The 57,671-nt window shown below is 71.1% G+C and carries 45 protein-coding genes and 2 pseudogenes (1 of these 47 running past the window's edge); 18 read left to right on the top strand and 29 right to left on the bottom strand.

Features of this window, described 5'->3' with window-relative positions:
* Positions 1-1,622 carry the 3' portion of a bactofilin family protein gene (locus IG99_RS08600; protein WP_037671573.1) on the top strand. 127 nt of this gene lie to the left of the window's left edge, so only the last 1,622 of its 1,749 coding nucleotides appear in the window; its start codon lies off the left edge, out of view; it ends in the stop codon at positions 1,620-1,622.
* Positions 1,623-1,833: 211 nt separating this feature from the next.
* On the opposite strand, the gene IG99_RS08595 is transcribed toward IG99_RS08600, so the two are convergent.
* Both IG99_RS08595 and mmuM read right to left on the bottom strand, forming a co-directional pair.
* The gene (locus IG99_RS08595; RefSeq protein WP_037671572.1) at positions 1,834-2,901 is read right to left on the bottom strand and encodes a LacI family DNA-binding transcriptional regulator; all 1,068 of its coding nucleotides are present in this window, start codon (positions 2,899-2,901) and stop codon (positions 1,834-1,836) included.
* A gap of 114 nt (positions 2,902-3,015) precedes the next feature.
* Positions 3,016-3,966, bottom strand: coding sequence for a homocysteine S-methyltransferase (mmuM, locus tag IG99_RS08590; protein WP_037671570.1), 951 nt, complete (start codon positions 3,964-3,966; stop codon positions 3,016-3,018).
* 136 nt (positions 3,967-4,102) lie between these two features.
* Here mmuM and IG99_RS08585 point away from each other — a divergent pair, with 136 nt between their 5' ends.
* Entirely contained in the window at positions 4,103-5,536 is a 1,434-nt protein-coding gene (locus tag IG99_RS08585) for an amino acid permease (RefSeq protein ID WP_037671568.1), read from the top strand.
* Here IG99_RS08585 and IG99_RS08580 read toward each other — a convergent pair.
* The gene (locus tag IG99_RS08580; RefSeq protein WP_234311778.1) at positions 5,488-5,943 is read right to left on the bottom strand and encodes an SRPBCC family protein; all 456 of its coding nucleotides are present in this window, start codon (positions 5,941-5,943) and stop codon (positions 5,488-5,490) included. The two genes, IG99_RS08585 and IG99_RS08580, sit on opposite strands and share 49 nt — an antisense overlap.
* A gap of 119 nt (positions 5,944-6,062) precedes the next feature.
* Between IG99_RS08580 and IG99_RS08575 the strand changes: the two genes are divergently transcribed.
* On the top strand, positions 6,063-7,286 hold the full coding sequence (locus IG99_RS08575) for an aminoglycoside phosphotransferase family protein (protein ID WP_234311777.1): 1,224 nt from the start codon (positions 6,063-6,065) through the stop codon (positions 7,284-7,286).
* On the opposite strand, the gene IG99_RS08570 is transcribed toward IG99_RS08575, so the two are convergent.
* Both IG99_RS08570 and IG99_RS08565 read right to left on the bottom strand, forming a co-directional pair.
* Positions 7,205-7,831, bottom strand: a complete 627-nt coding sequence (locus tag IG99_RS08570) for a hypothetical protein (RefSeq protein WP_158973156.1) — start codon at positions 7,829-7,831, stop codon at positions 7,205-7,207. The genes IG99_RS08575 and IG99_RS08570 overlap by 82 nt on opposite strands.
* Before the next feature lie 40 nt (positions 7,832-7,871).
* A complete protein-coding gene (locus IG99_RS08565) occupies positions 7,872-9,977 on the bottom strand; it encodes an autotransporter (protein ID WP_037671563.1) in 2,106 nt (701 codons plus the stop codon).
* A 234-nt stretch (positions 9,978-10,211) separates the two neighbouring features.
* Here IG99_RS08565 and IG99_RS08560 point away from each other — a divergent pair, with 234 nt between their 5' ends.
* Together IG99_RS08560 and IG99_RS08555 are read left to right on the top strand one after the other, a co-directional pair.
* A complete protein-coding gene (locus IG99_RS08560) occupies positions 10,212-11,276 on the top strand; it encodes a glycoside hydrolase family 43 protein (protein WP_037671561.1) in 1,065 nt (354 codons plus the stop codon).
* Positions 11,277-11,281: 5 nt separating this feature from the next.
* A complete protein-coding gene (locus IG99_RS08555) occupies positions 11,282-12,694 on the top strand; it encodes an RICIN domain-containing protein (RefSeq protein ID WP_037672204.1) in 1,413 nt (470 codons plus the stop codon).
* Between the two features lie 6 nt (positions 12,695-12,700).
* On the opposite strand, the gene IG99_RS08550 is transcribed toward IG99_RS08555, so the two are convergent.
* Positions 12,701-14,377 (bottom strand): rhamnogalacturonan lyase B N-terminal domain-containing protein, encoded by a 1,677-nt coding sequence (locus tag IG99_RS08550; protein ID WP_037671559.1) that lies wholly within the window; start codon positions 14,375-14,377, stop codon positions 12,701-12,703.
* Between the two features lie 192 nt (positions 14,378-14,569).
* Here IG99_RS08550 and IG99_RS08545 point away from each other — a divergent pair, with 192 nt between their 5' ends.
* Positions 14,570-15,613 (top strand): rhamnogalacturonan acetylesterase, encoded by a 1,044-nt coding sequence (locus IG99_RS08545; RefSeq protein WP_037671557.1) that lies wholly within the window; start codon positions 14,570-14,572, stop codon positions 15,611-15,613.
* A gap of 79 nt (positions 15,614-15,692) precedes the next feature.
* A complete protein-coding gene (locus IG99_RS08540; protein WP_037671554.1) occupies positions 15,693-17,402 on the top strand; it encodes a DUF2264 domain-containing protein in 1,710 nt (569 codons plus the stop codon).
* A gap of 6 nt (positions 17,403-17,408) precedes the next feature.
* On the opposite strand, the gene IG99_RS08535 is transcribed toward IG99_RS08540, so the two are convergent.
* Complete coding sequence (locus IG99_RS08535) at positions 17,409-18,812, bottom strand: hypothetical protein (protein ID WP_037672203.1); 1,404 nt, start codon at positions 18,810-18,812, stop codon at positions 17,409-17,411.
* A gap of 117 nt (positions 18,813-18,929) precedes the next feature.
* On the opposite strand from IG99_RS08535, the gene IG99_RS08530 reads away from it, so the two are divergent.
* The 3 genes from IG99_RS08530 to IG99_RS08520 are packed head-to-tail and all read left to right on the top strand — an operon-like array spanning position 18,930 to position 20,586.
* Positions 18,930-19,304 carry a VOC family protein gene (locus IG99_RS08530; protein ID WP_037672202.1) on the top strand — a complete coding sequence of 125 codons (375 nt, stop codon included), beginning with the start codon at positions 18,930-18,932 and terminating at the stop codon, positions 19,302-19,304.
* A 50-nt stretch (positions 19,305-19,354) separates the two neighbouring features.
* Complete coding sequence (locus IG99_RS08525) at positions 19,355-19,813, top strand: hypothetical protein (RefSeq protein ID WP_037671553.1); 459 nt, start codon at positions 19,355-19,357, stop codon at positions 19,811-19,813.
* Entirely contained in the window at positions 19,810-20,586 is a 777-nt protein-coding gene (locus IG99_RS08520) for an isocitrate lyase/PEP mutase family protein (RefSeq protein ID WP_037671551.1), read from the top strand. The genes IG99_RS08525 and IG99_RS08520 overlap by 4 nt, the downstream gene beginning before the upstream one ends.
* A gap of 77 nt (positions 20,587-20,663) precedes the next feature.
* Here IG99_RS08520 and IG99_RS08515 read toward each other — a convergent pair whose 3' ends face one another.
* From IG99_RS08515 to IG99_RS08495, 5 genes are all read right to left on the bottom strand, one after another.
* Complete coding sequence (locus IG99_RS08515; protein WP_037671550.1) at positions 20,664-21,221, bottom strand: peptidase inhibitor family I36 protein; 558 nt, start codon at positions 21,219-21,221, stop codon at positions 20,664-20,666.
* 160 nt (positions 21,222-21,381) lie between these two features.
* A complete protein-coding gene (locus tag IG99_RS08510; protein WP_037671549.1) occupies positions 21,382-22,167 on the bottom strand; it encodes an alpha/beta fold hydrolase in 786 nt (261 codons plus the stop codon).
* Positions 22,160-22,744: a TetR-like C-terminal domain-containing protein gene (locus IG99_RS08505; RefSeq protein WP_037671546.1), complete on the bottom strand. Its 585-nt coding sequence runs from the start codon at positions 22,742-22,744 to the stop codon at positions 22,160-22,162. Before IG99_RS08505 ends, IG99_RS08510 begins: the two co-directional genes overlap by 8 nt.
* A 178-nt stretch (positions 22,745-22,922) precedes the next feature.
* Positions 22,923-25,409: a SpoIIE family protein phosphatase gene (locus tag IG99_RS08500; RefSeq protein ID WP_078947585.1), complete on the bottom strand. Its 2,487-nt coding sequence runs from the start codon at positions 25,407-25,409 to the stop codon at positions 22,923-22,925.
* Between the two features lie 175 nt (positions 25,410-25,584).
* Positions 25,585-29,856 (bottom strand): HAMP domain-containing protein, encoded by a 4,272-nt coding sequence (locus IG99_RS08495; RefSeq protein ID WP_037671541.1) that lies wholly within the window; start codon positions 29,854-29,856, stop codon positions 25,585-25,587.
* Between the two features lie 421 nt (positions 29,857-30,277).
* Here IG99_RS08495 and IG99_RS08490 point away from each other — a divergent pair.
* Positions 30,278-31,354, top strand: a pseudogene (locus IG99_RS08490) (MFS transporter); the annotation flags it as partial.
* A gap of 576 nt (positions 31,355-31,930) precedes the next feature.
* Here the strand turns inward: IG99_RS08490 and IG99_RS08485 are convergent.
* The 10 genes from IG99_RS08485 to IG99_RS08440 all read right to left on the bottom strand — a co-directional run bounded on the left by IG99_RS08485 (position 31,931) and on the right by IG99_RS08440 (position 44,111).
* Positions 31,931-32,731 (bottom strand): ABC transporter permease, encoded by an 801-nt coding sequence (locus IG99_RS08485; protein ID WP_037671540.1) that lies wholly within the window; start codon positions 32,729-32,731, stop codon positions 31,931-31,933.
* A 4-nt stretch (positions 32,732-32,735) separates the two neighbouring features.
* Positions 32,736-33,470, bottom strand: coding sequence for an ABC transporter permease (locus tag IG99_RS08480; protein ID WP_394298001.1), 735 nt, complete (start codon positions 33,468-33,470; stop codon positions 32,736-32,738).
* A gap of 68 nt (positions 33,471-33,538) precedes the next feature.
* On the bottom strand, positions 33,539-34,543 hold the full coding sequence (locus IG99_RS08475; protein WP_037671538.1) for an ABC transporter ATP-binding protein: 1,005 nt from the start codon (positions 34,541-34,543) through the stop codon (positions 33,539-33,541).
* A gap of 440 nt (positions 34,544-34,983) precedes the next feature.
* The gene (locus tag IG99_RS08470) at positions 34,984-37,875 is read right to left on the bottom strand and encodes a glycoside hydrolase family 2 TIM barrel-domain containing protein (RefSeq protein WP_037671537.1); all 2,892 of its coding nucleotides are present in this window, start codon (positions 37,873-37,875) and stop codon (positions 34,984-34,986) included.
* Positions 37,876-37,887: 12 nt separating this feature from the next.
* Complete coding sequence (locus IG99_RS08465; protein WP_199815471.1) at positions 37,888-38,781, bottom strand: carbohydrate ABC transporter permease; 894 nt, start codon at positions 38,779-38,781, stop codon at positions 37,888-37,890.
* The gene (locus IG99_RS08460) at positions 38,778-39,743 is read right to left on the bottom strand and encodes a carbohydrate ABC transporter permease (protein ID WP_037671536.1); all 966 of its coding nucleotides are present in this window, start codon (positions 39,741-39,743) and stop codon (positions 38,778-38,780) included. The genes IG99_RS08465 and IG99_RS08460 overlap by 4 nt, the downstream gene beginning before the upstream one ends.
* Positions 39,744-39,763: 20 nt before the next feature.
* Positions 39,764-41,029, bottom strand: coding sequence for an ABC transporter substrate-binding protein (locus IG99_RS08455; protein ID WP_037671533.1), 1,266 nt, complete (start codon positions 41,027-41,029; stop codon positions 39,764-39,766).
* 211 nt (positions 41,030-41,240) lie between these two features.
* Entirely contained in the window at positions 41,241-41,408 is a 168-nt protein-coding gene (locus IG99_RS50135) for an RICIN domain-containing protein (protein WP_324606127.1), read from the bottom strand.
* 83 nt (positions 41,409-41,491) lie between these two features.
* The gene (locus tag IG99_RS08445; RefSeq protein ID WP_037671530.1) at positions 41,492-42,739 is read right to left on the bottom strand and encodes an ROK family transcriptional regulator; all 1,248 of its coding nucleotides are present in this window, start codon (positions 42,737-42,739) and stop codon (positions 41,492-41,494) included.
* A 127-nt stretch (positions 42,740-42,866) separates the two neighbouring features.
* Positions 42,867-44,111: an FAD-binding protein gene (locus tag IG99_RS08440; protein ID WP_037671528.1), complete on the bottom strand. Its 1,245-nt coding sequence runs from the start codon at positions 44,109-44,111 to the stop codon at positions 42,867-42,869.
* Between the two features lie 294 nt (positions 44,112-44,405).
* Between IG99_RS08440 and IG99_RS08435 the strand changes: the two genes are divergently transcribed.
* Both IG99_RS08435 and IG99_RS08430 read left to right on the top strand, forming a co-directional pair.
* Complete coding sequence (locus IG99_RS08435) at positions 44,406-45,725, top strand: radical SAM protein (RefSeq protein WP_037671525.1); 1,320 nt, start codon at positions 44,406-44,408, stop codon at positions 45,723-45,725.
* Positions 45,726-45,962: 237 nt separating this feature from the next.
* Complete coding sequence (locus IG99_RS08430) at positions 45,963-47,465, top strand: cellulose-binding domain-containing protein (RefSeq protein WP_037671523.1); 1,503 nt, start codon at positions 45,963-45,965, stop codon at positions 47,463-47,465.
* A gap of 72 nt (positions 47,466-47,537) precedes the next feature.
* Here IG99_RS08430 and IG99_RS08425 read toward each other — a convergent pair whose 3' ends face one another.
* Positions 47,538-48,395, bottom strand: coding sequence for a hypothetical protein (locus tag IG99_RS08425; RefSeq protein WP_234311776.1), 858 nt, complete (start codon positions 48,393-48,395; stop codon positions 47,538-47,540).
* Positions 48,396-48,457: 62 nt separating this feature from the next.
* Here IG99_RS08425 and IG99_RS08420 point away from each other — a divergent pair, with 62 nt between their 5' ends.
* The gene (locus IG99_RS08420) at positions 48,458-48,985 is read left to right on the top strand and encodes a hypothetical protein (protein ID WP_199815482.1); all 528 of its coding nucleotides are present in this window, start codon (positions 48,458-48,460) and stop codon (positions 48,983-48,985) included.
* 137 nt (positions 48,986-49,122) lie between these two features.
* Here IG99_RS08420 and IG99_RS47470 read toward each other — a convergent pair whose 3' ends face one another.
* From IG99_RS47470 to IG99_RS08410, 3 genes are read right to left on the bottom strand one after another with little or no spacing between them, the layout of a single operon-like run.
* Positions 49,123-49,275 carry a hypothetical protein gene (locus IG99_RS47470; protein WP_234311775.1) on the bottom strand — a complete coding sequence of 51 codons (153 nt, stop codon included), beginning with the start codon at positions 49,273-49,275 and terminating at the stop codon, positions 49,123-49,125.
* 21 nt (positions 49,276-49,296) lie between these two features.
* Positions 49,297-50,136: a hypothetical protein gene (locus IG99_RS08415; protein ID WP_037671520.1), complete on the bottom strand. Its 840-nt coding sequence runs from the start codon at positions 50,134-50,136 to the stop codon at positions 49,297-49,299.
* Positions 50,133-51,473 (bottom strand): radical SAM family protein, encoded by a 1,341-nt coding sequence (locus IG99_RS08410; RefSeq protein ID WP_037671517.1) that lies wholly within the window; start codon positions 51,471-51,473, stop codon positions 50,133-50,135. Before IG99_RS08410 ends, IG99_RS08415 begins: the two co-directional genes overlap by 4 nt.
* 147 nt (positions 51,474-51,620) lie before the next feature.
* Between IG99_RS08410 and IG99_RS08405 the strand changes: the two genes are divergently transcribed.
* From IG99_RS08405 to IG99_RS08395, 3 genes are all read left to right on the top strand, one after another.
* Complete coding sequence (locus IG99_RS08405) at positions 51,621-52,112, top strand: hypothetical protein (RefSeq protein WP_037671515.1); 492 nt, start codon at positions 51,621-51,623, stop codon at positions 52,110-52,112.
* A 285-nt stretch (positions 52,113-52,397) separates the two neighbouring features.
* Entirely contained in the window at positions 52,398-53,507 is a 1,110-nt protein-coding gene (gene rsgA, locus IG99_RS08400; protein ID WP_037671514.1) for a ribosome small subunit-dependent GTPase A, read from the top strand.
* Between the two features lie 68 nt (positions 53,508-53,575).
* Positions 53,576-54,976: a DNA-3-methyladenine glycosylase 2 family protein gene (locus IG99_RS08395; RefSeq protein ID WP_051865040.1), complete on the top strand. Its 1,401-nt coding sequence runs from the start codon at positions 53,576-53,578 to the stop codon at positions 54,974-54,976.
* Between the two features lie 10 nt (positions 54,977-54,986).
* Here the strand turns inward: IG99_RS08395 and IG99_RS08390 are convergent, their stop codons facing one another.
* The 3 genes from IG99_RS08390 to IG99_RS08380 all read right to left on the bottom strand — a co-directional run bounded on the left by IG99_RS08390 (position 54,987) and on the right by IG99_RS08380 (position 56,746).
* Positions 54,987-55,376: a PPOX class F420-dependent oxidoreductase gene (locus tag IG99_RS08390; RefSeq protein WP_037671511.1), complete on the bottom strand. Its 390-nt coding sequence runs from the start codon at positions 55,374-55,376 to the stop codon at positions 54,987-54,989.
* A 69-nt stretch (positions 55,377-55,445) separates the two neighbouring features.
* Positions 55,446-55,928: a DUF456 domain-containing protein gene (locus IG99_RS08385; protein ID WP_037671509.1), complete on the bottom strand. Its 483-nt coding sequence runs from the start codon at positions 55,926-55,928 to the stop codon at positions 55,446-55,448.
* 71 nt (positions 55,929-55,999) lie between these two features.
* Complete coding sequence (locus tag IG99_RS08380) at positions 56,000-56,746, bottom strand: helix-turn-helix transcriptional regulator (RefSeq protein WP_051865039.1); 747 nt, start codon at positions 56,744-56,746, stop codon at positions 56,000-56,002.
* Positions 56,747-56,975: 229 nt separating this feature from the next.
* Between IG99_RS08380 and IG99_RS50130 the strand changes: the two are divergent.
* Positions 56,976-57,671, top strand: a pseudogene (locus IG99_RS50130) (protein phosphatase 2C domain-containing protein); the annotation flags it as partial.

The following is a 57,671-nucleotide window of genomic DNA, read 5'->3' as shown; positions in this document are numbered from 1 at the left end:
CCTGGCACTCCATCGAGGTGGAAGTGCCCTGTGGGAACGAGGACGGCCATCTCACCACCGATCCGAAGACGATCGACGCACGAATCGAGCGGACGTATGCGGTGAGGTTCGGGGATGATCCGACCTCGCACTGGGACGACACGGCCGGTGTCCTCGCGGTGTCCGCCGGCCGGAACGGCGGTCTGTTCACTCCGGGCGATGCCATGGTCCTGTCGCTGGACGGCTTTCCCGTCTCCAGCAAGCCGGGGCTGGTCCTGCTGACGGTGAGGGAGATCTCGGAGGGGGAGAGGGATGTGCGGGAGCACCCCCTCACTCTGAGCCTGTTGAAGCAGGCGCCCAGGGTGCCGCGCAACTTCCGTCCGGAGGTGGCGCTGGTGGAAGCGGGCGAGAACGTCGTCCTGCTGTGGGACGGACCCGACACGCTGAAGTACGAGATCCAGCGGCCGGACGGCGTCAAGGAGCCCGCCGAGCGGCGACTGGGGTCCGGCTGGCAGTGGTCACCGGGTGCGGACAACACGCCGAAACGCGACGCCACCTACACCCTGGTAGCCACCCCCAGGACCGGGCAGCAACCGGGGTACTTCCTCACCACCACCGTACAGCTGCGCAGCCCCGAGTTCGAAAGCGTCACCGCCACCAACGGAATCCACACCCCGTGGGCCGAGGGCACGACGCACGGGGGGCGGATCACCTTCTCCGCGCGGGGAGCGGAGATCCACGAACCATCCGGCGCACCGGGGGTCGTCACGGCGGCCAAGGCCGAGCTGGACGTCGTGAACACGACGTGGGTACGGAGCCGCGCCGACGGCGCCGGGTGGATCGAGTTCCAGCCCGACGGAATCAAGGTCGGTCATGGCGAGGGGAGCGACTTGGGGACCGTCACGGCGGACACGGTCAGCGCGAACGGTGTGAACACCAAGTGGGTGGGGGAACGCGACGCCGGCAAGGGATGGATCGAATTCCCGCTATCCGGAATCGACGTACGCAAGGACGGGACGCAGGAGTGGGGAACCGTCGCCGCTGACGAGGCGGACCTGAACGGCGTGAACACCAAGTGGGTGCAGGGCCGCGACAGCAGCGCCGGATGGATCGAATTCCCGCCCGACGGGGTGAACGTGTTCCAAGGCGCTGGAAGCCGGCAGTGGGGGACCGTCGCAGCCGCCGAGGCGGACCTCAACGACCTGGTCACCCGTCGGGCCCGGGTGAAGGAACGCCTCACCGTCGAGGGCGGGCTGACCGTCGCCGACGTGCTGGAGACGCAGGCAGGCCCGTCCCGGCTGGTCGTCCACGGCCGACTGGACGCCGAGGGCGACCTGAACGCTGCCGGGAACGTCGTCGTCGGTGGTGACCTCACCGTCAACGGCGATCTCAGGCCGATGCGCAACCTGGAGGTCGGGGGCGCGGTGATCGCGGGCGACCTGACGGTCAGGGACAAGCTGACGACCGACCACGAGCGGTTCAGGCTGATCGTCCACGGGGAGTCGCTGTACCTGGGGAAGGTGAACGCCAACCGGCTCCTGTCGGTCCGTACCGAGGATGCGTGGATCATGCACGTCAACGAGGACATGGTGGCGATCCAGGGCAACTTGCGGGTCCACGGGGCATTCCGCTCGGACAGTTGACGGTCATGGTGCGACGGCCGCCCGGCAGGAGCGTGGATCCGGCAGGGCGGCCGTCGGCACGGGGCAGGCGCATGAGGGCAGCGCGGGCAGGCCTCGACGGTGACGTCGCCGACGACCGGTCCGGCGACGCCGTTCGCGGGGGTGCCGGCGATGGCCGGCTCGCGATCACGGCGCCCCGGCGCTGTTCCGGCCGGCGCCGGCCGTACGCCCCTCACCCACCGGCGGCCTCACCCGCCGCCCCCACCGAGTTCCGCACCACCACATGCGTCCCCAGCAACAGGTGCTCCGCCGGGGCGTCCGCGCGTCTGCCCAGTGCCGTGCGGACGGCGAGGCGGCCCAGCTCCTCGTACGGGACGTGGACCGTGGTGAGGGCGGGGCGCAGGTCACGGGCGAACGGGATGTCGTCGTAGCCCGCGAGCGACACGTCGCCCGGGACGTCCAGGCCCGCCTCGTGCAGGGCGGTGAGCGCGCCGGCGGCGACCATGTCGGTCGCGGCGACGACCGCCGTGAACTCCAGCCCCTCCTTCAGGGCGTGGCGCATCAGCCGGTGACCCGCGTCGCGGGTGAAGTCGCCGTGCAGCAGCAGGGCCGGGTCGGGCTCCACTCCGCGGGCGCGGTGGGCGGCGAGATAGCCGCGCTCGCGGCCCTGCGCCGTGGTGTGCTCCGCTTCGCCGCCGAGGAACAGGATCCGCCGGTGGCCCTGGGCCAGGACATGGGCGACGAGGGCGTACGCGCCGCCCTCGTTGTCGTACTCGATGACCGTCACCGGCACCCCGGGGCCGAGCGGCGGACGGCCGCACAGGACCAGGCGGGAGCCCACCGAGGCGAGCGACTCGGCGATGCGGCGCGTGCGTTCGCGGTACTCCGGGGTGTCGGCGGTGCCGCCGACCAGGATCACGGCGGCGGCCCGCTGGGCCCGCATCATCTCGACGAACTCCAGTTCGTGCCGCACGTCGCCCTCCGTGCTGCACACCAGGCACAGATGGCCGTGCCGGTTCGCCTCCCGCTCCACGCCGTGCGCCATGTGCGCGAACGACGGACCGGTGATGTCCTCCAGGACGAACGCGAGCGCCGGTGTCCCCACGCCCGCTATCGCCTTGGCGCGCGCGTCGGCGACGTAGTCCATCTCCCGCACCGCCCGCATCACGCGCGTACGGGTCGCCGAACTCACCGGATACACCCCGCCGAGCACCCGCGACACCGTCGACGCGGACACGCCCGCGCGGGCGGCGACGTCCCGGATGGTGCTGCGCCCCGCGTCCTCGTGCTTCCTGGTCATTCCCCCGGCCCCTCTCCCCGTGGGAACAACGGCCGCCTCGGGCCGACCGGTTCCCGCAGCGGAGGCTAGCAGCGGGGCACGGGCAGCGGCGTGGATCGGGCCAGGTGGCCGTTCTTACGCCGACGTCCGGGCAAGCGTCCGCGCGATGTCCCCGATCGCCTGCGGGCCCACTCGGCAGCAGCCGCCGATCAGTCGTGCGCCGGCCTGCCGCCAGCCCTTGACCTGGTCGGCCGTGAACGTGGAGCGGCCCTTCCAGGCGCGGGCCCCGGCGTCCCAGGCCTCGCCGCTGTTCGGGTAGACGACCACCGGCTTGCCGGTCACGCGCGCCGCGGTCTCGGCGGCGCCGTCGACGTCCTCGGGGGAGCAGCAGTTCACGCCGACCGCGATCACCTCGTCGGCGTCGGCGGCCAGGGCGAAGGCCTCCTCCAGGGGCTGACCGGCCCGCGTGCGGTCGCCGGACACGCTGTACGACAGCCAGGCCGGCACCCCGAGCCCGCGCACCGCGCGCAGCAGTGCCAGGGCCTCGTCGGCGTCCGGGACCGTCTCCAGGGCGAACACATCGGGACGCGCGGCGGCCAGCACCTCCATGCGGGGCCGGTGGAAGCGCTCCAGTTCGTCGACGCTCAGCCCGTAGCGGCCCCGGTACTCGGAGCCGTCCGCCAGCATCGCCCCGTACGGGCCGACCGACGCGGCCACCCACATCGGACGCGCCGTGCCCCCGGCCCGCGCCTGCCCGGCCGCCTCACGGGCCAGCTCCACGCTCAGCCCGAGCAGCCGGACCGCCTCCGCACGGGCGATGCCACGCCGGGCGAAGCCCTCGAAGGTGGCCTGGTAGCTGGAGGTGATCGCGACGTTCGCACCGGCCTCGAAGTAGGCGAGGTGCGCCTCGGTGATCGCCTCGGGCTGCTCGGCGAGCAGCCGCGCGGACCACAGCGCGTCGCTCAGGTCGTGCCCGGCGGACTCGAGCTGGTTGGACATGCCGCCGTCGAGGACGACGGTTCCGGCGGCGAGCGCTTCGGCGAGAGAGGCCGCGGGGATTTCCGTGGACGGGATGTCGCTGGTCATGCCCCGACGCTAGCCGAACCCCGCGCCCACCTCCGGATGTGTCCAGTACATGAACAGATCGCCCACGATATGGGACGCCGGGTTACGATCACGCTCTCCCCCCCGAGAACCCTCCCCCGGACCGCCAGGAACAGCCATGACAGTCCCCAGCCCCGCCGAAGCCACGGAACCGACGGAACCGACGGAACCGACGGAGCCCGAGGCGAAGCCGCCCCCCACGCGTCGCCGCACCTTCGGCCTCGCCGCCGCCACCGCCCTCGTCATGGGCAACATCATCGGCGGCGGCATCTTCGCGCTGCCCGCCACGGTCGCCCCCTACGGCACGCTCAGCCTGCTCGCCTTCGTCGTCCTGTCGGTCGCCGCCGTGCTGCTCGCCCTGCTCTTCGGCAAGCTCGCCCGGCGCAGCCCCGTCACGGGCGGTCTGTACGTCTATCCGCGCGACGCGTTCGGCCCCTTCGCCGGCTTCCTGTCGGCGTGGTCCTACTGGACGATGTGCTGGGTCAGCATCGCCGCGCTCGCCGTCGCGGTCGTCGGCTACGTCGACGTCCTCATACCCCTGCACGGCGACCACGCCCTGGAGGCGGTCGTCGCACTCGCCGCGCTGTGGCTGCCGGCCGCCGCGAACTTCGCGGGCACCCGCTGGGTCGGTGCCGTCCAGATCGTCTCCACCGTGCTCAAGTTCGTGCCGCTGCTGCTGGTCGCCACCGTCGGCCTGTTCTTCGTCGACACCGACAACTTCGGCCCGTTCAACGCCACCGGCGACAGCGTCCCCGGGGCCCTCGCCGCCTCCGCCGCGCTGCTGCTCTACAGCTTCCTGGGTGTCGAGTCGGCCGCGGTCAGCGCGGGCGAGGTCGACGACCCCGAGCGCACGGTGGGCCGCGCGAGCATCCTCGGCACGCTGGCCTCCGCCCTCGTCTACATCCTCGGTACGGTCGCCGTCTTCGGCCTGGTCCCGCACGACAAGCTGGTCGACTCCGGCGCGCCCTTCGCCGACGCGGTCAACGCCATCACCGGCGGCTCCTGGGGCGGCACGGCGATCGCGCTGGTCGCCGTCGCCTCCATCACCGGCTGCCTCAACGGCTGGATCCTGCTGGCCGCGCAGATGCCGTACGCCGCCGCCCGCGACGGGCTCTTCCCGGCGCCCTTCGCCAAGGTGAACAAGGGCGGGGTGCCCGGCTTCGGCGTGTGGGCGGTCGCGGTCCTCGGCACGGCCCTCATCGGCCTCAACTACACGGCGGGCCCGGACACCACGTTCCGGGTCCTGGTCCTCATCACCACGTTCACCGGCTGCGTGCCGTACCTCCTGTCGGCGGCCGCCCAGCTGTACTGGCTGGCCCAGGGCACCCGTGAGCGCGTCCGCCCCGCCGGTCTCGTGCGCGACCTGATCGTCGCCGCCCTCTCCTTCGCCTTCTCCTTCTGGCTGATCGCGGGCGCCGGATACGCGGCCGTGTACCAGGGCGTGCTGTTCCTCTTCGCGGGGATCCCGGTGTACGTGTGGCTGCGCGGGCGGACGGACCGAGATCAGTCCAGTGGCGCCGCGAGCAGTTCCCCGAGCTTGCCGAGGCCCTGACTCCAGCCCTCCTCGTGGAGGGCCAGCCGCCGCTCCGTGGCGAAGTCGCCCTGGTCGACGATCAGCTCGGAGCGTGCGGTGTCGACGTCGTGAACGGACAGCGTCACCACCGTCTCCCGGTCGTCGGGGTCGGGATTCTCCCAGCGGAAGGTGTACGAGAGACGTTCCGGGGGCTCGACCGTGACGTACTCGCCGACCAGGTGGAACAGCTCACCCTCCGGGGGCTGCATCGCGATCCGGTAGGTCCCGCCCGGCCTCAGGTCGCTCTCCACGCTCGGGATGGTGAACCCGTCCGGACCCCACCAGCGGGCCAGTTCCTCCGGATCGGTCAGCTCGCGGAAAACGACCGGGGACAAGCCGTCCAGGACGCGCCGCAGATGCAGTCTCAGCTCGCCGGTCCGTGTCATCACGCACCACCTCCCACCGAAGGTGCGACCACCGTGCCACCAGCATGCCCATCGTACGTTTCAATGCCGTAGATCACGATCTCAGCGGGTGGGACAGCGACAGCCCCTAGCCTTGCGGCATGCTGCCTGACACCGATGTCGCGTACGCCGAAGTCACGGACGTCCTCGGCCCGTTCAGTGGACCGGCCCGCTTCGAGCCGCTCACCCACAATCCGCGGAACGGTGTCACGCGGGGGGTGTGGCGGGTCCGCGCCGGGGACCGCTCCGCCGTCCTGAAAATCCTCACCCGTACCAAGGAGACCGACGAGCGCTGGGCGGCCTCGGACGACCCGCGGCACTGGAACCACTGGCGGCGAGAGGCCCACGTCTACGAGTCGGGGCTCGCCCAGGTCTGGCAGCCGTACGGCGTCCGCGCGCCCCGACTGCTGGCCCGCGTCGACCGGGCCGACGGGGATGTCGCGTTGTGGCTGGAGGACGTGCCGGGCGAGTCCGCGACACGGTGGGCACTCGACCGGCACGTCGAGCACGCCCGCCGGCTCGGCGCGGCGCAGGGGGCCGTCGGAGCGGTGGGCCGGCCGTGGCTGAGCCGCCGGTTCCTGCGCGACTACATCGGCACCAATGTCCTCGGGCAGGAACTCCTCGACGACGACGAGGCCTGGCGACAGCCCCTGGTCCGCGACCACTTCGCGCCCGGCCTGCGCCGGGACATGGTCCGCCTCCACCACGACCGCGAGTGGTTCCTCCAGATCATGGAGGCCCTGCCGCGTACCTTCTGCCACCTCGACATGTGGCCCGCGAACGTCCGCTCCGACGGCCCCGACTCCGTAGCGCTCGACTGGGCCTTCGCCGGTGACGGAGCGCTGGGGGAGGACCTGGGCAACCACCTCCCCGACTCCGTCTTCGACCTGTTCCTCCCTGCCGCCGACCTCCCCGCGTACGCGGCGAAGGCCTACGACGCCTACGTCGAGGGACTGCGCCACAGCGGCCGACAGGTCGACGAACGCTTCGTACGCCTCGCGGTGTGTGCCTCTGCCGTCAAGTACGACTGGATCACCGCCCTGATGCTGGCCCGCGCGGGCCAGGAACAGCTCGACTACGGAGGCGCCCGCACGGTCTCCGCCGAACTCCGGTACCGGGAACGGGGCCTGGTGCTCGCCTTCCTGGCCGACTGGGCCTCGGAGGCGCGCACCCTGGCCCCACTCCTAGGGTTCCCGGAGCCTCCCAGCGGTCGTGGTTGGCCGGGGGTGCTCGGCGCGGGTGGCTATGCCCTGGTGCAGGTGTGGACGGTCATGCCGCTTGCCTCCATGTGGCGGATGCGCAGGACGCCGGTCTTCTTGGTGTAGTTCACGTCGAGTTGCTGGCCGGAGTCGGTGCTGGGGAATCCCGGAGGCTGCCAGGGCAGTAGCAGGGACACCGAGTCGCCGACCGTCGCCGGTACGTTGGCGGCGGCCGCGTCGGCCAGTTCATCGGAGGAGCTGCCGCCGTTCAGGTGCTCGGGGGCGCGCAGCGCCAGCCGGCCGCCCTGGAACGCCCAGGTGCCCTTCTGCGACTTGCCGCCGCCGAAGTCCAGCGTCCAGACCCCGTCGTCGACGCGCGCGGAGTACGAGACGGTGTCCCCGCCGGTCGTCTCCGAGGTGATCTTCCAGGAGCCGCGTACGAAGGCCGCGAGGGCCCTGCCGGTCACCCCGGACGTGGGGGAGGGGCTGCTTTCGCCTCCACTGCCGCCGCTCGAGCCCGTACCGCCGCCGGCCGCCTTGTCGCCGCCCTTGTGCTTCTCGCCGCTCTTGCACGCGGCGAGCAGAGAGGCACCGACGCCGACGGCGAGACAGCGCAGGGCGGTACGCCGGCCCACCACGCGGGACATCGCCCGAGCCGCATCCAGAGTCATGAATTCCCCGTTCACGCAAAGTTGTTGAGCGACGGCGAGCCTACAGTGACCGGTTGCCCGCCGCGTGCCGTCCCCCTCCGCGTCGGCCGCCTCCCCGCCGCCTTGCCGCCGGGAACACGAGGCCGATGAGCAGGCCCACCGCGAGGACGTAGGGCCACCAACCCAGCCCGCTGCCAGCCGTGTTGGCCGTGCGGGGCTGCGCCGCCGCCGACCCCGGGGCCGACTTGGCGCGCGTCGCCGACGCCTTCGGGCTCGCCGCCGCAGCGGTGAGGACGACGTCGTTACCGTCCCCGCCCTTGTAGCTGATCCGGTAGACCGTGTCCGCCAGCTTCACCTCGGCGCCCTCCCGCAGTCCGCCGAACGTCCCGTTGGTCTTGGCGGAGCCCGCGTGGTCCAGGACGCGGATCTCGTGGGCCGAGGCGGAGGCGGAGGACAGGTCGAGGTCGCCGGCCAGCCGCACCGCTCCGCCGACCTTCAACGGCTTGTCGCCCACGACGAGTCGACCGTTCCCGCGCTGCGTGAAGTCACCCGTGACCGTGACCCCGCCCTCGACCGCGCCCTCGTTCGACACCGTCCCCTTCACCGTGCCCTTGCCGCTGAGCGCGCCGGTCACGAGCAGTGTGGATCGCCCGGCGTCCAGTCGCGCGCCCGCCGAGGTGAGCCGGATCGCCTTGGTCCGCGCGAGGGTCGCCCCGTCCCGCAGGGCCAGCGTGCCCCGGGAGACGGTGGTGGTCCCGGTGTACGACACTCCGCTCCCGGTCAGGGTGGTCGTCGCGGCGCCGGACTGGACGAGGGAGCCGGAGCCGCTGATGTGGGAGAGGGAGATCGCGGTCTTCTTGTTCTGCACGATGAGCGTCCCGTCGTTCACGACCGACCGCTGTGTGCCGCCCATCAGCAGCGAGCCGTCTCCCTGCGCCGATCCCAGCCGCAGTGTCGCCCCCTGCTCGACGGTGGTCGACCCGTCGTAGTACTGCTGCGCCGCGAAGGTCACGTCGTTGCCGCGGGTCCCGGCGATGACGACGTCCCCGGCACCGGGCGCGGCCAGTGTGTCGTGGTACCTGCCGCCGCCGATCGGCGCGCCGAGGGTGACGGGCCCGTCGTAGTCGAAGGTGAGCCGGGAACGCCGACCGCTCGCGACATGCAGATTGATGTACACGGTGTCGGCCGTTCCCGGCATGAAGATGCGGTGCGTGGTGCCGTCGCCCCACTGCACGTCCGCACCCTCGATGTTGGTGCCACGCTTGTTCAACTGGTGAGGAATCGAACGCCAGTTGAGACCCGGGTCGCTGAGCGACGGACGCGTGTCGCCGCCCTGGTCGCTGTAGCTGTACTGCCCCGTGAGCACCACCTTGCTGCCGGGCCGGGTGTGCACGTTCACGTCACTGCCGTACTCGCGCTGGTAGAAGTCCTGCCGCAGCGTGATCGTCTGGTACAGCGGGGTGTCGATGATCCAGGACCCCTGGTTGAGGATCGCGCGGGCGTTCGGCAGGGCGACCGGGTACTCGGGGCGGCCGACGGCCATCCCCGTGCCGTTGTCGATGACACCGGAGAAGGGGTGGGTGCCGGCCAGGTCGAGGGTGCCCCACATGCCGCGGGGCTGGGTGACCAGACCGGAGCCGCTGATGGTGCCGATGTTGAAGGTGCGGGTCAACGAGAGCCGCAGGGTGCCGTCGACGCGGATGTTGAGCTGGTTCAGCCGGTAGCCGGGCGTGTTGTACGGGAAGTGTCCGATCAGACCGGTGCCGCCGCCGGTGCCGTACTGGAGGGTCGCCCCGCGCTCGACCGTGATCGCCGGCGGGTCGGGGTTGGTGACGGTGGTGTAGGGGTGGTTGCCACCCTGCGTTTTCACCGCCTGCCGCTGCCGGGACTTCGGCAGGGTGAAGTCGCTGTCCCTGGTGAGGACCAGCGTGCCGCTCCCGCGCACGGTCAGCGTGCCCTCGCCGTGCAGGACGCCGTCGTACGTCGTCGTGCCCGCGGGCACGCTGACGACGGTGTCGCCGGTGAGGGTCACGTCCCGGTCGGCGAGCACGTCGGCCGTGACGTCCCGCGGCCCGGCGGCCGCCGCCGGGGGAGCCGTGGTCAGGAGGGCGGCGACCGCCGCGAGGGCACCGGCGGTCGCTGCTGTGGTGTGGAGATGGCTGCGCACACCGTGGAGACGCGGCGGGGCTCCGGCCGATAACAGAAAGTCGGCTTCGGACAGGATCGCAGACAGCGCTTTCCCTCTTGTCTCGCCCGACCCGTTGACCTGGCCGTAACACGCCCTTACCTTTTCGGCGTTCGGGATGGCAGAACTTGTGCGATATGTCGAACGTTTCTGTTTTCTTTTGTGCCCTGTGCGCCGTTTCGCGGCGAGCAGTCCCCCCACCGAGAGGCAGTGCACATGAACCGAAGACTGCTGATGAAGGGCGCCCTGGCGGCCGGCGCGCTCACCGCCATGCCGGCCGTGGCGCAGGCCGCGAGTTCCCCCGCCGGCGCGGGTGCGGCCGCCCCGTACGTCAATCCGCTGGTCCGCAATCGCGCCGACCCCCACATCCACCGCCACACCGACCGGCGTTACTACTTCACGGCCACCGCCCCGGAGTACGACCGGATCATCCTGCGCCGCTCCCGCACCCTGCGCGGGCTCGCGACCGCCGACGAGGCCGTCATCTGGCGCAAGCACGCCACCGGAGTCATGGGTGCCCACATCTGGGCGCCCGAGATCCACCACATCGACGGCAAGTGGTACGTCTACTTCGCCTCCGCGCCCGCCGAGGACATCTGGGCGATCCGCATCTGGGTCCTGGAGAACTCCCACCCCGACCCCTTCAAGGGCACCTGGGTCGAGCGCGGGCAGCTGAAGACGGCCTGGGAGACCTTCTCCCTGGACGCCACCACGTTCACCCACCGCGGCACCCGCTACCTCGCCTGGGCGCAGCACGAGCCCGGCATGGACAACAACACCGCGGTGTGGCTGTCGAAGATGGCCGACCCGCTGAGCCTGACCGGTCCCCAGGTCAGGCTCACCACACCGGAGTTGCCCTGGGAGACCATCGGCTTCAAGGTCAACGAGGGGCCCTCGGTCATCAAGCGCAACGGCCGTCTGTTCATGTCGTACTCGGCGAGCGCCACCGACTTCAACTACTGCCTCGGACTGCTCAGCGTCGACGCGGACGCCGACCTCATGAACCCCGCGAACTGGACCAAGTCCCCGACCCCGGTCTTCACCAGCAACGACACCACCAAGCAGTACGGCCCCGGCCACAACTGCTTCACCGTCGCCGAGGACGGCCACACCGATGTCCTCGTCTACCACGCCCGCCAGTACAAGGACATCGTCGGCGACCCGCTGAACGACCCCAACCGCCACACCCGCATCCAACGGCTGGGCTGGAAGGCCGACGGGACGCCGGACTTCGGCATCCCCGTCGCCGACACCCCCACTCGCGGCGTCCAAGGAGAGTGACCGAGATGAGACGTGCGTACGCGATCCTCCTCGCCGTCTGTCTGGCGGTGGCCGCAGCACTCGTCACGGCGGGACCCGCCCAGGCGGCCCCCCAGACCGTCCCCAACGGCGTCCAGTTCACCGACACCTCGGGCGCCGCCCTGCACGCGCACGGTGGCGGTGTCATCAAGGTCGGGAATTACTACTACTGGTTCGGCGAGGACCGCAACGCCGACAACACCTTCCGTTCCGTGGACGTCTACCGCTCCACCGACCTGAAGAACTGGGAGTTCAGGAACCGCGCCCTGACCCAGTCCAGCGCGACGGAGCTGAACACCGCCTACATCGAGCGGCCCAAGGTGATCTACAACGCGTCCACCGGCAAGTTCGTGATGTGGATGCACAAGGAGAACGGGGTCGACTACAGCGAGGCCCGCGCTGCCGTCGCCGTCTCCAGCACCGTCGACGGGAACTACACCTATCAGGGCAGCTTCCGCCCGCTCGGCCAGCACATGTCCCGGGACATCACCACGTTCGTCGACACCGACGGCACCGGCTACATGGTCTCCGCCGCCCGCGAGAACTACGACCTGCAGATCTACCGGCTCACCGCCGACTACACCGGCATCGCGAGCCTGGTCGCCAACCCCTGGCCGGGCGGTCACCGCGAGGCGCCGGCGCTGTTCAAGCGGGGCAATGTCTACTTCATGCTCACCTCGGGCGCGACCGGCTGGGACCCCAACCAGCAGCAGTACGCGACGGCCACCTCGCTGTCCGGCCCCTGGTCGGCGATGACCAACGTCGGCGACTCCACGGCGTACGGCTCGCAGACCGCGTACGTCCTTCCGGTGCAGGGCACGTCGGGCACCTCGTACCTCTACATGGGCGACCGCTGGGGCAACTCGTTCGGCGGGACCGTCAACGACTCCCGTTACGTGTGGCTGCCGTTGACCTTCCCCTCGGCCACCTCGATGTCCATGTCCTGGACTCCGGAGGTCACCGTCGACACGGCCGCCGGGACCGTCACCGGGACGAGCGCCACGTACAACACGCTGATCGCCCGGCACTCCTCCAGGTGCGCCGACGTCACCAGCCAGTCGCTGTGGCAGGGGGCGCAGCTCAAGCAGTACGACTGCAACGGCGGCGCCAACCAGAAGTACTGGTTCAAGTCGGTCGGCGGCGGCTACTACCAGCTGGTGGTCCGCAACAGCTCCCTGTGCGTGCGGGAGAACGCGAACACCGTCACCCAGGAGAACTGCGACGGCTCGGCGACCAACCAGCAGTGGTCGCTGACCACCTCGGGCTCGTACGTCAACGTCAAGTCCCGCGCGAGCGGCGAGTGCCTGGACGTGAACGGCGCGTCCACCGCCAACGGGGCCGCGATCATCACGTACACCTGCAACGGCGGCACCAACCAGCAGTGGACGCGCGGGACCTGAGTCACATCAGGCGAGCAGGTCGATCGCGTCGATCGAGGTGCCCGCGCTGAGGTAGGAGGCTGCCCCCGAACCGCTCACCACGTTGATCTTCAGCACGTTGTACTGGCCGGTGTCCGTCAACCAGGCACTGGCCGGGACGCTGTAGGTGAAGGTGTGGTTGTTGCCCCGGTACGAGCCGTTGGTCAGGGACCTGGTGCTCGGCTGGGTGGGCGGGGAGGGGATGGCCGACGTCCAGGCGTTGACCGCGATCTGCGGGCGGCCGTTGGCGTAGGCCGTGGTCACGCCGATGCGCAGGGTGTGCGCGGCGGCGGCCTGGGCCGCGGTGAGCTTGAAGTAGACCAGCAGACCGCTGTTGACGTCCTTCCAGAGGTAGCAGGGGAAGGCGGAGGTCTCGCTGCCGCTGCCGATCACCACGTTGCCGGTCCAGGCGGCGGCCCGGGAGTCCGACGGGTGCGCGTACGTCATCAGGTCGGCGTTCTTGAAGCCGCTCGGGGTGCCGGTCCAGTCGCCGATCCGCCAGATCGCGCCCGCGTTGCCCGGGTCGTTGGAGGACGGGATCGCGATCGAGTTCAGGGTGGTGGTCGCCCCGGCGGACACGGTCACCTGGGTGCTGTGCACGGCCAGTTCGCTCTTGTATACGGTCAGCGTGTACGTCCCCGGCAGGACGCCCCCGATCGAGAAGTAACCGTCGGAGGATCGCGCCGAACCCCAGTACTGCGCGGTCGAGTTGGCGAGCCCGACCGTGTACGGGTACGCCGTGTTGCGCCCGGTGATCCCGACGCCCGCGACCCGGCCCCGGCCGCTCGCGCCGACGTACCCGGAGATGCCCAGCGAGTCCGCCCACGAGGTGGTCAGCGTGCCCGGGAACAGCGACGAGGAGGGCGCGCCGCCGTCCGTGAAGGCGATGACGTACGGGCCCTGGAGGCCGAAGCGCTGGTCCTCGGTCTGGTTCTGGGCGTAGTAGAGGATCTCGTACAGGCCGCCGCCGTCGGCGCTCTGGTGGCGCAGCAGGGAGCGGTAGAAGGGGCCGCCGGAGGCCTTCTCGTGGTTGCTGCGCACGATCCACAGGCCGACGCCGCCGGCGCTCCAGCCGATGTAGTCGTAGTCGATCACGCGGCGCTTGGAGAAGTGCTTGGAGCGGGTCTGCCCGTCGGACTTCGCGAACACGTCCGAGGCCTCGATGGTGGAGGTCGTGTACGTGTAGGAGTCCGGCTCGTCGTTGAGGAACAGGCCCTTCTTCACGCGCACGATGTAGCGGGTGGCGGAGACGGACGTGTCGGCCTTGTTGGTCCAGAGGTAGATGTTGTTCTCGCCGCTGCGGGCCGCGTAGTAGTGCTTCAGCGTGCCGTGCGTGACGGAGATCAGGATCGTCGAGCCGGACTGTTTGACGGACACGGTGGAGGAGCCGAGGCCGGACTCGATGTGCGAGTTCATGCCGCCGTAGCCCTGGTACTCGGTGCCCTTGTAGACCAGCGAGGTCAGGTCGCCGTTGGACTTGCTGACCTTGAAGACCAGGCTCGCGCCGGTGTCGACGACGTAGTTCGTGCCGTCGTCCGTGTAGCCGAAGCCCGCGGCGGACGCGGCATGGGCGAGCGGACCGGCGAGCGCGGCCGAGCCGGCGGCCGCCGCGGAGCCGAGGACGAAGGTGCGGCGTCGGACCGGTCTGTTCACGGATCCGGACATGTGGGGGTGCCTCCTTCGGGAGGTGGGGGGAGCGGGTGGTTGGTCAGAGTGACAGCTGAATCGATTTCGCGAAAGGGCTTTCGCGACCAAGGAGTTGGCAATCTTGCGAAATCGATCCAGGGGCTAGAAAGCGCTTGCCAAGAGCGGTACGGTCCAGCCGCCAGGTCTTGCCCCCTGCCCGAGGAGCCGTGAATGAGACGTTTCAACTTCGCCGTACTGGCGGCGGTGACACTGAGCACCGGCCTGACCGCCGTCCCGGCCCAGGCCCACGGGGGCCCGCGCCCCCTCGGCCTCGAGAACTGCACCGCCACCGCGTGCCACTTCGACGTCCCGCCCGGCACGTACGACGTGAAGGTCCTCCTCGGCGGCGACACCGCCTCCAGCACGAGCGTCACCGGCGAGACCCGGCGCGCGCTGCTCCCCGAAACCGCCGCCCCGGCAGGGGAACGCGTCGTCCGCGGCTTCACCGTGAACGTCCGCACCCCCGAGGGCGAACCCACCGGCCCCGACGGCACCCCCGGCCTGGACCTCGCCCTCGGCGGCTCGGCCCCGGCCCTCGCCGACATCCGCGTCACCCCCGCCCGGCACGCGCGGCAGATCTTCCTCGTCGGCGACTCCACGGTCTGCGACCAGCCCGGCGACCCGTACTCCGGCTGGGGCCAGCAGCTGCCCCAGTACCTGCGCAAGGGCGTCTCCGTCGCCAACTACGCCGACTCCGGCGAGAGCACGGTCACCTACCTGGCGAACCCGCAGCTCTGGGCCACCGTCCAGCCGCGGATCCACCGCGGTGACCTGGTCCTGATCCAGCTCGCCCACAACGACAAGACCACCGACGAGACGACCTACCGGGCCAACCTGGAGGCCCTGGTCGCGGGCGTGCGCGAGAAGGGCGGCAAGCCCGTCCTCGTCACCCCCATCGTGCGGCGCTGGTTCAACGCCGACGGCACCCTGAACAACAACACGGCGCTCCTGGTCAACGGCCTCGGTGTCGACCACCCGGCCGTCATCCGCTCCGTCGCCGCGGCCCATGACGTGCCCCTGATCGACCTCACCGCGAAGACGAAGGCACTGGTGGAGTCCCTGGGCGTCGAGGGCTCCAAGGCGCTGTACCTCTACAACGAGAAGCGCGACAACACCCACACCTCCGTCCACGGGGCCACGGTCTACGCGGGTCTGGTCCGCGACGAACTGGCCGCCCTGCGTCTGGTGCCGAAGGGCCAGGTCGGGGTGGGATAGATCCCCTGGGGCGCCTCGACCGGAACCGGGGCGTCCCAGGTCTTGAACACGCAAGGCAAGAAGCAAGAAGAGAGACGCGATGCACCTGCCCCCGGAACACCGCACCCTCAGCCCGCGCACCGGCTACACCCGGGCCCACTGGGAGGCGGCCGCCGACGCCCTGCTCGCGGCCGTCGAGCCGTACGCCACCGAGGACCGCGCCCTCTACCACCTTCCCGGCGACCGGCAGAGCTGGTCCGGGCGGCTCTCCGACGGTCTGGAGGGCTACGCCCGTACGCTGCTCCTCGCGGCCTTCCGCCGCGACGAGACGGCGCTGCAGCGCTACGCCGACGGACTCGCGGCCGGCGTCCTCGGCGTCTGGCCCCGCATCGAGGACCGCAGCCAGCCGCTGGTCGAGGCGGCGTCGATCGCCCTCGCCCTGCGGCTGACCCGGCCGCTGCTGTGGGACCGGCTCGACGAAGGCGTACGGCAGCGGGCGGCGGCCTGGCTCGGGGACGCTCTGAGTGCCGAACCCTGGCCCTGCAACTGGGAGCTGTTCCCGGTCACCGTCGGCGGTTTCCTCCAGGACATCGGTTACGAGACCGAGGAGTCCCGCAAGGCGATCGACCGGGGGCTCGAGCGCATCGAGGAGTGGTACGTCGCCGACGGCTGGTACACCGACGGCGACGGCCGCAAGTTCGACTACTACAACGGCTGGGCGATGCACCTGTACCCGGTGCTGCACGCGTGGCTGGCCCAGGACGAGAGGCTGCTGGAGCTGTACGGGGGTCGGCTCGCGCGGCATCTGGAGGACTACGCCCGCCTGTTCGGCGCCGACGGCGCCCCGATGCACCAGGGCCGCTCCCTGACCTACCGGTTCGCGACGACGGTTCCGCTGTGGCTGGGCGCGCTGACGGGCCGTACGCCACTGTCCCCGGGCGAGACGAGGCGGCTGGCGTCCGGCGCGCTGAAGTACTTCCTGGAGCGCGGCGCGGTCGACGAGCGCGGCCTGCTCACCCTGGGCTGGCACGGCCCCGACGAGAAGGTCCTGCAGGGCTATTCGGGCCCCGCGTCCCCCTATTGGGCGAGCAAGGGCTTCATCGGCCTGCTCCTCCCCGCGGACCACGAGGTGTGGACGGCCGCCGAGGAACCGGGGCCGGCCGAGCGCGCCGACGCCGTCACACCGATCGTCGCGCCCAACTGGCTTCTTCAGTCGACGAGTTCGGACGGCCTTGTCCGCCTCCACAACCACGGCAGCGAGGACGTCCGCTACGACCCGTACTACACCCGCCTCGCCTACTCGACGGCGACGGGGCCCGCTCCGTCGTACGACAACAGTGTGATCGTCGCGGACGATCCGAGCCGTACGGAGATCGAGCCGCTGGGCGTGGGCGACGGCTGGGTGGCCTCCCGCCACACGGCGGGCGGGGGAGCGCGGGTGACGAGCCTCGTGCTCGCGCGTGGTGCTGTGGAGGTGCGGGCCCATCTCGTGGCGGGAGCGGCTGCCGGGACTTCGGTGCGTGTCACCGGCTGGGCGGCCGGGGACGGTGTCCGAGCCGAACTGCGGCCCGCCGTCGCCCTCACCGACGAGCTCACCGGAGTCACCTCCGAGGACGCCACGCTCTTCGTCGCCCTCGCCCGGCTCACGGCCGAGCGGGACCCCTCGCCGCTGCAGGAGACGGTGGCCGTGCGGGTGGCGGGGGCGGACGAACTCCAGGTGAGCTGGGTCGGTGGTCCGGAGGTACGGGTCCGGCTGACGGACGGCGCTGTCGTCTCGCCGGACCTCGTACCGTCCACGGCGACGGAGTGACCTCGGTCAGGGCTTGAGGCGGGCGATGCGCAGCGTGGTCGTGGTCGGCGAGGCGCCCGTGAGGAGGGTGGCGTAGGTCGGGGTGATGGGGGCGTACGCCCAGGTCAGGGTTCCGTCCTTGAGGACCGCGATGTCACCGCCGACACGGGCGTTGACCACCTTGTCCGGGCTCTGGAACGTGCCGTTCCAGTCGATGAGACGCAGATGGGTGCCCGTGAAGGTGCCGGTGCAGGTGCCGTCCTTGCACTTGGCGTTCTTGATCGACTCCCAGGACAGCAGGAGCCGGTCCTTGCCGTACGGGGCGAGGTGGACGTTGACGTGTTCCGTGCCCGGTGCGTCGGTGAGGCGGACGGCCTTGCCCGGCCCGGAGTTGCGGTTCTTGAGGAAGGCGACGGCCACCTGGTGGGTGCTCGTCAGGGGCTTCACCGTCCAGCCGCGTCCGCTGGAGTCGTCCGGGTTCTTCTTCGCCGAGGCGGCGCCGCGCGAGGCGAAGGCGGTGGCGTAGCGGCCGCTCGCCGACTTCACCAGGTCGCCCGTCCGACCGGGGAAGGTACCGCCGCAGTACCCCGCCCAGCACTGCTCCCGCTGTACGACCGGGGCGTTGTCCGGGGCCCCGATCCCGGTGGAGACGAAGAGGCCCGAGCGCCAGTCGTCGAAGCAGAGGGAGGTGAAGGCGCCGGTCTTCTCGGGGTGCAGGGCGATGCCCTCGTTGTGGCTGCATCCCCAGGCCCAGCCGCCGCTGAGCTCGGCGCCCTTGGCGCTGACGTACGACAGTTTGTCGCCGTAGTGGCCGTCGGTGAAACCGCCCGCGCCGTGCACGACGAAGTAGGCGCCGTACTTGCTGCCGTTCCAGGTGAGTTGGCCGTCCAGCAGCGGAGCGGTGTCGTGGGAGGCGGTGGAGGTGAGCTTGGTGCGCCAGGCCTGCTTGCCGCCCGTGTAGCGGACGATCGCGGCCGCGGTCTCCTTCCACTTGTTCGTGTCGGCCACCCGGGTGAGCAGTGCGAAGCCGTCGTTGTGCGCGACCAGCCCGCCGACCTCCTTGGTGCCCTTGACGACGGTGTCCGCGCCGGAGCGCTTCCCGGCGGCGGTGAGCGGGGTGACGTGGATGCCGTCGGCGGCGGGCCAGGCCACGCGGAGCGTGCCGTTGGGGGCGACGGCGGTCGCGGTGCGCGTCCACTCACGGGTGTTGTTGTAACCCGCCGAAAGGTACGGGAACTTGGCGGTCAGGCCTACGGCCGTGGTGGTGACGGTGAGGTCGTCGGCGGTGGCCGGGGCGGCGCCCGCCGTCGCGTACCACGCTCCGACGAGGGCGGCGGTGGCGGCGAGACCCGCGATCAGGGGCTTACGGGCGCCCCGGACACGGCGATGGCCGGTGTTGCTGGTGGTGCTGGTGTGTCTTGCTGAGGTCATGCACTGAAGTGACCGCATCGGCCGGAATGGTTGCCTCTCGTGGCCGGAATTGCTTTCCTTTGGCCGGATGATCTGCTTCCCGTTGTCCGCTGATCACCGGTGCACAACAATCCCCGCATGACTTCCGCCATCCGTCACACGACGATCGACTGCGCCGACGCCTACGCCCTCGCCACCTTCTGGTCCCAGGTCCTGGGGCAGCCCCTGCACGAGGACGACCAGCCCGGCGACGAGGAGGCGCTGATCGAGGGCGCCGGCCTGCTCTTCGTCACCGTGCCGGAGCGCAAGACCGTCAAGAACCGCGTCCACGTCGACCTCCAGCCCCAGGACCGCACTCGCGACGAGGAGGTCGACCGCCTGCTCGCTCTCGGCGCGACCCTCTTCTCCGACCAGCGCAGGCCGGACGGCACGGGCTGGGTGACCCTCGCGGACCCGGAGGGCAACGAGTTCTGCGTGGAGCGGAGCGCGGGGGAGCGGGAAGGCGCAGCCTGAGCCCCCATCGTTCGGCCGCCGCCGAAACGAGCGGGACCTAGCGTGCCGGTATGACCGACAACCCGCAGGAGACACCGGCCCGGGCCGTCACCGGCATGGTCGACCACGTGCTCGCCCTCGCCGCCACCTGGACCGCCTGGGACGGCGAGCCCGCACACGTCGACGACCGTGTGTACACCCCGCACAAGGCGATCCGCAGGGTCGCCGATCACTTGGTCGACCACCTGGCGGAGATGGAGGCACGGCTGGCGGGGGAGGAACCGCGGCCGGACCACTGGCACGCCTCCGCCCTGACCAGCGAGGCGGATCTCGCGCCCTTCACCCAGCAGGACCTCGACGAGGCACGCAGCCGCCTCACCCGGCTCGCGCGGATCTGGGCCAACCGTCTGGACGCGCTGACCGACGAGCAACTGGACGCCTCGCCCGGCGAGGGCTGGAGCTTCCGTGAACTGGCCCTGCATCTCAGGGGGTCGGAGTACTACGCCGACGCCGTGGGGGATCTCTCGTGACTCCCTTCGCCGCCCTTCACCGCGCCGACGAACCTCTCCTCCTGCCCAACGCCTGGGACCACGCCTCCGCGCTGGCCCTGGCGGGGCAGGGCTTCCACGCGGTCGGTACGACGAGCCTCGGCGTGGCGGCGGCAGCGGGGCTGCCCGACGGGGCGTCCGCGGCCCGGGACGAGACCCTGAGGCTGGCCCTCGCCCTCGGTACGGCGCCCTTCATGCTCTCCGTCGACGCGGAGGGCGGTTTCAGCGAGGATCCCGACGACGTGGGCGAGTTCGCCCGGGAACTGGCGGCCGTGGGGGCCGTCGGCATCAACCTGGAGGACGGACTCGGTCCCGCCGACCGGCACGCCGCGAAGGTCACCGCGGTGAAGTCGGCGGCACCCGGTCTCTTCGTCAACGCCCGCACGGACACGTACTGGTTGGGCGAGGGCGACGAGAAGGAGACCCTCGCCCGCGTCGACACCTACCGACAGGCGGGCGCCGACGGCGTGTTCGTCCCCGGCCTCACCGATCCGGGCCGGATCGCCGCCCTCGTGGACCACCTCGACGGCACCCCGCTCAACATCCTCTACTCACCGACCGGACCCGGCCTCCACCGGCTCGCCGACCTCGGGGTCCGTCGTGTGAGCCTGGGCTCGCTGCTCTACCGGCGAGCCCTGGGGGCCGCGTTGGAGGCGGTCGCCGACATCCGGGCGGGGCGGGTGCCGCGGGGCGGGACACCGACGTACGACGACGTACAGGCTCTCGGTCGGCGGGGGACTTCGAGCTCCCGGTGACGGGCCGGCCCGCTCGCGGCTGCGAGGAGGCCGGCCCGCCACCGACTGGCGGCTCCGTTCCTGGTGGTGGACCGCCGTCAGGCGGCCACTGAACTCGCCCAGTCGTTGTAGGCGCCGAGGTTGGAGCTGTAGGAGTTGGGGCTGATGGAGATCTGGCCGCCGCGTCCGCCCTCGTGCTCGGCGAGCCAGGCGTACGAGTTCGACTGGCGGTTGCGCCAGGACGACGTCTTGTCGTTGAAGTCGTACTGGTTGAGGTCCTGCCAGTAGTAGTCCCGGAAGATCAGCCGACGTCCGCCGCCGTTGCTGTGTTCGTACAGGCAGGTCCAGCCGTCCGCGCAGGCCGGCAGGGCCCGGACGTCCGCCCTCCCGCGCAGCAGGGGATCCGTGGCGCGGGAGTAGCCCAGCGCCTTGTCCGCCTCTTCGTGGGTCTTGAAGCAGCGCACCTTCGTTTTGGAGTACACCACGCAGCTGCGGGCGTCGCCCCAGCCGTCGTGCTTGAGGTTGACCGTCCGCTGTCCGAGGGTGGCGACGGCGCCGTCCGGCGTCGACGCGGACGCCGTCGGTACCGGGCCGACGAGCATCATCCCGGCCGCCGTGAGCACAGTGGCCGTGAGTACAGACCTGACTTTCCTCACTGTTCCCCCTTGCTTGGCTGTGCGGGGCCGGTCCCACTCATTCGTGAGGCGGCTTCTCACGCCGGACCGCGCGTTTTCCCCTTGGCGTGTCCACGCCCGACCCCCCTTTGGTCATGTGCATGTCTATTGCGCGGGTGGCGTCGGGTCAAGAAGGCGAGCGCTAGATCTTCAACGTCTCCGTCAGCCGCTCGGCGAAGGCGGCGGGATGCTGGAGCGTGCCCATATGGCCGCCCGGGAACTCGACGAACTCGCTGTGCGTGGACGCGGCGAGGAGCTCGGCGGTGCGGTGCAGCAGTTGGCCGCGTGAGTCGGCGCCCGCGGCGACGGTGAGCTGTATGCCGGGGAGGTCGGTGGCGGGGGTGTATGCCGTGAACGGGCGCAGGACATGGCGGAGGGAGAGAGCCATGGGGTTGCTCAACTCCTCCGACCGGGGCAGGGGGCGCGGCTCGGTGTCGTCGTCCTCCGGCTGCTGTCCTGCCAGCACCGCGGTCATGCGCCGGGCCGCCGCGTCCAGGCCGGCCGTGTCGTAGGCGTCGCACACGGCACGGAACTCGGCCTGTCGCTCCGCCCCGTCCGGCAGGATCCCGACGACCGGCGGCTCGTGGGTGACCACCCGGCCGAGTCGGTCGGGGTGGCGGGCGAGCAGGTCGAGGGCGGCGACGGCGCCGGCACTGGTGCCGAGGACGAAGGCGGAGTCGCCGTCGGCGAGCACGGCGTCCAGGACGCGGTGGGCGCCCTCGCTCCAGTCCTCGACGCGCTGGTCGCCGACCGGCTCGCCGAGGCGACCGTGGGCGAGGCCCAGGGGGTCGTAGGTGACGACGGTGAAGCGGCCGGCGAGGGCGTCCGTCAGGGGGCCCAGCCCCATGGGGTGGCCCGCGCCACCGGGGATGATCAGAAGTACGGGTCCGCTGCCGCGTACGTCGTAGTGGTCCGTTGCGTCAGTCATGGGGCTCCTCCTCGGGAGGCCAGTGGGTCAGTGAGACGTGCAGGGCGTCGATCGCCCGGTCCCAGGACCTGCGTACGTCGCGCGGGGCAGCGAACGCGCCGGTGGCCTCCAGGGCGCAGTAGCCGTGGAAGGTGCTGCGCAACAGGCGGACGGCGTCGGTGAGGTCGGGTTCGGTGAGGCCGTAGGCGCGGAGCATGCCGTAGGTGATCTCGGCGGTGCGGCGCAGGGCGGGAGACTCGGCGACGAGGGCCTGGTCGATGCGGATCTGCGTCGCCGCGTACCGGCCCGGGTGCTCAAGGGCGTATGCGCGGTAGGCGTCCGCGAACGCGGCCAGCGCGTCCTTGCCGGCCCGTCCGGCGACGGCCGCGGCGATCCGGTCGATCATCTCGCCGCCCGCCAGGAAGGCGATGCGGGTGCGCAGGTCGCCGAGATTCCTGACGTGCGAGTACAGGCTCGCGTCCTTCACGCCGAAACGGCGCGCCAGCGCGGAGACCGTCACGTTCTCGAAGCCGACCTCGTCCGCGAGATCGGCCGCCGCCGCGACGACCCGCTCGGTCGTGAGGCCGGCTCTGGGCATGGGGCCACCGCCTTGCGTACGCAGAAACCTAGGAGATCTAGGAAGCAGCCTAATGCAATGGCGGGACTGTCCGGCCGGAGGGGAGGGTGCGCGCCGAGCCGCTTCCCCGACTCGGCGCGCTGAAGGGTCATACGCTCGCGCAGGCCGAATTGTTCGAAGGAACAGGTGAACTCGCGCGTCACCCCACCCGGATCCCCACGATGCACGTGTCGTCGTCGGTGTCCGACCTGCTGTAGGTCAGCAGTCGGTCGAGCTGCTGGTCGAGGGTGGTGGGAGCGGCGCGGGCGGCGGTGAGGAGGTGGGTGAGGGACTCCTCGACGGAACGGTCACGGCGCTCGATCAAACCGTCCGTGTACATCAACAAGGTGTCCTCGCCGTTCAGTTGGAGCTCTTCCTCCTCGTAGGTGACCTCGGGCAGTACGCCGAGCAGCATCCCCTTGACCAGGGGCAGGGGAGCCGCCTCGCGGTCCCGCACGAGCACGGGCGGCAGATGGCCCGCCCTGGCCCAGCGGAGCGTGCGCCGCTCCGGGTCGTACAGACCGCACACCGCCGTCGCGGTGATGCCGCCCGTCAGGTTGTGCGCCACGATGTTGAGCCACGACAGCAACTGGCCCGGCCCGGCCCCGGTCACCGCCAGGCCGCGCAGCGCGTTGCGCAGGACGACCATGCTGGTCGCGGCCTCGATGCCGTGCCCGGCCACGTCTCCCACGCACAGCAGCACCATCCGGGACGGCAGGACGACGGCGTCGTACCAGTCGCCGCCCACCAACTGCTCGGTCTCCGCGGGCCGGTAGCGGACCGCCACCTGGAGGTCGGGCACCCGCAACGGTGCCTGCGTGGGCGGCATGATGGCGTGCTGCAACTGCAGGGCCAGCCGGTTGCGTTCGGTGGCCTGCTGCTCGGTGTGGGCCAGCTGGTCACGGGTGGCGGCGAGCGCCACCTCGGTCCAGTGCTGGGCCGAGATGTCCTGGCAGGCGCCGCGCACCAGCAGCAACCGGCCGTCGGTGTCGAGGACCGGTTCCGCGACGACCCGGATGTGCCGGGTCACCCCGTCCGGCCGCTGGAGCCGGAAGGCGGCGGACGCCGGCCGCCGCTGGTGCAGCAGCGTGCGCAGGAAGCGACGGATGGAGACACCGTCGTCCGCGTGGGCATGCGCCGGCAGCTCCTCCAGAGGCACCGGGGTGCTCGACTGCGGCCGCCCGAACAGGTCGAACAGCTGCCCGTTCCAGGTGATCTCACCGGTCAGCACATGCTGCTCGAAGCCACCGATGCGGCCCAGGCGCTGGGCGTGCTGGAGCAGACTCGCCAGCCGGGCCGTCTCGTCCTCGATGCGCCAGATGAACAGGACGGCGGAGCCGTGCCGGCTGATGCTGATGTCCGCGACCGCCGACAGTGGCACCTGGTCGACGAGGGCGGTGAGGTTCATCCGGCGGGCCCGGAACGGCTCACCGGTGGCGTACACCCGCTCGACGCGCTGGAACAGCTCGCTCTCCCCGGCCGCGATCGGGTACGCCTCCAGCAGGAGCGCGCCGCTCACCATCGCCCGAGGCCTTCCGGCCGGGTCCAGGAAGCGGCTGTTGACGTGCTGGATGCGGAAGTCCACCAGCTGCCCCGCGCCGTCGAGGTGCGGCACCAGCACGAGGGCCGGGTCGTGCAGCCCGTCCGCCAGGTCCATCAGCTCCGCGGCGTCGGGCAGCAGACGCGGCTCGTGGCTGGGACCCTGCAGCAGGGTGTACGTCTCCAGCGTGTGCGCGCACAGCTCGGCCAGGGCCTCCAACTGGCGGACGATCTGCGGGGGTTGCTTCGACAGGGGTGTCGGCCAGGCGATCTCCAGCACCCCGTGGATACGCCCGCCGACGCCCGCGGGCAGGGCGGCCCGGCCGCCCTCCGGATGCTGGTGCAGCCCGATGCTGGGCAGCCCGGCCTTCCCGAGGGACGTGATCCACTGTCCCGCGCGTTCGGTGAGTCCGGACCGGGCCACCGTCGCCACGTCCGGGGGGACGTAACGCCAGCGCGTGGCCTCGGCCGGGGAGAACCCGGCGCTGCCGGCCAGGGTGAGCGAACCGTCGTGCCCGGCGGCCCAGATCGCCACCGCCACCGCGCCGAGCGGCCGCAGCGCCTGCTCCAGCAGGGCGTCGGCGACCGCCTGCGTGTCGTCCGCGGCCAGCGCGCCGCTCTCGGCCGCGCGCAGGCGTACGGCGACCGAGTCGGCCTCCGCCCCGTCGGCGGCCCGGGTGGCGGCGAGGAACGCGTCCGTCACCTCGGACATCCGGTCCCGGGCGGCCTGGTTGATGACGTCGACCGCGAACTCCAGGGGAGTCAGCTGCGCCTGCTCGGCCAGCTCGGCCAACTGCCGGGCGGCCTGGGCGGGTCCGCACCCCAGCCGTTCGACCAGGATGCCCTTGGCGAGCTCGATCAGGGCACGCCCCTCGGCCTCCGCCTGCGCGGCCCGCACCTCCCGGCTGAGCCGTTCCACGGTCGCCGCCAGCCGGCCCACCGGTGAGGCGGGCGTGGCGCCCACGGGATCCGCGGGTGGCCCCTCCGGGGACACGAGCTGCGAGGCGGGGTCGTCGGGGAGCACCGGCACGGTGGAAGAGGGCGGGGTGGTGGAGGGTTCGAGCCGCGGCTCGCCGTCCGGACCCGTTTCGGGCGGCTGCTCGGACATGCTCACGGTGTGGAGGCTCCTCGGCTTGAGCGCGCTGGCGCGCGGAACGGGAGACGCTGCGGGGCGCCCGGCCTGCCGGTGTACGGCGTGGCCGCCCGACCGGCGCACGGGGCCGGCGCCCCGCCGCTGTGCGGGACGGGCGCCGAGCCGACGCGCCGGACGGGCGGCGGCGGGCTCACGCGGGCAGCCAGCGGCGGACGCACGCGATGAGGTCGTGCGTGTCGACCGGCTTGGTGACGTAGTCGCTGGCGCCCGAGGCGAGGCTCTTCTCCCGGTCGCCGGGCATCGCCTTCGCCGTCACCGCGATGATGGGCAGCTCGGCGTACTGCGGCATCCTGCGGATCTCGGCGGTCGCGGTGTAACCGTCCATCTCCGGCATCATCACGTCCATCAGCACGAGCGCGACGTCCGGGTTGTCCACCAGGGCCTCGATCCCTCTCCGCCCGTTCTCGGCGTGCAGCACCCGGAAGCCGTGCAGCTCCAGGATCCCGCTGAGCGCGAAGAGGTTGCGCGCGTCGTCGTCGACCACCAGGACCGTACGCCCAGCCGGCGGCACGTCCAGGGGGTGCGGCGCCAGACTCGGCGATTCCTCGGTCCTCACCAGGGACAGCACCTCACCGGGCTCCTCGGCCGCCAGGTGCAGGGCGATGCGCTCGCGCAGTTCGTCGAGGCTGGACAGGAACTCCAGTGCCCCTCCCGAGGAGCCGGACCGCAGCGTCTCCTCCAGGGACGCGTCCGAGCGGTGACCGTTGTGCACCAGCACCGGCACGCTCGCCAGCGCCGAGTCGCCCTCCAGGGCTTGCAGGAACCGCGACGCTTCCCCGTCGCGCAGACCCAGCTCCACGACCACGCAGTGGCACGGTTCGGCCGCGAGGGCACCGGCCGCCTCCTGCGCCCCGACGGCGGTGATGATGTCGACCGACGGCCGCGGCCCACCGTCCTCCCGGCCGTGCGTCAGATCGGTCACGACGCTCTCCGCGACCAGCGTCAGCAGACCGCGCGGCCGCTCCTCCACGATGAGCAGCCGCCGGGGCCGCGGCCCCGGACCGATCTGCGCCACCGGCGCCGCCGTGGACGCCCCCTCGGGAAGGGCCTCGTCCGACAGCCGCTCGGGGGGCCGGCCGTGAGTGAGCACCTCCTCGAAGTCGGCCCGGGCCACCGGCAGGAACAGCGTGAACGTGCTGCCCTGGCCGGGTGTGCTGTCCACCGTGACGGCACCGCCGAGCAGATGGGCGATCTCCCGCGTGATGGACAGGCCCAGGCCCGTTCCGCCGTACTTGCGGCTCGTCGTGCCGTCCGCCTGCTGGAAGGCGCCGAAGATCGTCTCCAGGTGCTGCTCCGGGATGCCGATACCGGTGTCCCGCACCCGGAATGCCACCACGGCCCCGCCCCGCATCACGCCCTCGGGCACCGCGTCGTCCGCCGCCGGTTCGATGCTCAGCTCCACGCTGCCCCGTTCGGTGAACTTCACCGCGTTCGACAGCAGGTTGCGCAGCACCTGGCGCAGCCGGGAGTCGTCCGTGAGCAGGTCCGCGGGAGCGCCGGGCGCGGTCGTCACCGTGAAGTCGAGGCTCTTCTGCGTCGTCATCGGCCGGAAGGTGGCCTCGACGTACTCGATGAGCTGCCGCAGCGCCACCCGCTCCGGGGTGACGTCCATCTTCCCGGCCTCGACCTTCGACAGATCGAGGATGTCGTTGATCAGCTGGAGCAGGTCCGAACCGGCGGAGTGGATGATCTGCGCGTACTCGACCTGCTTCTGGGTGAGGTTGCGCGAGGGGTTCTGGGCCAGCAACTGGGCCAGGATGAGCAGGCTGTTGAGCGGGGTGCGCAGCTCGTGGCTCATGTTCGCCAGGAACTCCGACTTGTACTTCGACGCCAGCGACAGCTGCTGGGCCCGGGTCTCCAGCTCCTGCCGCGCCTGCTCGATCTGCAGGTTCTTCGCCTCGATGTCCCGGTTCTGGGCGGCCAGCAGCGAGGCCTTCTCCTCCAGTTCCGCGTTGGAGCGCTGGAGTTCCTCCTGCTGCACTTGCAACTCGGCGGAACGGGACTGCAGTTCACCCGTAAGGCGCTGCGACTCGACGAGCAGCTCGTCGGTACGGGCGTTGGCCACGATGGTGTTGACGTTGACGCCGATGGTCTCCATCAGCTGGGCCAGGAAGTCCTGGTGGGTCTGCGTGAACGGGGTGACCGACGCCAGCTCGATGACACCGAGGACCTGGCCCTCGACCACGATGGGCAGCAGCACCAGCGCGGTCGGCACCACCTGGCCGAGACCGGAGGAGATGGTCACGTAGTCCGGCGGCAGCTCGTCCACGGTGATGGTGCGCCGGCTGCGCGCGGCCTGGCCGACCAGGGTGCGGCCGAAGGGGATCCGGGCGGGACGGGAGTCGTCGTCGGGGTAGCCGTAGGAGCCGACGAGCCGCAGCTCGGGCCGGCCGTCGCCGTCCTCGGCCAGGTAGAAGGCGCCGTACTGGGCCGACACCAGCGGCACCAGCTCGTCCATGATCAGCTCGGCGACCACGGGCAGGTCGCGATGGCCCTGCATCAGGCCCGAGATCCGGGCGAGGTTCGTCTTGAGCCAGTCCTGCTCCTGGTTGGCCCGGGTGGTCTCGCGCAGGGACTCCACCATGGAGTTGATGTTGTCCTTGAGCTCGGCGACCTCGCCGGACGCGTCCACCGTGATCGAACGGGTCAGGTCCCCCTCGGCGACGGCGCTCGCGACCTCGGCGATCGCGCGGACCTGCCGGGTCAGGTTGCCCGCCAGCTCGTTCACGTTCTCCGTCAGGCGCTTCCAGGTGCCCGACACGCCCTCCACCTCGGCCTGACCGCCGAGACGTCCCTCGGTGCCGACCTCGCGGGCGACGCGGGTGACCTCGTCGGCGAAGGCGGACAACTGGTCGACCATCGTGTTGATCGTCGTCTTGAGCTCGAGGATCTCGCCGCGCGCGTCCACGTCGATCTTCTTCGACAGGTCGCCCCTGGCCACCGCGGTCGTCACCAGCGCGATGTTGCGCACCTGGCCGGTGAGGTTGTTGGCCATCGAGTTGACGTTGTCGGTGAGGTCCTTCCAGGTGCCCGCCACGTTCGGCACGTGCGCCTGCCCGCCGAGGCGTCCCTCGGTGCCGACCTCGCGGGCGACCCGGGTGACCTCGTCGGCGAACGCCGACAGCGTGTCGACCATCGTGTTGATGACGTCCGCCAGCGCCGCGACCTCGCCCTTGGCCTCGACCGTGATCCGCTGCGACAGATCGCCGCGCGCCACGGCGGTGGCGACCTGGGCGATGGAGCGGACCTGGCCGGTCAGGTTCGACGCCATCACGTTGACGTTGTCGGTGAGGTCCTTCCAGGTGCCCGACACGCCCCGCACCTGGGCCTGCCCACCGAGGCGTCCCTCGGTGCCGACCTCGCGGGCGACCCGGGTGACCTCGTCGGCGAAGGCGGACAGCTGGTCGACCATCGTGTTGATGGTGTTCTTCAGCTCCAGGATCTCGCCGCGCGCGTCGACGGTGATCTTCTGCGAGAGGTCGCCCTTGGCGACCGCGGTCGCCACCAGCGCGATGTTGCGGACCTGGCCGGTGAGGTTGCCCGCCATGAAGTTCACCGAGTCGGTGAGATCCCGCCAGGTCCCCTTGACGCCCTTGACGTCCGCCTGGCCCCCGAGGCGTCCCTCGGTGCCGACCTCGCGGGCGACGCGGGTGACCTCGTCGGCGAACGCGGACAGCTGGTCGACCATCGTGTTGATGGTGGACTTGAGTTCCAGGATCTCGCCGCGCGCGTCGACGGTGATCTTCTGCGAGAGGTCGCCCTGCGCCACCGCCGTGGTCACCTGCGCGATGGAGCGCACCTGGCTGGTGAGGTTGCCCGCCATGTGGTTCACGGAGTCGGTGAGGTCGCGCCAGACCCCGGCCACGCCCGGCACCTGGGCCTGCCCGCCGAGGCGTCCCTCGCTGCCGACCTCGCGAGCGACCCGGGTGACCTCGTCGGCGAACGCGGACAGCTGGTCGACCATCGTGTTGACGGTCTCCTTCAGCTGGAGGATCTCGCCGCGCGCGGGTACGTCGATCTTCTGGGAGAGGTCGCCCTTGGCGACCGCCGTCGCCACCTGGGCGATGTCGCGGACCTGGGTGGTCAGGTTGCCCGCCATGGCGTTGACCGAGTCCGTCAGGTCGGCCCAGGTGCCCGAGACACCCGGCACCTGGGCCTGCCCGCCGAGGGTGCCCTCGGTGCCGACCTCGCGGGCCACCCGGGTGACTTCCGAGGTGAACACGGACAACTGGTCCACCATGCCGTTGAAGACCTTGGCGATGTCGCCCATGAGGCCGTCGGCGTCGTCCGGCAGGCGGGTGCCGAAATCTCCGTCCCGGACGGCCGTCAGGCCGGCCAGAAGCTGACGCAACTCCTGATCACCCCAGGCCGCGTCGACGACTCCGGTGCTGTTGCTGGTCATGCGCACCCTCGTTCCGCTCCCCAAGAGCCCTCACAGCCGAGGACTCGGAACCCCTCCGGGCCGATCACTCCGTGGCCCGTTTTCGTGCATGCATTTCCGCAGTTCACGGATCTGCGCGATGAGAAAAATACGCCGCAGGCTATCCCACGCTCCATCCCTGCAACAAAGCTCGGGGCATGTCCTGAGCCACTGTGATCGGGACGGTGACGATCCTGCATGGCCCTGCGAAACCGGGGTACTAGGAAGGGTTTTCTCGCATGTGAAACCGCCCGGCAGAAACGCCGCGCTGCGCATGCGCACAACCTGTCTCGATTCGGCCCCGCCCCCAGGTCATTGACCGCCGCGAGCCGTCACCCGGCGACATAAGGTGGCCGGGGAAGGTGGCCGGGGAAGGTGGCCGCGGACGGGGGAAGGGTGCGGGGTGACGCACGGGGCGCACAAAGAGGACGAGCCGCTCGACGGCACCCGGGACACCGGCCCGTTACCTCGGCGACCTCTCTGGCGGCAACGGGACTTCACGGTCTTCTGGACCGCGCAGACCCTCTCCTTCCTGGGCGACTCCTTCGCCATGATCGCGCTGCCCCTGCTGGTGCTCCAGGCCACCGGGTCGCTCGCCAGGATGGGTCTGCTCACGGCCGTCGGCGGGGCGGCCTCGGTCGTGGCGGCCTTGTTCGCGGGGGCCGTGGTCGACCGGGTGGACCGGCGCAGGCTCCTCATCGGCTGCGATCTCGTCCGCATGGTGCTGTACGGGGTGATCCCCCTGGTGTGGCTCTTCGGGCCGCACGTCGGGCTGCTGTACGTGGTCCTGCCGCTGGGCGAGGCCGTCGGCATGCTCTTCGCCGTCGGCTATGTCACCGTCGTACGCGGCCTGGTCGGCACCGCCCGCCTCACCGAGGCCAACGGGCGGCTCAACGCGACCGCCGCCGCGGCGGGTGTGCTCGGACCACTGGGCGCGGGTGTGGTCGCCGCGTGGACCGGCCCGGCCGCGGCCGTCGGCGTGGACGCGGCCAGCTTCGGCGTCTCGGCGGCCTGTCTGGCCGCGGTACGACTACGGCGGCGCCCCGCCGACGACGAGCGGGCGGCGCGGCGGACCGGGCTGTGGCAGGACCTGCGCGCCGGGGTGGGCTTCCTGTACGGGCATCCGGTGCTGCGCGCGCTGACCGTCCTGCTGTTCGCCTTCAGCTTCCTCACCCTCGGCCTGACCGACCTGGTCATCTACCACCTCAAGCACGACCTCGGCCACGACGACGGCATCGTCGGCGCGGTCATGGCGGCCGGCGCGCTCGGCACGGTCGCCGGCTCCCTGCTCGTGGCCCGGGTCCGCCGTCGGTTCGGCTTCGGGCCGACGTGGAGCGGTTCGATCGCCGTGTGCGGACTGGCCTTCGCCGGACTGGGCTGGACGCGTGACGTGCTCGTCGTGGCCGCCCTGAGCGCGGCGTTCCTGGCCTGCGTCGCCATGGCCGGCACCTGCTCGATGTCGCTGCGCCAGGAGGTCACGGCCGGGCGCGAACACCACGTACGACTCCGGCAGGTACGACAAGTTCGCCCATTCCTCGCGCACATGGGTGCGGGCCAGTGTCCGGCCGCAGCGCGCACAGGCGATCCAGGGCACGAGGAACGTCCGCTCGGACGGGTGCTCCGGCAGCACGGACCGCACGGGCACCAGCTCCGCGGCGCCGTCCTCGAACACCCGCAGCGAGGCGTCCCCGGTCGGCACGGCCGGACACGCGACGATCCCGGCCCCCAGCGCGTCCCACTCACTCCACTGCTCCGCCATCACCGCGATCTCCGCGCGACTCGACTCCGCCAGGCGCACGCCCTGTTCGAGCAGCCTCCTCACCAGCAGGTCGAGCCCGCCCTCCTGCTCCCCGATGTCCCAGCACGCCTGGACCTCCGCCACGTCCTCGGCCCTCGGCAGGAGCCCGGCGAGCCGGGACCACACGGCGCCCTCGGCGGCGTAGGCCAGTGCACGTCCCTCGTTCATGGGCAGCGAGCCTAAGGGGTCCTTTCACCATGAGCACCCGATCAGGCCGCGCGGCCCGGGTGGGCATAGTGCAGGCCCCCTAAGACACCGTCAGCCGTTCACCCCCGTGTAGTGGTTCAGGCTCCACTTCCACAGCAGCCGCGCCGCCAGGTACGCCAGCAGTCCGATCAGGGGGGAGGCCGCCGCCAGCCAGTACGGGACGCCGGTGTCGTGGCCGTGGCCGGTGAGGACGGCGGCGGGGAAGTAGGCGACGAAGGCGAGGGGGAGGCCGAAGGTGAGCAGGCCGCCCACCGCCCTGGGCAGCACGTTCAGCGGGTAGCTCCCGAACGTGCCGAGGAGTTCCTCCAGCCAGCGGCCCCAGTAGTCGGCGGCCGGGAAGCGCAGGGAGGCGCAGGCCACCACGGTGAACAGGGCCGCTTCCAGCAGCATGCCGCCGAACACCGCGGCGACCAGGTACGTGATCCGGCCGGCCGTCCAGTCCAGGTCGCTGCGGGCGATCGCGCCCACCATCAGACCCGCCGCCACCGTGAGGTCGCCGATGGCGTTGGTGGGGAAGAACTGCAGCTGGACCTGGCGGTGGACCGGCATCGGGCGGACCAGGTAGGTGTCGATCACGCCCTCCTGGATGAACCGGCCCAGCGCGTGGATCCGGCCCAGCACCAGCACGAACAACCCGTGCGCGAGCATGCGCGTCGCCGGGATCAGCAGGACGTCCGAGCTGTTCCAGCCGCCCATGCCGGTGAACCGGGTCAGCAGTACCGTGGCGAACACGAGCACCGACACCTGCCAGATCGCGCCGACCGCGATCATCATCAGGAACTCGGTGCGGTACTCCAGCTGGGCACGGAAGTTGAGGCGCGTGACCCGCCACGCGATCCGGACGGCGTTCACGGTCTCAGCCTCCCTGGGAGATGACACGGCGGGCGGCGCGCCGCCACAGGAACCGGGTGAACAGGGCCAGTACGACGATCCAGCCGGCCTGTACGGACAGCTGGAACGCGGCGTCCGAGAGCGGGATGCGGCCCACGTACAGCGACAGCGGCACGCTCAGCGTGGCCTGGAAGGGCAGGAAGGAGCTGAGCGTGATGAACCAGTCCGGGAAGAACCACAGCGGCGCGTACACCCCGGACAGCAGGTTCTGCGCGAAGATCAGGATCAGCAGCGCGGCGCCGTTGCGCAGCGTCCAGAAGCACAGCTGGTCGATGACGAGCATGACGTAGTACAGGACCCACTGGCCGAACAGCATGCTCAGCGCGAACACCCCCGCCACGGCCGCCGACGCGGGCGGCTGCACCACCCCGGCCGCCAGGCACACCAGGTATCCGGCGAGCGACCAGGCCAGCCCGTACAGCTGCTCGCCCAGGGCACGCAGCGCGTAGTAGCGCTGGGGCGGCATCGGACGCAGGTACCAGTAGACGATCGTGCCGAAGTGCATGTGCTGGATCACGGTGTCACGGGCCGCGTACTGGTCGATCTCCCGCAACCGGGAGGCGAGCACGGCCAGCACGGCGTAGCTGACCGCCTGGTCGCGGTCCAGGCCCGCGGTCGTGCCGGCCGCCGCGTACAGGCCGTGCCACAGGGACGCCACCAGCACGATCTGCACGGCCAGCCGGAGCAGGGCCGCGGTCATACGGGGCGGGGTGTGCAACTCTCCGAGCGGGGTCACCCGCCCGACGCGCCAGGCGGGCGGGAGGACCGTCACAGCGCCGCCTCCGCCTGCGCGTACGCGGCCCGCATCACGTCCTCCAGGTCCGCCTCGTCGATGGCGATGCCCGCGAGTTCGTACCGTTCGATGACCAGCTTCAGCGCCTGGTGGACCGAGAGGGCCTCCGCGCCCGGGCCCTCGGGGCCGAACACCACCTGCCGGCCCTCCCGCCGTACCACTACCACGCCCGGCAGGCCCGCGACCTCGGTGTGCGGGTCGGCGAGCGTCGCCCGCAATTGCCAGGTCGAGCCGAACCGGCGGCGGATCTCGTCCAGGGCGCCGTCGAGGACGAGCCGGCCGTGGTTGATGAGGACGACCCGCTCGGCGAGCCGCTCGACCTCGGTCATGTCGTGCGTGGTCAGCAGCACCGTACGACCGCGCTCCGCGACCTGGTGGCGCAGGAACTCCCGGACCTGCTCCTTGACCACCACGTCCATGCCGATGGTCGGCTCGTCGAGGAAGACGACGGGCGGGTCGTGCAGCAGCGCCGCCGCGAGGTCGCAGCGCACCCGCTGGCCGAGGGAGAGGTGGCGGACCCGGGTGTCCCAGAACGACGACAGTTCGAGGAGCTCGTCGAACTCCTTCAGCCGGGCCGCGTGCTCGGCCTTCGGCACCTCGTAGATGTCCCGCAGGATCGCGAACGACTCGCGCACCGGCAGGTCCCACCACAGCTGCGTTCGCTGCCCGAACACGGCGCCGATGTTGCGGGCGTTGCGCTCCCGCTCCTCGTACGGCACCACGCCCGCCACGCGTGCCGTGCCGGAGGTGGGGGTGAGGATGCCGGTGAGCATCTTGATCGTCGTTGATTTCCCGGCGCCGTTCGGCCCGAGCAGGGCCAGCAGTTCGCCCTGCGCCACGTCGAAGGTGACGTCGGAGACGGCGTGCTTGGCCACCCGCTCCGGATTGACGAGAGATCTGAGCGCACCGGCGAACCCGGGGCGGCGGACTGTGGTGTGGAAGGTGCGGGACAGGCCGCGGACTTCGATACTGCCGGTCACTCGGCGTACCTCCGGGTCAGTGTGATCAGCCAGACGGTCGCTGCCAGGGAGGCGGCGGAGAGGCCGGTGGGCAGCAGGGGTACCGCTTGGATGCCCGAGGCCTTGATGCCCGCGCCCAGCAGCGGCGGGCGGCGACGCCGCCCACCATCGACGCGGCGATCATCCAGGCACCGGCAAGACTCGCCTGCGGGAGGGCGCGGTGGAGCCACGGCAGGGCGGAGGGGGAGACCGGTGCGATAAACAACCCAACACCCGCATAGGCCACTGGCGCCACACCTTTTACAACAGCCACACTCAGGCCCGCGTCATCATCAGCCAGTCCCACGGTGGTCGCCGACGCGGCCACGGTGAGGATGCGGGGCCGAAACCGACGCAGGAAGCGACCGCGGCCGGCCGGCTGAAGAGCCGGCCGGCCGCGTCCGTCCTCAGGACCGTGCCGGTCAACTGGTCCCGGGCGTGCTCTCCGCATCGGTCTGCGAGAACACGAAGGAGAACTCCGCCGGTTCGGCGCGCAGGTAGTACTGCGGCAGCGGGCCCGGGCCGCACGACTGGGAGCCGATGCCGTGCTGGCCGTGGTCGAGGTTGACCCACACAGTGTCGCCGGCCGTGAGGTCGCTGCGGTGCGCGGCGGCGTCCAGCTGCTCGGTGGTCCAGCGACGCGCGCTGAAGAAGAACTCCGGGTCGCCCTCGATCCGCAGCCCGCCCAGCTCCACCCAGCGGACGTCGGCGCGGGCGCCGTTCTCCTGCGGGCGCAGGTACGGCGTCTGCAGGCCGTCCACCGTGGACTCCCAACGGCCCAGCTGAGCGGCCTGCCGGGTGTCGGGGTAGGCCTCGCCGGGGCCGCCGCCGTACCAGCGCACCCGGTCGGCCGCGGGGAGCCCCAGCCGGACGCCGAGCCTGGGCAGGGGCACCGTCCACTCGCCGTCGGGCGTCACGGACACCGTCAGCTTCAGCCTGGTGCCGTCCGAGGTCCAGCGGTACGTCGTCGCCAGGCCGAACTCCCAGGCGGCGGGCGCCACCCGGGTCCGTACGGTCAGCGCGTCGTCGCCGGGCTCCACCGCGTCGATACGGTGCCGCATGCGGTGCAGACCGAACTTGCGCCACAGCTCGCCGTAGCGGATGTCGGTCTGCCAGGCCGCGCCGTCGTCGTTGTCGGTGGTCGCCCGCCACACGTCCAGACGCGGAGCGCTCACGTCGATCCCGCCGATGCTGCGCAGCGCGCCCGTGCGGGCGTCGAAGGAGGCCGGGCCGAGCGTGATCAAGCCGTCGCCGGTCACGGGTCCGTCGGTCGCCGCGACCGACGGCAGCGTCCGCGCGGCCACCGCGTACTGGCCCCAGGCCACCGGGTGGTCCTTGGGCGCCCACGCGGTGTCCTCGGCGAGCACCGCCCGCACCGTCCAGTACGCCTCGCCGCCCCGCGTGTTCGCGGGCGGCTCGGGCAGCTTCACATCGGCCGACTCGCCCGGCGCGAGCGCCGGCACGGACAGGCTGCCGGCCTCGACGGTCTCGCCGTCCACCTGGTACGACCACTCGAAGGCCAGCGCGGACAGGTCCGCGAAGTCCTGCTTGTTGCGGATGCGCACGGTGCCGTCGGTGCCGTCGCCCTCGAAGGCGACCGGCTCGATGACCTTCTTGAACTCGACGAGGCCGGGGGAGGGGGTGCGGTCCGGGAACAGCAGTCCGTCACAGACGAAGTTGCCGTCGTGCAGCTCCTCGCCGAAGTCGCCGCCGTAGGCGAAGCCCAGCTCAGCGTGCTTGATGCCGTGGTCGATCCACTCCCAGACGAACGCGCCCTGGAGCCGGTCGTACGTCTCGAACAGCTGCTGGTACTCGGCGAGACCACCGGGGCCGTTGCCCATGGCGTGCGCGTACTCGCACAGGATGAAGGGCAGCTCGCGCCTCTTGTGCGTACCGCCGTCCAGCTCCTTGCCGATCTGCTCGACCTCGGCGTAGCTCGCGTACATCCGCGAGTACATGTCCGTGTCACGGCAGTTGATGTCACCCTCGTAGTGCACGAGGCGTGAGGCGTCGCGACCGTGGATCCACTCGGCCATCGCGGTCAGCCCGCGGCCGGTGCCGGCCTCGTTGCCCAGGGACCAGATGACGACCGACGGGTGGTTCTTGTCCCGCTCGACCATCCGGGCCGCGCGGTCGAGCAGGGCCGGGGTCCAGCGCTCGTCGTCGACCGGGTTGTCCCGCCAGGCCTGCTCGACGAAGCCGTGGGTCTCCAGGTCGCACTCGTCGATGACCCACAGGCCGTACTCGTCGCACAGGTCCAGGAAGGCCGGGTGCGGCGGGTAGTGCGAGGTGCGCACGGCGTTGACGTTGTGCCGCTTCATCAGCAGCACGTCCGCGCGCATGGTCTCCAGGTCGAGGGCGCGCCCCTTCTCCGGGTGCCACTCGTGCCGGTTGACGCCCTTGAACAGGACCGCCTTGCCGTTGACCTTGATCAGGCCGTCCTCCAGGACGACCGTGCGGAAGCCGATCCGCAGCGGGATCCGCTCGCCGTCGGTGGCGAGGACGCCGTCGTAGAGGCGGGGCGTCTCCGCGGTCCACGGCTGGACGGGGACCGTCACCGACTCGCCGGTGGCGACGTCGATGCCGAGGTCCGGCACGGTGACCCGGCCGTCCACGTCGGAGTCGACGCGCAGGGTGCCCTCGCCGCCGACGTGGTCGTAGGAGGCGTGCACGAAGAAGTCGAGCGCGCTGCCCGCCGGGCGGTGCAGCAGGGTGACGTCCCGGAAGATGCCGGGCAGCCACCACTGGTCCTGGTCCTCCAGGTAGGAGCCCGCCGACCACTGGTGGACCCGCACGGCCAGCACGTTGCCGGCGGGCTTGAGCAGGTGCCCGACCGCGAACTCGTGCGGCAGCCGGGAGCCCTTGAACTCACCGATGTCCGTGCCGTTCAGCCACACCCGGGCGCAGGACTCCACGCCGTCGAAGCGGATGACGGCGCTGCCGTCGGCGGGCCAGTCCGCCGGCAGATCGAAGACCCGCAGGTGGTCGCCGGTGGGGTTCTCCGTCGGGACGTGCGGTGGGTCCACCGGGAAGGGGTAGAGGTGGTTGGTGTAGATGGGGGACCCGAAAGCTCCGTCGCCCTGCAGGACCCAGTGCCCGGGTACCGTGACCTCGGCCCAGTCCCCGGCGTCGTAGCCCTCCTCGGCGAACGAGTCGTCCTCGGCGTCGATGGTCGCCGACACGCGGAGGCGCCAGCTGCCGTTCAGCGTCAGGGACTTCGCGTCCGAGGACGCGTACCAGGCGCGGGGCGGCAGGGCCCCGCTCCCGGGCGAGACGTCCTCGACGTAATCGACGGCGGTCGTGCGGAAAGACATCGGTCTCCTAGGTCAGCCCTTGATACCCGTCTGCGCGATCCCCTGCACCAGCCAGCGCTGGAGGAAGAGGAACACGAACAACAGGGGCAGGATGGAAATGGCGGTGGCCATGAAGATCGTGTGGAAGACGACCGTCTGGTTGGTCATGTACGACGAGAGCACCACCTGGACGGTCCAGGCGCCCGGGTCCTGCCCGATGACCAGCGGCCAGAGGAAGGCGTTCCAGGCGTTGATGAAGGTGATGGTGGCGATGGCCGCGAAGAAGTTCAGCGAGTTGGGGACGACGACACGCCAGTACGCGCCCCAATAGCCGAGCCCGTCCACGCGTGCCGCCTCCTCCAGCTCCTTCGGGAACCCGAGGAAGTACTGCCGGAAGAGGAAGCAGGTGAAACCACTGAACAGGCCCGGGATGATCAGACCGCGGTAGGTGTCCACCCATCCGAGTGACGAGACCAGCACGAAGCTGGGTACGAAGGTCACCGAGGTCGGGACCATCAGGGTGCCCAGGACGACGTAGAAGATCTTGTTGGCGTGCTTGTACGGGATGCGGGCCAGGGCGTAGCCGGCGAGGGAGCACACCAGCAGGATGCCGACGGTCATGGCGACGGCGACGACCGTCGAGTTCCACAGCGACTGGGCGAAGTCCACCTGCGGGTCGTCGAACAGCTCCTTGACGTTCCCCCACTGCAGGTTCGTGGGGAAGAACTCCCAGTGCTCCCCGGTGATCTGGGGGTCCGTGGAGAGGGCGTTGCGGAGCAGGACGTAGAACGGGATCAGGAAGAAGAAGGCGGCGACACCGGTGGCGATGTAGAGGCCGGTGTTGCCCATCACCGATCCTCCGCGCCGGGCGGATCGCCTGCTCTTCGCGGGTGCGGTCTTGCGTATGTCGGGCGTGGTGGCGGTCACTTGGACTCGTCCCCCCTTCCGAAGCCCAGAATCTTGCCCTGGAGCAGGGTGACGATGATGATCAGCACGGTCAGGATCACGGCCCCCGCGCTGCCGGCGCCGTAGTCCTGCTCCGTGCCCAGGGCGGTGTAGTACAGCTCGACCAGCGGCGGCCGGCCCCAGGTCGTCTTGTCCAGCAGGTTGAAGAACTCGTCGAAGGCCTGGTAGGCGGCGATGAGCAGCAGCAGGACGACCGCGGTCGACGTGGCCCGCAGCTGCGGCAGGGTGATGTGCCGGAATGTCTGCCAGCCCCGCTTGGCGCCGTCGATGGCGGCGGCCTCGTACAGCTCCTCGGGGATGTTCTGCAGTGCGGCGATGAAAAGGATCATGTAGAAGCCGGACTGCAGCCACAGGCGGGCCGTGACGATGACCAGCCAGTACCAGGGCGGATTGGGGGAGATCAGCCAGGCGATGTTGTCGATCCCGAACCAGCCGATGACCGTGTTCGCCAGGCCGAACCGGACGCCGCTGAAGAGGGACATCTTCCAGATCAGCGACGCGGCGACGTAGGAGCACGCGGTCGGCAGGAAGAACACCGACCGGAAGAACGCCCGCATGAACTTGAGCCGGTTCACCAGCAGCGCCAGGCTGAGGGACAGCGCCCAGGTGGTGGGCACGATGAACGCGGCGAAGACGGTGAAGGTGCCGAGCGAGCCGACGAACTTGGGGTCCGTCAGCATGTACGTGTAGTTCTCGAGGCCGATGAACTTGTCCGGCGTGACGGTGAAGCGCGCGTCGAAGAAGCTGAGGTAGATGCTCCAGCCGATCGGCACGTAGATGAAGACGATCAGGCCGATGAGGAACGGGGCGGCGAAGAGCCAGAAGTTGAAGGTGCGGCTGCCCCACAGACCCCGCCGCGGCTTGGCCGGAGAGGCCTTGGCCGGGGCGGGGCTCGCGAGGTCGAGCTTCGTGGTCGTCGACATGTCGTAGTCCGTCCGATGACCTATCCGAAGAGCTTCTTCAGCTCGCGGTTGACGGTCTTGTCGCACTCGTCGAGCGCCTTCTCCGGGTCACCGCTCTTGCGGACGCAGTTGGCCATGACGTCCCACGACGCCTGGATCATCGCCTGGGTCCAGCCGATGTTGTCGAAGTGCCCGAACTCGTTGAAGAGCTTGACGCCCTCAGCCGGCAGACCCGACTTGAGCTTCGTGGCGGTCGCGGCGATCGACTTGCGCGGCGGGATGTGGAAACCGTACGAAGTGGCCCAGTCCTCCTGGTACTTCTTCTGGTCGATCCACAGCCACTTCACGTACTCCTTGGCCGCGTCGACGTTCTTGCCCTTGGCGTTGACGAACATCGACCAGCCGCCGTTGTAGACGGACTGCTTGCCGGAGTCGACGGTCTTCGGGAACGGGAAGATCCCGAGGTCGTCGCCGAATGCCTTCTGGAACACCGGCATGGCCCACATACCGCAGAACTGGATGGCACACAGGCCCTGAACGAGCGAGGAGGGGTCCCAGTAGTCGGTCGGGGCGCCGAGGAGCAGGTCGCCGCTGGTGAAGAGCTTGCGCATCTTCTTCAGGCCCTCGACGACCTCGGGCGTGTGGTAGGCGATCTCGTTCTTGGCGTTGAGGGTGTCGGCGCCCGCGGACCAGATGAGCGGGTTGACGATCGCGTGCAGGTCGTTGCCGACGTACAGGCCCTTCACCTTGCCGGTGGTGAGCTTGGCGGCGGCCTCGATCAGCTCGTCGAGGGTCTCCGGCACCTTCACGCCGGCCTTCTTGAAGAGCGAGGGCCGGTAGAAGAAGAACTGCGGGTCGTCGATCATCCGGACGCCGTATATCTTGCCGTCGACCGTGTGCGACGTGATGTCGGCCGGGTTGAAGTCGTCCTTGACCGGGTTGACGATGTCGCTCAGGTCGGCGACCTGACCGCTCTTGACCATCTGGATCTGCGGGTGGAACTCGAACAGGTCCGGCGCGTTCTTGGTGAGCAGCGTCGCGAAGAGCTTGCTCTCGAAGTCGGCGCTGGTGATCCACTGCGTGTTCACGCTGGCGTCCTTGTAAGCGGCGGCGTACCGCTTGATCGCCTGCTCCGTCCCCGCTTCACCGTAGGCGTGGAACATCTGGTTGAGCTGCGGCCCCGAACCGGACCCGCCCCCACGGCCGTTGTTGCCGCCGCAGGCGGCGAGCGTGCCGGCGGCGGCCATGCCCGCGGCGGCCCGGAAGATGGACCGGCGGGACCAGTTGTCGTTGCTCAGTGCCGACATGGTGACGTCCTTGTCTCGATTGCGGCTTGCGGCTTGCGGCTCCACGGCCGAACTGGCCGGTGGCTCGAAATGCGTTGCGGTGCGGGACGTTAACCTTCGGCTAAGGCTTCGGCAAGGGGTTGGACGAAGTCTGTGCGAAACGTTGTGTCCGGTTCGGTATGACGAACATGAGCGTCCGTCAGCTGTAGGAAGGGGGGTGAGGGCCGCCGGGTCAGGGGTGCCGACGGCCCCCGGTCAGGGGCCTCTGGAGCCTGCTCCAGGCCTCGTTGGGGCCGGAGTTGCAGCTCCAGAGGGCCGTTGGGCTGTCGTCGGCCGTGGTCTGCCCGCTGGCGTCCAGGCACTTGCCCGACGCCTCGCTGACGATCTGGCCGTTGGGCATCAGGGTCCCCGTGCCAGCCGGCGCGGCCGCGGCTGTCGCGAGGACGGATCTGTTATTGCGCGTCAACTGCATCCCTTCCGTCGTCATGAAGCTGGTGCGGTACGGCTCCTTGCGGGGGTGGTGCGGTGTTTCGCCTGCCTCTGCCCGACCGACTGCAGCGAGCCCTCCAGCGCGAACGTGGCCGCGCCCAGGCACACCGGGTCGGTGGGGATCGGGGAGAGGACGATCTCGGTGGCGGCCAGCGGCCGCCGCAGCGCGTGTCGGGCGACGGCCTCGCGCACTTCGGTCAGCAGCGGCTCGCCGAGCCGGCCGGCGACCCAGCTGCTGAGCACGACCACTTCGGGGTTGAGCAGGTTGATCAGGTCGGAGATGCCGGCGCCGAGATAGCGGGCGGTGTCACGGACCACCTTGACCGCCACCGGGTCGTGCGCCGCGACCCCGCGGGCCAGGGCGTCGATGGTGGCCGTCTGGTCCTCGGGATGCAGCAGCGGGCTCCGCGGGCTCAGTTCGCGCAGGTTCAGCATGATCCCGGGGGCCCCGACGTACGTCTCGACGCAGCCGTGGTTACCGCAGTGGCACAGGCGGCCGTCCAGCACGAGCGTGGTGTGGCCCCACTCGCCGGCGCTGTTGCTGACGCCCCGGTGCAGCCCGCTGCCCAGCACGAGTCCGGCGCCCACGCCGGTGCCGAGGTTGACCACCACCGCGTCGCCGTGTCCGCGCGCGGCCCCGAACCACAGCTCGGCGACGGCGCAGGCGCGCAGCGGGTTGTCCAGGTAGAGAGGGTAGGCGATGTACTCGGAGAGCAGGTCGAGCAGCGGCACGTCGTGCCAGTCCCAGTTGGGCGCGTACTCCGCGATGCCGGTGGTGCGGTCCACCTGGCCCGGCACGCTCACCCCGACGCCGAGCACCCGGGCCGCCTCGACCCCGGCCTGCGCGACCACCGAGCCGACGGCGGCGGCGACATGGCCGACCACCTGCTCAGGGCGGCTCTCGCCGGGCCGCATGTCCTCCTCGGCCCGGGCCAGCACGTTCAGCCCCAGATCGAACAGCTCCACATGGACGTACGTCTCCGCGATGTCCACGCCGATCAACGCGCCCCCCGACGCGTTGACGGCGACCAGGCCCCGCGGGCGGCCGCCCGCCGAGTCCTCGAACCCGACCTCCGTGATCATGCGGAGGTCCAGCAGCTCACCGACGAGGGTGGCGACCGTGGCGAGGCTCAGGCCCGTGGCGGCCGCCAGCTCCTGCCGGGACGTGGGGGACGCGGCGATGATCTGGCGCAGCACCTCGTAGCGGTTCGCGGTGCGGATGTCGCGTGATGTGCGCTTCACCGGAGTAGCCCCATCCCTTCCATGCCATGCCGGGCCGGGGCTACGACGGCACCGGCGCGCGGCAAGGCTATGGGGCTCCGGAGCTTTCGACAAGGGGTTAGGAAAGGGGTTTTATAAAGTCGGCCGCTCAGCGGTTGAGGACGTCCGCCACGAACGCGTTGGTGAACGTGCCGGCCGGGTCCAACTCCCCGACCAGCGCCGCGAAGTCGGCGATGCGCGGATAGCGCCCCCGCACGACCTCGGCGGGAACGGTGAACACCTTGCCCCAGTGCGGCCGCGCGTCCAAGCCGCCCAGCGCCTCCTCCAGCCGCCGCACCACCGGCAGCACCGCCGCCGTGTCCGCCACCCAGGTGAAGTGCAGCGCCACGGTGTCCCGCCCGTAGGAAGGGCTGAGCCACTGCTCGTCGGCGGCGACCGTGCGCACCTCGCAGATCTGCAGGACGGGAGCGACCGTCTCCCGGATCGCGTCGACCGCGCGCAGCGCGTCGAGGGCGTCCCGGCGCGGCAGCAGGTACTCCGACTGGAGCTCGGCACCGCTGCTCGGGGTGAACTCCGCCCGGAAGTGCGGCAGCCGCTCGTGCCACGGCCCCGGCACGCCGAACTGCTCCGTGCAGTTGACCGCGGGCATCCCCGGCACCGGATGCAGTGCCTCGGTCGCGGGCGTGGCCCACGGGAAGGCGGGCAGCGACTGGTCGGTGCGCCGCTTCAGCCACACCTGCCGGAAGCCCGGCGCCCGCCAGTCGGTGAACAGGCTCACGCTGTACGCCGCCGCCGCCACCGTCTCGAAGTCCAGCCCGTCGAGGGGGAGCTCGGTGAACAGGTGCTGCTCGACCTCGAAGGACGGCTCCAGATCGAGGGTGAGCGCGGTGACCACTCCGAGGGCGCCCAGGGAGGTGACGGCACCGCCGAACCGCGCGTCGCCCCGGCCCAGGGTCACGGTCGAGCCGTCCGCCGTGACGATCTCCACCTCGCGCACGGCGGCCGCGAGCGACCCGTTGCCGACGCCGGACCCGTGTGTGCCGGTCGCCACCGACCCGGCCACCGAGATGTGCGGCAGGGACGCCATGTTGGGCAGCGCGAGACCGTGCCCGTGCACCCGCCGCGCCAGCTCCGCGTACCGGACGCCGCCGCCGACCCGTACCGTACGGGCCGTCGTGTCGACGTCGACCTCGGCCGGCAGGGCGTCCAGCGCCAGCAGTACCCCGTCGGCGCCCGGCTCGGCGATCTCGTTGAAGGAGTGCCCGCTGCCCAGTACCCGCACCCGCCCGCTGCCCGCCACCAGCGAGCGCAGGGCGTCGAGCGTGGGCGGCCGGTGCAGTTCCTCGGCCGCGAACGTGATGTTGCCCGCCCAGTTCGTCACGGTCTCGGCCATGCGGTCGCCCTCCCAGGTTCCGGATCCAGACTCTCCTGGCCGGAACCTATCCCGTCGGCGGCGGGCTCCCGCCCCCGCATCCCCCCTTGGCCTTGGATCGGCCTTGGACGCGCCGCTCACCTGCGCGAACGCGCGACCCACGGCGACCGAGGGAGGCCGGGGCGGCTGGGGAAAGGGTGCGTGAACGGTGTGACGCGAGTGCCGCCGCGCCGCCACACCGGGCCCCGCCCCCGCCTCCGCACGCGCGGGGGCATACCGTGAGGAGTCGTACGCCTGACCCGGGAGGAGAGACGGATGGGCAGCCGCACCGAGCTGGTCGAGGATCTTATGGAGCGCTTTCCGCACGTACCGCGGGAGGCCGTCTTCAAGGAGGACCTGCTGCGCGGCGGTGTCGCCTTCGACGCCTCGGCGCTGAGTGACAACGAGAGCGGAGAGGTGAAGCCGAAGTCGTACTTCATCTTCTCCTTCGACCACGGCACCCTGCCCGAGCTCGGCGAGGCCGCCCTGCGGCGCCCACCGGAGGAGATCATCCTCACCGGCGGCCCGTACGACCTGCGGCGCACCGTCGTCTCCGTCCGGGTGAACCCCACCTCGCCGTACCGCGTGGCCGCGGACGACGAGGGGCTCCTCGGGCTCTACCTCGACGGCCGGCGCATCGCCGACGTCGGCGTGCCGCCCATGCCCGAGTACTACCGGCACACCCTCTCCAACGGGAAGTCCGTGATGGAGGTGGCCCCCACCATCCAGTGGGGCTACCTGATCTACCTCACCGTCTTCCGGGTCTGCCAGTACTTCGGTGCCAAGGAGGAGTGCCAGTACTGCGACATCAACCACAACTGGCGCCAGCACAAGGCGGCCGGCCGGCCCTACACGGGCGTCAAGGACGTCGAGGAGGTACTCGAAGCCCTCGAGATCATCGACCGCTACGACACGGCCAAGGCATCCACTGCCTACACCCTCACCGGCGGCGCCATCACCAAGACCGTCGCCGGGCGCGACGAGGCCGACTTCTACGGCCACTACGCCAAGGCCATCGAGGAGCGCTTCCCCGGCCGCTGGATCGGCAAGGTCGTCGCCCAGGCCCTCCCGCGCGACGACGTGCAGCGCTTCAAGGACTACGGCGTGCAGATCTACCACCCCAACTACGAGGTGTGGGACCGCCGTCTGTTCGAGCTGTACTGCCCGGGCAAGGAGCGCTACGTCGGCCGCGACGAGTGGCACAAGCGCATCCTCGACTCCGCCGAGGTGTTCGGCGCCCGCAACGTCATCCCCAACTTCGTGGCGGGCGTGGAGATGGCCGAGCCGTTCGGCTTCACCACGGTCGACGAGGCGATCGCGTCGACCACCGAGGGCCTGCGCTTCTTCATGTCGCACGGCATCACGCCCCGCTTCACCACCTGGTGCCCCGAGCCGACCACCCCGCTCGGCAAGGCCAACCCGCAGGGCGCGCCGCTGGAATACCACATCCGGCTCCTGGAGGCCTACCGCGCCACCATGGACGACTTCGGTCTCTCCTCGCCCCCCGGCTACGGCCCGCCCGGCCCCGGCCGCGCGGTCTTCTCCGTCAGCTCCTTCATGGACAGCCTCCCGGCACAGGAGCCGGCCGAGGTGTGACACGCTCCGCTTCACCGGGCACGAGAGGGTGTCGGGCCGTTTCATGAAGGCCCGAGAGGGTGTCGGGCCGTGGGGTGAGAGTCGTACACTCCGCCCCACGGCCACCGGCCGCTGGATTTGAGGACTCCGCTTGTCAGTTGTGTCGGAGGCGTGAAAGGCTCTGGCCCTGCCGCGAGGTTCTCCCCAACTCCACTGCCGATATGGCGAGTTGACCTCGCTCGTGGATGCAGGAGACTCATGCCCGACCTGCCGACTCCTCAGGACGCCACCGAGGCCGCGCTGTTCTCCGAGTGCTGGGACGCCGTCCTCTCCTACGCGGACCTCTGCACGGCCGGCTCGACCGCCGCCCAGCAGCTGGCGCGGGAGGCGTTCGCACTGGGCCTGCGCGAGGCCCGTGAGGCCGAGGCCGGGACCCGCAGGAGCGCCGGCCGCCGGTCTCCCGTGCTGCCCAGGATCCCCCTGCTGCTGACGGCCGTACGCACCACGGCCGCCGCCTGGGAGGCCGAGGGCCAGGGACACAAGCTCGACCCCGACCTGCGCCTGTGGCTCAACTCCGAGAAGGCCGCCCGCTACACCGGCCCGCCCCTGAGCCGCCCCATCGCCCTGCGCGGTCTGCGCGACATGCAGGAACCCGACGCGGCCCTGCTCTGGCTGGCCGAGGTGGAGTCGCTGCCGCTGTCCGGTGTGGCCCGCCGGCTCGGGCTCGACCCGGCCGCCGCGTCCGACGAACTCGACCAGGTGCGCGGCCTGTTCCGGGCCCGCTGCCACCGCAACCACCTCGACACACCGCTCGGCGCGGAGTGCCGCGGCTACGTCCGGCTGCTCGACGCGGTGACCCGCTCACCCGGTGCCGACACCCCCGAGGACCTCTCCCGGCACCTCGCCACCTGCGTCGACTGCGCGGAAGCCGCGGCATGTCTGCGGCTGCACGGCGGCGGACTGCCCTCCGCCCTCGCCGGCGGGGTCATCGGCTGGGGCGGGCTCGCCTACCTGGAGCGCCGCCGCCGGGCCGCCGAGGTACGCCTCGGTGTCGGCCGCCCCGACGGGCCGGACACCGACAACGAGGCGACGAAGGCCGCGGCGACCAAGGCACGGGTCGCGCGCAACGGGCTCCTCGTCGCGGCCGTACTGGTCTCCATGCTGGCCCTGGCCGTGTCGATGATGCCCTTCGGCAGCACCGGCGACGACGTCGCGGGCGGCACCGACGCCGACCGCCAGCCGGTCGCCGACCCCGGCCCCTCACTGTCGCTCGCCCGCACACCCCGGTCGGCGTCCCCTTCGGCCTCCCCCTCCGCGCGCCCGAGCCGCACACCGAGCGGCGCCGCGTCGACCAAGGCCGACGACCAGCACTCCCAGTCGCACCCCCAGGGCACCTCGTCCTCCACCGCCGCGGGCGCCTCCGCTCCCGAACCCACCGAGAAGAGCGAGCCGGTGACCTGCAAGGTCACCTACGACCTCGTCAACGAGTGGCCCGACGGCTTCCAGGCCACGGTCACCGTCACCACCACCGAGCCGCTCGACACCTGGCGCCTCGCCTGGTCCTTCCGCGACGGCCAGCAGGTCGGCCAGATGTGGGACGCGAGCGTCTCCCAGAGCGGCTCCCGCGTCACCGCCACCGCCGCCGACTACAACAAGACCGTCCCCGCCGGTGGCTCCGTCTCCCTCGGCTTCCTCGCCTCCTGGCACGGGAAGAACACGGCACCGGTCGACTACACCCTGAACGGGCGTGCCTGCGGCTGATTCACACACGCTCCGGAGCTCGCCCCGCCTCGGGCCGCTCGGGCCGATGTTCCGCTGTCCACCGAGTGAACATCACAGCGCCGTCCCCAGCACCAGGCCGATGGCCGGCAGCACGGGGGGCCGGCCGTCGGGCGCGAAGCCCCGCACGGCGAAGCGGCTCAGAGCGGCGACGTTCATGGCCAGGCCGAGCCACAGCGGCCAGGCGCGGCGCAGGCCGGCGTTCGGACGGGTCCGTTCGTACAGCACGACCAGCCCGCGTTCCAGCGGCCCGAGCGCGAACACGACTCCGGCCAGCACGACACGAGCATCAACAGCCACGGGACTCAGCCCCCACCACCCCGCGGACCCGAGTGGCGGCTCGGGCGACGCGAGGCCGGTCAAGTGGAACGCGGCGGCGATGACGAGCACCGGCAGCATGTGCCACAGATACAGCGTCATGCTGGCCGCTCCCACGGGGCGAACCACGCGCCACACCCGCTCATGTTCCAGCAACCGCCGCACCGGCGCCGCGGCGAGGAGACACAGCCCGACCTGGGCCACCACCCACGCCGGCATCGCGGCCGACGGCGGATCGGTATTGCCGGGGGCCCGCCCGGTCACCAGGATCAGACTGACCGGGAACGGACCCAGAGTCACGAGCGTGGCGAACGCCGGCCCGCCGCCCGCCGCCATCGTGAGCGGCACGAGCCGACGCCCGGTCAGCAGACCGTCCCGCCAGCAGAAGCCCAACTGGTAGGCAGCACCCCACACGAGCACGTGGTTGAGCAGCCCGACGTACGGTGCGTGCCCCGCCACAACGAGCGCGTCGGCGGCCAGGGCGAGCGCCCCCCGCCAGGGGGACGAGAGGCCAATGCAGTTGCTCCAAGAGCCCGCCCAATTCACAGGGCTCCTCTGCGCTTCGGCTTCGCCGCCGCAGGCGCTCGTCGCCATCACCCGCAGCTGCCAGGCCCCGGGATACACTGCCCCGCCCACCCCGACCGGAGGTCATCTCAGTGTTACCTGCACGGGTATTCGCCGTTGCCCCGCTGGCTCTGGTGATTCTCGCCCTGTCCGGCTGCTCTTCCTGGGGCTGCACCGACACGACGGCGGAGCGCGGTAAGGCCGGTGTCAGGGTGCAGGTCGTGGACACGGATGGGCAGGCTCTCGGCGTTACCGCCGCGGTCGTTGACTGGCGCCTTGAGCCCCACCCGCAGGCGCCCTCCGAAGGTGACCTTGTCCACTTCCGCTTCCGCTTCGACGGCGCCGACGAATATTCCGACCGCGCGGTGGACGCCTGCGCGGTCGACAAGGAGCGTGTGGCGTTGGGGTGTCAGACGATTTACTCGTCCCAGGCGTTCGGGCCGGCCGACGATCCCCTTACGGGCGACGACTGGCTCGGCGTCGAGCACCCTGAGCAGGTTGCCGGGGTGTTGTTGATCCCCAATGACCAGTCCTACCACGGACGCACCTGTGAGGTGGACATCAAGGACGGTGGCGGAATGCATCCTCCGGAACCACCCAGCAGGGGGGACCAGCTGTAGGGAGGTCATGCCGGTCGAGCGCGAGGCACGGGTCTGCCGGCGCCCAGGTGTTTTGCGCTGTTCGGTGGTCTGGTCGCGTGCCCATCGCCCCGGCGCCACCTTGCTGCGGCCGCTCCGGGTTCTCAGGAACGCCAGGGTCAGCCACTGGGGCCACGGAACGGCCGCCAACAGCTCCGGGGCGGTGATCTGTCCACCGGGCTCCCGGGCCAGGCCGTGATCAGCCAGTGGCCGACGACCACCAGTACGATCGCCCACGCGCGCAGGAAGTCGACGTAGCGGTCTCTGCTCATGACCGTCATGCTTCCGTGGTTTCATCGTGCCACCGTCGGCGTCGGGCCGAAAGCGTCAGCAAGGCTGGTCAGGATGGAGCCGGACCAGCTGCTCTCCCCGAACACGCTGACCGGCATGGCGAGCACGCCGCACTCGCGCTGGAGCGTCTCCGCGGGGATTCCCACCGGGAAGAAGTAGTTGCCGGGACACGTCCGGCTCGCCGTGGGAATCGCCCCGAGCACTTCGTCCGGCAATCGTTCGAACAGCCGCTCAGCCCGTACGGCCAGTTCGTCGACGACCTGCCGGGGCACGTCGCTGTGCTCGGTCAGCAGACGGTCGGCGAGCCTCAGCTGTGCCGACGTCGGCGGATCCACCCGGAAGGCTTCGGCCACGTCGGCTTGCGCCGGACCCAGCAGGACCACGCCGAACGTGCGTGGCCACAGCCATCCCTTGGTGACCGAATGCAGCAGCAGGTACTCGGGCCGGTGGTCCGGCGGCGACCTCGGCAGGGCCGGCGCGGGCAGCGTCGGGTAGGACGCGGGCGCCAGGCCCGCGGCGTGGGCCAGTTCGAAGTAGACCGGGTACACGTCGCTCGGCAGCCACAACCGCGCCCGCACGGCGCGCAGCCAGTGGAACACCACACCGAGCCCGTGCCGTACCCCTCGAGAGACCATGGCGTGGCCGGACCACTCTTCCGGCAGCTCGAAGCGCCGCAGCCAGGCACGGGCGAGATCGCACCGGTGCACCGTACTCATGCCGGTCGGCGGTTCCGGTCGCGTCGAAGCGAGCGCCCGGTACACGTTGGTCTCGGCGGCGTCCAATAGCGACGAGCGAGCACTGAGTTGCCGCTGCCGAAATTCCTGGAACTCGTCGAACCTCATGCCGCTGCGCCTTCCGGCACGATCTCGCTGGCCCGGTCCTCCAGGGAGGCGTAGCAGCGTCCGTCGGCCATGACGTTCCAGCTGCGTGCGATCCCGCTGGTGCGTTCCCAGAGCAGGCTGGGCTCGGTGTAAGCGGCGATCCGCATCGGCCGTCCGTCCCAGCTGCCGTGGTAGACCGGCGCGCCCCAGGGCAGGCGGCTCGCCAGTTCGAAGCCGTGCCGCTCGGCGAACCGGGTGACGATGGACAGCGAAACCTGGTGCTCTCGGCTCCAGACATTGGCGGCGCGGTCGAAGTAGAGCGACTCGGTGCTGGTGGATACGTAGAGCTCTTTGAAGCAGACTTCCTCGACACCGCCGGCCGCGGCCCACGAAAGGTAGTCGGCGACCTGGGCCGCGTCGGCGACGCCGCCGCGCTGGAGCACGCAGATCAGTCTCATCCGCAGCCCCGGCCAGCGGTCACGTTCCACGCGCCAGGTGTCGATCACGGAGCTCACCGGCGTGCGCAGCACCATCAGCCGCTCGCTGACGGCGTCGTCCTGATGGTGCCGGGAGACCGCCAGCACGCGCAGGCCCGCGGCGCTCAGGGCGGCGAGGCGGTCGGCCCGGTCGGCGTGCCGGCCTTTGGCCAGGGTGTGCGCGTTGGTGATCAGGACGACCTTCGGGAAGGCCGCCGAGCAGGCGGACACCAGTCGCAGCTGCTGTTCGAACGGTATGAGCGTGGGCTCCCCGCCGCCGGTGATCACCGCACGCTCGGCACCCGCCGCCCGGGCGCGCTCCAGCCAGCGGGCGACCGCGTCCCACGGGACCCGTGCCGGCGCCTGGTCGCTGGAGATCGAAGCCGAGGAGAAGCAGAACGAACACCGGGCTTGGCAGGCGGAGGCGACCGGCAGAAGCGAAACCGAGCGCGGTCGCGTGTCGGCGTAGCGACGCTGTGCCGATCCGTGCAGGTGCAGGGAGGCCGCCATCGCGTCCTCGACGGTTGTCGGGCGCAGAGTGAACTCGTGGTCTGCCTGGTCGAGTTCATGGACTGCCGACAACCGGATGCGAGCCTCGCGCAGTTCCATGCCGAGGCCGGTCGACACGTTGGGCACCAGCGTGTCGGGGTCAACCATGGTTTCCAGCACCAGCAGCCGGTCGCCCGGAATGGCCAGACGGTCCAGCAACCGTCGCGCCTTGCCGATGCCGATCCCCAACTCCGCACGGGTCAGCAGGTGGAACCGGTCGGGGAAGGTGCTTTCCGGAATCCCCGCCTTGCCGTAAGCGAAGGCGTACTTGTCGAAGCCCCGCGCGAAATTCGACAGCACGATGACGTGGAAGCGCTGGTCGCTATGGTTCATCCCGTCATCATGCAGGAACGGGCCCCTACGACATGGGCCGGAGTCCGGCCGCTGCTACTGGGCCTGGACCAGTGAGCGGGCGGGGAGACCCCGAGGTCGAGCTGAATCGGGATGCGAACAGCCCGGGTGCCTGTCACAGTCGCTGCCGTGACCTTGATGGACGTCCTCGTCGACTTCGCCAGTACCGGCCGGATCGGGCCCCTTCACTGCGGAATGCCCCTGACCGAGGCCGAGAACCTCCTCGGACCGGGCCGTCCGCACCCGGCCATCCTCATGAAGGGGCCCGACATCGACGGCTACCCCTACTCCTGGGACGGGCTGCAGCTCGTGGTCACCCGGCGGGCGGTCAGCGGCATCTGGATCAACCTCTGGCAGGGCCCGACCGCCAAGCTGCCCTCTGTCGTTCTGCCCGAATCAGAGTCATTCGAGGCCACCGTGGACCGCGAGGACCTGGTCATGGCTCTGGACACCGCAGGCTGTGAGCACCACGTCAACGACAACCTCACCTTCGGCCGGCAGTCCAGCATCCTCACCCGGGCCACTGACGTCTGTGCGGTCTTCAGCCTCCCGAGACGAGACAACCCTGTGTCTCACCGAGACCGGCACTACCTTGACGTGATGCACAAGCGCGCGGCTTGACATCGCTGATTCCACAGAATGTCGGGCACCGGATCGGCCGGGTGGCGCAGGAAAAAGGGTTGGCATCGCAGCACGCCTGTCCCGTAGGTTGTGCGCAAGCCGATGAGTGCGCGTGAGTGCTTGAAGGAACAGGAGGTGAGGACCGTGATGACTGTCGTTGCGCTGGGTGCTGCCCAGATCCAGAAGTTCATCCATCCCACCCCTGTGGTCTCCGGCTGAGCCTTCCTGCATCATCCGCGCTTGCGAGCGCGTGCGGCCGGGGCCCGCCCCTGTGAAGGGCTCCCCTTGAATCTCTCTTCTCCTTCGGCTTCTTCCGCTTCGTCCCACCCTCTGGCCTCCTACGGCTGGGACCAGGACTGGGCCGACGCGTTCACCCCGTACGACGCCGAAGGGCTGCTGCCCGGGCGTGTTGTGCGGGTCGACCGCGGGCAGTGCGACGTGGTCACCGCCGACGGGACCGTGCGGGCCGACACCGCGTTCGTCACGCCGCACGACCCCCTGCGGGTCGTCTGCACCGGCGACTGGGTCGCCCTCGAACCCACGGGCAACCCGCGCTACGTACAGACGTATCTGCCACGCCGTACCGCCTTCGTGCGCTCCACCTCCTCCAAACGGTCCGAGGGGCAGATCCTCGCGGCCAACGTCGACCACGCGATCGTCGCCGTGTCGCTCGCCCTCGAGGTCGACCTCGGCCGCGTCGAACGGTTCCTGGCGCTCGCCTGGGAGTCCGGGGCACAGCCCGTGGTCGTCCTCACCAAGGCCGACCTCGTCCCGGACGAGACCACCCTCGCGTACCTGGTCCAGGACGTGGAGACCACCGCTCCGGGTGTTCCGGTGCTGGCCGTCAGCGCGACGACCGGGGACGGGCTGGACGTCCTGGCCGCCGTGGTGGGCGACGGCACGTCCGTGCTGCTCGGACAGTCCGGGGCGGGCAAGTCGACGCTGGCCAACGCGCTGGTCGGCGCGGACGTGATGGACGTGCGGGCCGCCCGCGACGTGGACGGCAAGGGCCGCCACACGACGACCACGCGCAACCTGCTCGCCCTGCCCACGGGCGGCGTGCTGATCGACACCCCCGGGCTGCGGGGCGTGGGCCTCTTCGACGCGGAGGGCGGGGTCGGCCAGGTGTTCTCGGAGATCGAGGAACTGGCCGCGCGGTGCCGCTTCCACGACTGCGCGCACGAGACCGAGCCGGGGTGCGCGGTCCTCGCCGCGATCGACTCCGGCGAACTGCCCGAGCGGCGGCTGGACAGCTACCGCAAGCTGATGCGGGAGAACCAGCGGATCGTCGCCAAGACGGACGCACGGGTCCGGGCGGAGATCCGGCGGGACTGGAAGCGGAAGGGGGCGGAGGGGAAGGCGGCGATGGAGGCGAAGCGGGGGCGGTGGCGGTAACGCTTCCGTGAGCCTCATGTCCGAAATCCGCCAGCCCCGTCCTGCGGGCCTCGCCCACACTGAAGTGTATGAAGGACGAGGACAGCAGGTACGAGGCTGTGCGGAGTCGGGATGCGCGGTTCGACGGGGAGTTCTTCTTCGCTGTCGCGACGACCGGGATCTACTGTCGGCCCAGCTGCCCCGCGGTGACGCCGAAGCGGTGCAACGTGCGGTTCTTCGCGACGGCCGCCGGTGCGCAGCGCTCGGGGTTCCGGGCCTGTAGGCGGTGCCGGCCGGACGCAGCGCCCGGCTCCGCGGAGTGGAACGTGCGCGCGGATGTCGTGGGGCGGGCCATGCGGCTCATCGGGGACGGGGTCGTCGACCGGGAGGGCGTCGCCGGGCTCGCCGTACGGCTCGGCTACAGCGCCCGGCAGGTGCAGCGGCAGCTCACCGCCGAGCTGGGCGCAGGTCCGGTCGCCCTCGCCCGGGCGCAGCGGGCGCACACCGCGCGGGTCCTGCTCCGGACGACGGACCTGCCGGTCACGGAGATCGCGTTCGCGTCCGGATTCGCCAGCGTCCGGCAGTTCAACGACACCATCCGCGCGGTGTACGCCATGACGCCGAGCGCGCTGCGGGCCGCCGCGCCCCGGTCGGGCCGTACGGCCCGCCGCGCGGCCACACCGACCGCCGGGATCCCGCTGCGGCTCGCCCACCGGGGCCCGTACCACGCGGGCGCGGTCTTCGACCTCCTCCAGCGGGAGGCCGTCGCGGGCGTGGAGGAGGTGAGGGGCGTCCCGGGCGGCCGTCTCTACCGCCGTACGCTCCGACTGCCGTACGGCACCGGCATCGTCGCCGTCGATGAGCGGCAGGGCGCGGCGCGAAAGGGGCTCGGCGCGCATCCCGGCGGCTGGCTCGACGCCCGGCTGCACCTCACCGATCCACGGGACCTCACCACCGCCGTACAGCGGCTGCGGCGGCTGTTCGACCTCGACGCCGACCCGTACGCCGTCGACGAGCGGCTCGGCGCGGACCCCCGGCTCGCCCCGCTCGTGGCGGCCCGGCCGGGACTGCGGTCGCCGGGTGCCGCCGACCCGGAGGAGCTGGCGGTGCGGGCGCTGGTCGGGCCCGCGGAGGCCGCCCGGCTGGTGCGCGGCTACGGCAAGGCACTGGACGCCCCCTGCGGCACCCTCACCCATGTCTTCCCCGAGCCCGCCGCGCTCGCCGAGGCCGAGCCGCACGGCACCCTCGGCACGCTGGCCGCCGCCCTGGCCGACGGCACGCTGCGGCTGGACGCGGGCGCCGACCGGGACGAGGCGCAGCGGGCCCTCGAAGCGCTGCCCGGCCTGGATGCCGCCACGATCGCGGCCGTACGCGCCCGGGCCCTCGGCGACCCCGACGTCGCCCCGCCGCACACCCGGGTCCCCGACAGCTGGCGCCCGTGGCGCACCTACGCCCTGCACCACCTGCGTGCGGCGGGGGAGAGGCCGTAGCAGCCTGCCCTCAGCCCCCTGCCTCCGCCAGACCCCAGCTGTGGACGCGGCGGGGGTGGATGCGGATCAGCTCCTCGCTGAGGTTCGGGCCCAGGTCGTGCGGGCCGGTGAGGAGTTCCGCCTCGCCGCGGATGTCGACGCCGCGGACATGCCACGGCTGCACGCTCACGAGGTCGTCCACGACGAGGGCGACCTTCGGGTTCGCCAGCAGATTGCGCCATTTCTTGGTGCGGCCCAACGAGTATCCGGCGATCAGGATCGTCCCGTCGTCCTGCGGGAAGAAGACGACCGGGTTCGCCTGCGGCTGTCCCGCCGGGTCGACGGTGGCCAGACGCCCCAGCCGCTGGGTTGTCAGGTACGCGCGCTCCGCCTCGCTGAATCCCTCACTTGATCCGCTCATGACGGCAGCCAAACACGAAGGCGCGCCCGGCACATCGGATCATCGGCCTAGGACCGACGCCCTAGGCCGTCACCCCCACAGCACCGCCGCCAGCCACGCCGCCGCTATCAGCTGGCAGGTGAACAGCTCCGCCAGGATGCTCCAGCCACCCGAGCGCATCACCGTGCGCAGGGCCGCGCGTGCCGCGCCGGGGCGGCCCAGGCGGAGCCGCTCGGCTACGTAGATGCCGCCGACGAACCCGGGGATCGCGCCGAGCACGGGGATCAGCACGAAGCCGGCGAACGTGCCGGCCCCGGCGTAGAGGGCCAGCCGCCGGGTGATGTCGCCCGGGCGCAGCCGGCGGGGTGGCAGGGCCCAGCGCACCACCTGGGAGAGGAGCAGGGCGACGGTGGCCCCGACCAGGACACCCCAGGCGACCGGCTGCGGATCCTTCAACGCCCACCACAGGACCGCGGACCACACCAGCCAGGACCCCGGCACGCCGGGCACCAGCACTCCGCACAGGCCGAGCAGGATGACCAGACCGACCAGCAGGAGTTCCCACACTCCCATCTGCCCAGCGTGCCGGAGCCGGGGAGACCTCGCAGGTCAAGCGTTCGCCCGGGCGCGTGCACGCGGGCCGCCTACCGCCCCCGCGTCACCCAGCCCCGCTCGTACGCGTGCCACCCCAACTGGAGCCGGGTCGTCACCCCGGCAAGCTCCATCAGCCGCTTCACCCGTCGCTGTACGGTCCGCAGGCCGACGTCGAGCTGTTTGGCGACGCTCGCGTCGGTGAGCCCGGCGAGAAGCAGGGAGAGGATCTCCAGGTCGGTCGTGTCGGGGCCGTCGGGGGCCCGCTCCGCCCCGCCCGTCGCCGCGCACCGCAGGGGCAGGGCGTCCTGCCACACGGACTCGAACAGGGCCCGTAGCAGCTCCAGCGGCCCGCCCGCCCGTACGACGAGCACGGCGGGCTCCGAGCCGCGGGCGACGAGCGGTAGGAGGGCGAGCCGCCGGTCGACGATCACCAACCGCGTCGGCACCCGGTCCACCACCCGCACCCGCTCGTTACGTCCCGGCGGCCCGGGGAGTCCGGCGGCGCCGTGCGGTCCGCCCAGCACGCCCCGCTCGACCACCACCCGACGGCGCACCCTGGGGCCGGCCGCCCCCTCATGGGCCCCGTGCTGCGACGTGTTCTCCGGGGCGTACGCGACGCCCGGTCCGTCCACGACCAGCGCGCACGCGTCCTCGCACGCCCCGAGCCAGGCCTGCCGGACGTGCTGCGCGACCGCGGCCGCGCCGGTCACCACCTCGACGAGATCGTGCGCCGCCGTCCCGGTCGGGGCAGGGCAAGGCGGCTCGTGCGTCTCGTACAGACCTGTCACTCCCAGCATCGGCTGTGACGTCCCTCCCGGAAACCGGCCACGGCGCGAATTCGCCCCGGCACATCATGGCCGGACCACCCGCCCCTCTGCCAAGGCGTCGGCCGCATGAGATCACAAGCCGTCCCGACCCGACGGCACACCCGCCTCACCCTTCGCATCGCCGTTCGACGCCTCGAGTCGCGCCGGATTTTCCCGTTGCCCCATTTTCATCCGGCCGGTGCGGTGGACAATTGGGGGCATGAGTCAGCAGGGGGGAAGGCCCACCGGTCACGAGGACGACTGGTGGGGGCAGTTGTACGACGACTCCACCGAGGACACCGGCCCCACGGCCGGGGCCGACTCGCTGGACGACCGGTTCGCCTCGGCGGCGGGGGCCCTGACCGTCGAGGGGCGAGGCGCGGACGCCCCGGTTCCGTCCGGCGACCGTTCCACCGCGGAGGCCCCTCCGAGGCCCGAGCCGCCCGTGCCACCGGAACGACCCGCGCCACCGGAACGACCCGCGCCACCGGAACGACCCGCGCCGCCCGAGCGGCCGTCGCAACCGCCGCCACCACCCCAGTCGCCACCACTCCAGTCGCCGCCACCCCAGTCACCGCCACCCCAGGCGCCGCCACCACCCCAGTCGCCGCCCCCTCCGCACGCGGAACCCAGCGTTCCCGCGCCCCGGTCCCGGGCCACCGCCGAGACCGGCCCCGCGCCTCGCACCGGCCCACCCCCGTCCCGGCGCGCCCCCTGGGAACCCCCGTCCGACCCGCCCCAGGGCCCCGCGACCTTCCTGCCCGGGCCCCTCCCCCCGGGCTTCGACGAGCGCACCGACTCCCCGCCGACCGCTCCCGGTGGTCGTACGTCCGCTCAGACGACGCCCGCGGCCCCGATCCCGGAGCGCCCCGCGTTCCCCCCGGAGCCCCCCGAACCCGACGGTCCCCCGCCCGCC

It is taken from the genome of Streptomyces griseus subsp. griseus (assembly GCF_000720255.1).
Classification (GTDB): domain Bacteria; phylum Actinomycetota; class Actinomycetes; order Streptomycetales; family Streptomycetaceae; genus Streptomyces; species Streptomyces griseus_I.
Note: the sequence above shows the minus strand (reverse complement) of the source record. Positions and strands in the feature narration are given on the sequence as shown.

What these genes read in the sequence shown, in the direction of transcription:
- IG99_RS08530 (WP_037672202.1), top strand. Translation starts at nt 18,930, where the DNA reads ATGACTTCCGCCATCCGTCACACGACGATCGACTGCGCCGACGCCTAC.
- IG99_RS08495 (WP_037671541.1), bottom strand. Translation starts at nt 29,856, where the DNA reads ATGACCAGCAACAGCACCGGAGTCGTCGACGCGGCCTGGGGTGATCAG.
- IG99_RS08535 (WP_037672203.1), bottom strand. Translation starts at nt 18,812, where the DNA reads ATGACCTCAGCAAGACACACCAGCACCACCAGCAACACCGGCCATCGC.
- IG99_RS08550 (WP_037671559.1), bottom strand. Translation starts at nt 14,377, where the DNA reads ATGTCCGGATCCGTGAACAGACCGGTCCGACGCCGCACCTTCGTCCTC.
- IG99_RS08545 (WP_037671557.1), top strand. Translation starts at nt 14,570, where the DNA reads ATGAGACGTTTCAACTTCGCCGTACTGGCGGCGGTGACACTGAGCACC.
- IG99_RS08595 (WP_037671572.1), bottom strand. Translation starts at nt 2,901, where the DNA reads ATGACCAGGAAGCACGAGGACGCGGGGCGCAGCACCATCCGGGACGTC.
- IG99_RS08435 (WP_037671525.1), top strand. Translation starts at nt 44,406, where the DNA reads ATGGGCAGCCGCACCGAGCTGGTCGAGGATCTTATGGAGCGCTTTCCG.
- IG99_RS08555 (WP_037672204.1), top strand. Translation starts at nt 11,282, where the DNA reads ATGAGACGTGCGTACGCGATCCTCCTCGCCGTCTGTCTGGCGGTGGCC.
- IG99_RS50135 (WP_324606127.1), bottom strand. Translation starts at nt 41,408, where the DNA reads ATGCCCAACGGCCAGATCGTCAGCGAGGCGTCGGGCAAGTGCCTGGAC.
- IG99_RS08460 (WP_037671536.1), bottom strand. Translation starts at nt 39,743, where the DNA reads ATGTCGACGACCACGAAGCTCGACCTCGCGAGCCCCGCCCCGGCCAAG.
- IG99_RS08510 (WP_037671549.1), bottom strand. Translation starts at nt 22,167, where the DNA reads ATGACTGACGCAACGGACCACTACGACGTACGCGGCAGCGGACCCGTA.
- IG99_RS08525 (WP_037671553.1), top strand. Translation starts at nt 19,355, where the DNA reads ATGACCGACAACCCGCAGGAGACACCGGCCCGGGCCGTCACCGGCATG.
- IG99_RS08395 (WP_051865040.1), top strand. Translation starts at nt 53,576, where the DNA reads ATGAAGGACGAGGACAGCAGGTACGAGGCTGTGCGGAGTCGGGATGCG.
- IG99_RS08560 (WP_037671561.1), top strand. Translation starts at nt 10,212, where the DNA reads ATGAACCGAAGACTGCTGATGAAGGGCGCCCTGGCGGCCGGCGCGCTC.
- IG99_RS08575 (WP_234311777.1), top strand. Translation starts at nt 6,063, where the DNA reads ATGCTGCCTGACACCGATGTCGCGTACGCCGAAGTCACGGACGTCCTC.
- IG99_RS47470 (WP_234311775.1), bottom strand. Translation starts at nt 49,275, where the DNA reads ATGAGCAGAGACCGCTACGTCGACTTCCTGCGCGCGTGGGCGATCGTA.
- IG99_RS08585 (WP_037671568.1), top strand. Translation starts at nt 4,103, where the DNA reads ATGACAGTCCCCAGCCCCGCCGAAGCCACGGAACCGACGGAACCGACG.
- IG99_RS08480 (WP_394298001.1), bottom strand. Translation starts at nt 33,470, where the DNA reads ATGACCGCGGCCCTGCTCCGGCTGGCCGTGCAGATCGTGCTGGTGGCG.
- IG99_RS08500 (WP_078947585.1), bottom strand. Translation starts at nt 25,409, where the DNA reads ATGTCCGAGCAGCCGCCCGAAACGGGTCCGGACGGCGAGCCGCGGCTC.
- IG99_RS08505 (WP_037671546.1), bottom strand. Translation starts at nt 22,744, where the DNA reads ATGCCCAGAGCCGGCCTCACGACCGAGCGGGTCGTCGCGGCGGCGGCC.
- IG99_RS08425 (WP_234311776.1), bottom strand. Translation starts at nt 48,395, where the DNA reads ATGGCGACGAGCGCCTGCGGCGGCGAAGCCGAAGCGCAGAGGAGCCCT.
- IG99_RS08455 (WP_037671533.1), bottom strand. Translation starts at nt 41,029, where the DNA reads ATGTCGGCACTGAGCAACGACAACTGGTCCCGCCGGTCCATCTTCCGG.
- IG99_RS08570 (WP_158973156.1), bottom strand. Translation starts at nt 7,831, where the DNA reads ATGACTCTGGATGCGGCTCGGGCGATGTCCCGCGTGGTGGGCCGGCGT.
- IG99_RS08385 (WP_037671509.1), bottom strand. Translation starts at nt 55,928, where the DNA reads ATGGGAGTGTGGGAACTCCTGCTGGTCGGTCTGGTCATCCTGCTCGGC.
- IG99_RS08470 (WP_037671537.1), bottom strand. Translation starts at nt 37,875, where the DNA reads ATGTCTTTCCGCACGACCGCCGTCGATTACGTCGAGGACGTCTCGCCC.
- IG99_RS08430 (WP_037671523.1), top strand. Translation starts at nt 45,963, where the DNA reads ATGCCCGACCTGCCGACTCCTCAGGACGCCACCGAGGCCGCGCTGTTC.
- IG99_RS08415 (WP_037671520.1), bottom strand. Translation starts at nt 50,136, where the DNA reads ATGAGGTTCGACGAGTTCCAGGAATTTCGGCAGCGGCAACTCAGTGCT.
- IG99_RS08410 (WP_037671517.1), bottom strand. Translation starts at nt 51,473, where the DNA reads ATGAACCATAGCGACCAGCGCTTCCACGTCATCGTGCTGTCGAATTTC.
- IG99_RS08380 (WP_051865039.1), bottom strand. Translation starts at nt 56,746, where the DNA reads ATGCTGGGAGTGACAGGTCTGTACGAGACGCACGAGCCGCCTTGCCCT.
- mmuM (WP_037671570.1), bottom strand. Translation starts at nt 3,966, where the DNA reads ATGACCAGCGACATCCCGTCCACGGAAATCCCCGCGGCCTCTCTCGCC.
- IG99_RS08580 (WP_234311778.1), bottom strand. Translation starts at nt 5,943, where the DNA reads ATGACACGGACCGGCGAGCTGAGACTGCATCTGCGGCGCGTCCTGGAC.
- IG99_RS08540 (WP_037671554.1), top strand. Translation starts at nt 15,693, where the DNA reads ATGCACCTGCCCCCGGAACACCGCACCCTCAGCCCGCGCACCGGCTAC.
- IG99_RS08390 (WP_037671511.1), bottom strand. Translation starts at nt 55,376, where the DNA reads ATGAGCGGATCAAGTGAGGGATTCAGCGAGGCGGAGCGCGCGTACCTG.
- IG99_RS08440 (WP_037671528.1), bottom strand. Translation starts at nt 44,111, where the DNA reads ATGGCCGAGACCGTGACGAACTGGGCGGGCAACATCACGTTCGCGGCC.